Here is a 50429-nt window from a genome sequence, read left to right as displayed (position 1 = left end):
CCACCGCACGCGGCGCGCGGGGACGCGAGACGCGGGTCCGTGCGGGCTTGGCCGGGGCTTCCGCCTCGGGCGTGCGGACGGCGGCGCCGCCGTCGTCCTCAGTGGCAGGCATCACCTCGGGCAGGCTGGGCTGCTGCAGGAACTGCGGCGCGTTCTCCTCGGACAGGTCGGGACGCGGGTCCTGACGCGGCTCGACGCGCGCGTCCTGGCGCGGCTCGGACCGCGGGCGCTGCTCACGCGGCTGGTTGTCGCGCTGGCTGTCACGACCCTGATTGTCGCGGGCCTGATTGTCACGATTCTGATTGTCGCGGGGTTGGCTGTCGCGACCCTGGTTGTCACGGGGCTGACCATCGCGGGCTTGGTGATCGCGCTGACCGTCGCGGGGCTGGTGTCCGCCATCGCGCTGCTGGTCCCGCTGCTGTCCGCCGTCGCGCTGCTGATGGTCGCGGCGCTGGTTGCCCTCGCCCTGCTGGCCCTGGTTGCCGTTCTGGCCACCATTGTTCCGATCGCCGCTGTTCTGACCACCGTTGTTCTGACCGCCGCTCTGGCCGCCCTGGTGATAACCATGGCTGCCGATGTTGCTCTGATAGCCGTCATCGTCGGGGCGGCCCTGGCGTTCGGCCATCTCGCGGTTCGCCTCGCCCAGCATGCGGGTGTAATGCTCGGCGTGCTGCAGAAAGCTCTGCTCCGCGACGCGGTCATGGGACAGCTGCGCGTCGCGCGCCAGCGTCAGGTATTTCTCGATGATCTGCTGGGGGGTGCCACGCACCTTGCCCTCGGGCCCCGAGCTGTCAAAGACGCGATTGGTGATGTTCCCCAGCGTGCGCTGGCGGTTCGATTTGCTACGCGAGCGGGATTTTGATGATCTCATCAGTCTTGTCTGTAATGTTTCCGGGCGTCGGGATGCCAGCGTGAACTGGACGGCGGTGTCGGACGGATACGGGGGCTGTGACCACTCCGTTCAGCCCTGCCTTGCCCAACCGCGGCGCACCAGATGCACCCCTTCGGTATCGGCAGTTGTCAGGCTGACCCATGCGACGGCTAGGGCCTGTCGCACGCTGCCGACTAACCATGCAATGACGGGCCAGACAAGGGAAAACTGCGGAAATCACGATGAAATGGGCGTCAAACCGCCGCAGCGGGCGCGAAATCCGCCAGCACCACCCGGTCGCGCCCGTCCAGATCGGGCAGCACGCGCACCTGCGCGCCCTGCGCCCGGAACAGCGCCGCGACCGCCGCGCCCTGGGTCGGCCCTATCTCGACCAGGGCGGCGCCCTTTGGCGACAGCAGGCCGCGCACGCCCGCCGCGATGGTGCGATAGGCGCCCAGCCCGTCACCTTCGTCCGTCAGCGCATGGCGCGGTTCCCAGTCGCGCACGTCGGGGTCCAGCAGCGCCATCTCGATCGCCGCGATATAGGGCGGGTTCGACACGACCAGATCGAACGGCCCCTCGACCCCGTCCAGCCAGTCGGCCTGGCGGAACCGCGCGTCGACGCCGATCCGCCGGGCATTGTGCCGCGCCACCTGCAGCGCGGCCTCGGATATGTCGGTGCCCAGGCCCGTCGTCCCCGGACGTGCTGCAAGAAGAGAGATCAGGATTGCCCCCGTTCCCGTCCCTAGGTCCAGCACCCGCCGCCAGGGCCGCGCCAGCGCCGCCTCGACCAGCGCCTCAGTCTCGGGGCGTGGGTCGAGCGTGTCGCGCGTGACCTTGAAGCGATGCGCCCAGAAATCGCGGAAACCGGTGATCTGGGCCACTGGCTGGCGCAGGGCGCGGGCCGCGATGCCGCGGTTGAACTGCGTCGCCTGATCGTCGGTCAGCGCGCGATCGTCGGTGATGCGCAGCTGGCCCGGCTCGATCTCCAGCACCGCGGCCAGTATGCGGTCGGCGTCGCGCGACGCGCCCGCGATGCCCGCCGCGCGCAGCAGCGCCGTGCCCTGGGCCTGGGCATCCGACAGCCTCACTGCGCCTCAGCCAGGCGGGCGGCCTGGTCATGGGCGGTCAGGGCGTCGATGATCTCGGTCAGGTCGCCGGCCATGACCCGGTCCAGGGCATACAGCGTCAGGTTGATGCGATGATCGGTCATGCGGCCCTGCGGAAAGTTGTATGTGCGGATGCGCTCGCTGCGGTCGCCGCTGCCGACCTGCGCGCGCCGGTCGGCGGACCGTTCGGCATCGGCGGCGGCGCGCTGCATGTCATACAGGCGCGCGCGCAGCACGGCCATCGCGTTGGCGCGGTTCTGGTGCTGCGACTTCTCGCTGCTGGTGACGACGATGCCGGTGGGCAGGTGGGTGATGCGTACGGCCGAATCGGTCGTGTTGACATGCTGGCCGCCCGCGCCGGACGCGCGCATCGTGTCGATGCGGATGTCGGTCGCGGGAATGTCGATCTCGACGTCCTCGGCGGCCTCGGGCAGGACGGCCACGGTGGCCGCGCTGGTATGGATGCGCCCGCCCGATTCGGTCGAGGGGATCCGCTGCACCCGGTGCACGCCGGATTCGTATTTCAGGCGGGCAAAGACGCCCTCGCCCTCGATCCGGGCGATGGCCTCCTTGATGCCGCCCAGCTCGGTCCGGGTCAGTTCCAGCGTCTGGAACTGCCAGCCCTGGGCCTCGGCGTGGCGGCGGTACATCTCCAGCAGGTCGCCCGCGAACAGCGCGGCCTCGTCGCCCCCGGTTCCGGGGCGGATCTCCAGAATCGCGGGGCGCGCGTCCGCCGCATCGCGCGGCAGCAGCGCCAGCCGCAGGTCCTGCTCCAGCGTGGGCAGCAATGCGCCCAGACGGCGCAGCTCGTCCTCGGCCAGGTCGCGCATCTCGGGATCGGCCAGCAGGGCGCGGGCCTCGACCAGCCCGTCCTGGGCGGCGCGCCAGCGGTCGATCTGGGCAACGACCGGCTTCAGCTCGGCATATTCGCGGCTGATCCTGGCGATCTGGTCGGCGGCGGGGCCGGCATTCAGCTGCGCCTCGAGAAACTCGAAGCGGGCGGCGATCTGGTCAAGGCGGTCCTGGGGCAACATGGATGCGGCTTACCCCCCGGCCCCGGACCGTACAAGCGCCCTTGCATTCCGACACGACGCCGGGGGGGTCCGGGGGGCGCGCAGCCCCCCGGCGCGGCGCGGGACGCAACTCATCGCCGCGACCAGCCGAACAGCGCGATCAGCTCCAGCGCGACATGCGCGCCCGCGATCGCCGTGGCCCCGGTCGTGTCATAGGGCGGAGAGACCTCGACCACGTCGCCGCCGATCAGGTCGATCCCCGCAAGCCCGCGCAGCAGCGCCGCCGCCTGCCAGCTGGCCAGCCCGCCCCAGACCGGAGTGCCGGTGCCCGGCGCAAAGGCCGGGTCCAGCGCGTCGATGTCGAAGGTCACATAGCAGGTCCGGTCGCCGACCACCGCCCGCACCCGCGACAGCGTCGCCTCGATCCCGTCCCGATGCACCGACGGCGCATCCAGGATGGTCACGCCCAGCGTGTCGGGATTGTCGGTGCGGATGCCGATCGACACGCTGGCCGCCGGGTCCACGATCCCCGCCTTGATCGCCTTGTACAGGAACGTGCCGTGGTCGATCCGGTCCGGGTCGTCGTCGACCCATGTGTCGGAATGCGCGTCGAACTGGATCAGTGCCACGGGCCCCCGCCGCGCCGCGACTGCGCGCAGGATCGGCAGCGTGATGAAATGATCGCCCCCCAGGGTGATCGGCGCCGTACCCGCATCCAGGATCGCGCCGACATGCGCCTCGATCCGGGCGGGCACCTCGCGGACATTGGCGTAATCGAACGCCATGTCGCCGTAATCGACCACATCCAGCACCGCCATCGGGTCATAGCCCCAGCCATAGGGCGGATCGAAGGCCTGCAGGCTGGACGCCTCGCGGATCGCGCGGGGCCCGAACCGGGTGCCGGGCCGGTGGGTCACCGCCTGGTCGAAGGGGATGCCCGTCACCGCGACGTCGACGCCGCCCAGGTCCTTGGTATAGCGGCGGCGCAGAAAGCTGGTGGCCCCGCCAAAGGCGTTCTCGAAGGACAGCCCGCGCAGGCTGTCGCGCGTGAAGGCCTGATCCACCTGGGTCTTCGCATCTTCCAGCGCCATCGCCGCTCCCCCTGTCGTGCCGGCGGCCAGATTGGCCGCGCGCATGGACGGGCGCAAGGGGCGCCGGACGCGGCCGGGGGCGAAAACCCTTGCATCCGCGCGGTTCGCTGCTATGACACGCCATCCTTCCGCCTGAGCTTGACTGTAACGGCGCAGCCTCTCGTGACGGGTGCGGAAGGGACGGCCCGTCGATGAAATGCGCATTCAAACCGAAAGGATCGCCATGCCTCTGTACGAGCATGTGCTGATCGCCCGCCAGGACCTGTCGAACACGCAGGCCGAAGGGCTGATCGAACACTTCTCGACCGTTCTCGCCGACAATGGCGGCAAGGTCGTCGAGCACGAATACTGGGGTGTGCGCACCCTGGCCTACAAGATCAACAAGAACCGCAAGGGCCACTATGCCTTCCTGCGCACCGACGCCCCCTCGGGCGCCGTGCTGGAAATGGAACGCCTGGCCCGCCTGCATGATGACGTGATGCGCGTGATGACCATCCGCGTGGACGAGCATCAGGAAGGCCCCTCGGTCCAGATGCAGAAGCGCGAAGAGCGTGGCGAGCGCGGTGACCGTGGCGACCGTCCCCGGGGCGACCGTGGCGACCGCGATCGCGGCGACCGTGGTGATCGTGGCGGCGACCGCGGCGAACGCCGCGAGCGGAACTGAGAGGATCTGACGAATGGCCAACAAACCCTTCTTCCGTCGTCGCAAGGTCTGCCCGTTCTCGGGCGATAACGCACCTGCGATCGACTACAAGGACACCCGCCTGCTGCAGCGCTACATCAGCGAACGCGGCAAGATCGTGCCCTCGCGCATCACCGCCGTCTCGGCCAAGAAACAGCGCGAGCTGGCCCGTGCCATCAAGCGCGCGCGTTTCCTGGCCCTGCTGCCCTATGTCGTCAAGTAAGGAGACCTGAACGATGCAAGTCATCCTGCTGGAACGTGTGGCCAAGCTGGGCCAGATGGGCGAAGTCGTGAACGTCAAGCAAGGCTTCGCACGCAACTATCTCCTGCCCCAGGGCAAGGCGATGCGCGCGTCGGAAGCCAACATCAAGGCGTTCGAAGGTCAGAAGGCGCAGCTGGAGACCCGCAACGCGGAGTCGAAGGCCGAAGCCCAGAAGATCGCGGACAAGCTGGACGGCCAGACCTTCGTGGTCATCCGTTCCGCATCCGATTCGGGCGCGCTGTACGGCTCGGTCACCACGCGTGACGCGGCCGAGGCCGCGACCGAGGCCGGCTTCACCGTCGACCGCAAGTCGGTCGTCCTGCGCGAGCCGATCAAGGACCTGGGCCTGCATGACGTCACCGTCGTGCTGCACCCGGAAGTCGAGGCGACGATCACCATGAACGTCGCCCGCTCGGCCGAAGAGGCAGAGCTGCAGGCGCAGGGCAAGTCCATCCAGGACATGGCCGCCGAAGCCGACGCCGAGGCCGAGTTCGAGATCGCCGAACTGTTCGACGACATCGGCGGTGCCGATGACGGCGAAGGCGACGACCGCGACCGCAACTGATCCCACCGGATCAAGCGCAGAGTTTTTTGCCGCGCCGGGAAACCGGCGCGGTTTTTCATTCGTTCCTGTCAAAATTCTCCTTGCTGTGACACATCCCGACATGGACCTGATGACTGGACCCGACATCGCCCCGGCCCCCTTGGCCGTGGCCAAGGAAGTGGTGATGACCGACGCGCTGTCCCTGATGCTGCAGACCCGCCCGCACGTGCTGGCCGACGGCGCAACGGGGACCGCCCTGTTCAACATGGGCCTGGACGCCGACACCCCGGCCGAGATCTGGAACGCCACCCATCCCGACCGCATCGCCGCCCTGCACCGCAGCGCGATCGAGGCCGGGTCCGATCTGTTCCTGACCAACAGCTTTGGCGCGAATGCCAGCCGCCTGGCGCGCCACGGCGCAGCCGCCCGCGTCACCGAACTGAACCGCCGCGCCGCCGAGATCGCCCGCGATCAGGCCGATCGTGCGGGCCGCACCGTCATCGTCGCGGGCAGCATGGGCCCCAGCGGCGAATTCATGGCCCCGATGGGCAGCCTGACCCATGCGCGTGCCGTCCAGATGTTCCACGAACAGGCCGAGGCGCTGCGCGACGGCGGCGCCGACATCCTGTGGGTCGAGACCCTCTCCTCGCTGGAGGAGCTGCGCGCCGCGGCCGAGGCCGCGCGCCTCGCCGGCATGGCCTGGTGCGGCAGCCTCAGCTTTGACACCGCGGGCCGCACGATCATGGGCGTGACGCCGGGACAGCTGGCCGCCGCGGTGGAACGTTTGCCCAATCCGCCCGTGGCCTATGGCGCCAATTGCGGCGTCGGCGCGTCCGACCTGCTGCGGTCGGTCACCGGTCTTGCCGCATCGGGCAATGAACGCCCGACCATCGCCAAGGGCAATGCGGGCGTGCCGCATCTGCAGGACGGCCATATCCATTACGACGGCACGCCCGAACTGATGGCCGATTACGCCTGCCTTGCGCGCGACCTGGGCGTGCGGATCATCGGCGGCTGCTGCGGGACCATGCCCGCGCATCTGCGCGCGATGCACGAGGCGCTGGAGACCCGCCCCCGCGGCCCCCGCCCCGCGCTGGACCGGATCACCGCACAGCTGGGCGCCTTCAGCAGCTGCGGCGAGGACGACCGCCGCCACTAGAACAGCGACAGCTGGTCTCCGGCCTTGGGCGGCGGCCCGAACCGCGAACAGTCCAGCGCCGGCCCGCCCGTGCGGTACCCCAACCTGGTTCGCGCCAGCCGGAATCGCTGCTGGGCCAGTTGCGCGTGCAGGCCCTCTCCGCGAAACCGGTGGCCGAAACGCGGGTCGTTGTCGCGCCCGCCGCGCATGTCCTGCACGCGGTTCATCACATGCGCGGCCATCCCCGGCCGGTGCCGTTCCAGCCAATCGCGAAACAGCGGCGCTACCTCATGCGGCAGGCGCAGGGGGATCATCGTGGCGGTGGTTGCCCCGGCCTCGCGCGCGGCGGTCAGGATCGCCTCGATCTCGGGCTCGGTCAGGACGGGGATGACCGGGGCGACCATCACGCGGACGGGCACGCCCGCGCGCGACAGATCGCGGATCATCCGCAGACGGGTCGCGGGTGCCGGCGCGCGCGGTTCCAGCGTACGGGCCAGATCCGCGTCCAGCGTGGTGATGCTGACACCCACCGAGGCCTGATCGCGTGCCGCCAGTTCCGCCCACAGGTCCAGATCGCGCAGGACGGTCTGGCCCCGCGTCACCAATGTCACCGGGTGGTTCCAATCGCGCAGCACCCGCAGGATGCCAGGCATGATCGCAAGCCGCTTTTCCACCGGCTGATAGGGATCTGTGTTCGTGCCCAGGGCGATCGGCGCGGGGCGATAGCTGGGCCGCGCCAGTTCGCGCGCCAGCAGGTCGGCCGCATCGGGCTTTGCGGTGATCCGCGTCTCGAAATCCAAGCCAGGCGACAGGCCCAGCCAAGCATGCGTCGGCCGCGCATAGCAGTAGATGCAGCCATGTTCGCACCCCCGATAGGGATTGATCGACCGGTCGAAGCTGATGTCCGGAGAGGTATTGCGGGTGATGATGTTGCGCGGGCGCTCGACCGTTACCTCGGTCCGCAGCAGGGATTGATCCTCGGCGATGTCCCAGTCGTCGGCTTCGCGGGTTCTGACCTGCTGTTCGTACCGCCCCGCGGGGCGAGTGTCGGCCCCACGGGCCTTGATGCGCTGGTCGGGATCACGGGGCGGAAGCATCCTGCAATTATAGAACATAATAAGAACATCGCAAGCCACCGGTTGATGTTTCGCAAGCCCGCCCACATCTCTGATCCGACGCAATCACAGGACATCCCGATGAGCGACGACTATACCCCGCCCAAGGTCTGGACCCCGGGCAAGGAGAATGGCGGCCAGTTCGCCAGCATCAACAAGCCCACCGCCGGGGCCCAATATGACCGCGACCTGCCCGTGGGCCAGCATCCGCTGCAGCTTTATTCGCTGGCAACGCCCAACGGACAGAAGGTCACGATCCTGCTGGAGGAGCTGCTGGAGGCCGGCCATGACGCCGAATATGACGCGTGGCTGATCAAGATCGGTGACGGCGATCAGTTCGGAAGCGGCTTCGTCGCGGCGAACCCGAACAGCAAGATCCCCGCACTGATGGACCATTCGGTCAGCCCCCCGCAGAGGGTCTTCGAATCAGGATCCATCCTGCTGTACCTGGCCGAGAAATACGGGGCCTTCCTGCCCACGGATTCCGCCGCACGAACCGAGACATTGAACTGGCTGTTCTGGCAGATGGGCGCGGGCCCCTATCTGGGCGGCGGCTTCGGGCATTTCTACGCCTATGCACCCACCAAGATCGAATACGCGATCGACCGGTTCACGATGGAGGTCAAACGTCAGCTTGACCTGCTGGACAGGCGCCTGGCCGATAGCCGCTTCATCGCGGGCGACGACTACACCATCGCCGACATGGCGATCTGGCCGTGGTACGGGCGACTGATCACGGGGGGCGCCTACGGCGATGCGGCGACCTTCCTGGATGCCGAAAGCTATCGCAACCTGCATCGCTGGCAGGCCGAGATCGCGGCGCGCCCGGCGGTTCAGCGTGGCATCATGGTGAACAACGTGTCCGGCGATCCCGCGAAACAGCTGCATGAACGCCATGACGCGTCGGATTTCCAGACGAAGACGCAGGACAAGCTGCAGGCATGAGGAAGGGGGGCGTTGCCCCCCGTCCTTCGGACTCCCCCCAGGGTATTTGGACAAAGGAGAATGACATCTTCTTTGCCCAAATACCCCACGGGGGTCCGGGGGGGGGTGTGAAACCCCCGGCTTCGACAGATCAGTTGCGCGCGCGGTCGACCATCTTGCCCTTGGAGATCCAGGGCATCATCTCGCGCAGCTTGGCGCCGACCTGTTCGATCTGATGCTCGTCGTTGATGCGGCGCGTCGCCTTGAACGACGGCTGGCCGACGGCGTTCTCCTGCATGAAATCGCGCACGAACTTGCCGGTCTGGATGTCGCGCAGGACGGCCTTCATGCGGGCTTTCGTCTCGTCATAGGGCAGGATGCGCGGGCCGGACACGTATTCGCCGTATTCGGCCGTGTTCGAGATCGAGTAGTTCATGTTCGCGATGCCGCCCTCGTAGATCAGGTCGACGATCAGCTTGACCTCGTGCAGGCACTCGAAATACGCCATTTCGGGCTCGTAGCCGGCCTCGACCAGCGTCTCGAAGCCCATGCGGATCAGTTCGACCAGGCCGCCGCACAGGACCGCCTGTTCGCCGAACAGGTCCGTCTCGCATTCCTCGCGGAAGTTGGTCTCGATGATGCCCGACCGGCCGCCACCGATGGCCGAGCAGTAGGACAGGCCGATATCCATTGCCTTGCCCGAGGCGTTCTGATGCACCGCGACCAGGCAGGGCACGCCGCCGCCCTTCGTGTATTCGCCGCGCACCGTGTGGCCGGGGCCCTTGGGCGCCATCATGATGACATCGACGCCGGGCTTGGGCTCGATTAGGCCGAAATGCACGTTCAGGCCGTGGGCAAAGGCGATCGCCGCGCCTTCGCGCAGGTTGTCATGGACGTACTTCTTGTAGGTCTCGGCCTGCAGTTCGTCGGGCATGGTGAACATGATGACGTCGCACCAGGCGGCGGCTTCGGCGATGCCCATGACCTTCAGGCCCTCGCCCTCGGCCTTCTTGGCGGACGGGCTGCCCTCGCGCAGGGCCACGACGACGTTCTTGGCACCGCTGTCGCGCAGGTTCAGGGCGTGGGCATGGCCCTGGCTGCCATAGCCCAGGATCGCAACCTTGGCGTCCTTGATCAGGTTCACGTCGCAATCGCGGTCATAGTAAACGCGCATGGGGAAGTCCTTTCGATTTGCCGATACCGTTCTAACCTGTGGACCGGGTTCGAACCTCCGCATTCGATCAATAGTTCAGGCATCTTGCGAAAAGATCATGCCATGATAATGCCAATCTCATGACTTTCATGCCCGACCCAACCGATCGCCGCATCCTGCGCCAGCTTCTGGCCGATCCCGCCGCCGCCAATGCAACGCTGGCCGAACGCGCGGGCGTCACCGCGGCCAGCCTGTGGCGACGGATGGAGCGGATGCGCGAGGCGGGCGTCCTGCGCGGCGTGCAGGCCCGCATCGACTGGCGCGCGATGGGCTGGGCGGTCGAGGTCAGCCTGCGCTTCACGCTGGACAAGACCAACCCGCGCGCCTTCGACGAGTTCGTCGCAGCCCTGCGCCAGGTCCCCGAGGTGATCGAGATCCAGTCCTTCCTGGGCAGCGTCGACTGGCGCGCCTCGGTCATCGCCCGCGACATGGCGCATTGGCAGCAGGTCTATCGCGACCGCATCCTGACCCTGCCGCATATTGCCGAACTGGACGCGCTGATGCTGGTCGCGACCATCAAGGACAGCGAGGATCTGGCCCTGTGACCGACCTGGACGCGACCGATCTGGCCATCCTGCGGGCGCTGGCACGCGACGCGACTACCAGCGCCGCCGATATCGGGCGCGCGGTCGGCATCGGCCAGCCTGCCGCATGGCGGCGCATCCGGCGGCTGACGGATCAGGGCGTGATCGCCGGCCGGCGCGTGGTGCTGGACCCGGCCGCGCTCGGCTTTGGCGTGACCGTGTTCCTGGGGATCAAGCTGGCCGCCAAGGGCCGCACCGGGCTTGAGGATTTCGAACGCGCCGTCACCGCCATCCCCGAGGTGCAGCTGGTCCAGCACGTCCTGGGCCAGTTCGACTACCGGCTGCGAATCACCGCTCGCGACATCAGTGATTTCGAACGCATCCTGCGCCGCCGCATCATGACCCTGCCCGGCGTGGGCCAGGTTGAGGCGAACGTGATGCTGTCAGAGGAACGCCGCCCCGGTCCCTTGGGCTGAGGGAACATCGGCGTGGATCCCCTGTTGGGGGCAGGCACTTCTTATGAAAGGCCATGCCATGACCCATGCCCGCTTTCTGGCGACCATCGCCGTCTCGACCGTTGCGATGTTCGCGATGATGTATCTGAACACCTGGGATCTGTCGCATGTCCGGTTCAGTCAGACCCGCGCCTGGATGGCCCTGTATATGGGGGGCGGGATGGCGATCGTGATGCTGGTCGCGATGTGGGGGATGTTCGCGAACCGCCGCGCCAATGTCGCGGCCCTGGCGGGGGCGGCCGTCGTCCTTGGCCTGGGCGTCGCGATGGTGCGCAGTCAGGCGACGGTGGACCAGGTATCGTGGATGAAGGCGATGATCCCGCATCACTCCATCGCCATCCTGACCAGCACCCGGGCAAAGATCACCGACGCCCGCGTCCGCGCGCTGGCCGATGGCATCATCGAGACGCAGCGCCGCGAGATCGCCGAGATGGAGGCGCTGATCGGCGACTTGGAGGGCGCCAGGTGACCGGCGCCCCGCCACTTACTCCGGGATCACCCGGACGGCGCCCTTTGCCGCGCTTGTGGTCATCGCCGCATAGGCGCGCAGGGCGGTGGTGATCTTGCGCTTGCGCGGCTTGGCGGGCTTCCAGCCTTCCGCATCGCGGGTGGCGCGGCGGGCGGCCAGGGTCGCGTCGTCGACCACCAGCTCGATCTTGCGGTTCGGGATGTCGATGCGGATCAGGTCGCCCTGCTCGACCAGACCGATCGTGCCACCCTCGGCCGCCTCGGGAGAGACATGGCCGATCGACAGCCCCGAAGACCCGCCCGAGAACCGCCCGTCGGTCACCAGCGCGCATTCCTTGCCCAGGCCCTTGGATTTCAGATAGCTGGTCGGATACAGCATCTCCTGCATCCCCGGCCCGCCGCGCGGTCCTTCATAGCGGATCAGTACGACCTCTCCGGCCTTGACCTTGCCGGTCAGGATGGCACTGACGCTGTCGTCCTGGCTTTCAAAGATATGCGCGGGCCCCTCGAAGGTCAGGTTCGAATCGTCCACCCCCGCCGTCTTCACGATGCAGCCGTCCTCGGCCAGGTTGCCGTACAGCACCGCCAGCCCGCCATCGCGCGAGAACGCGTGCTCCGACGACCGGATCACGCCCGTCTCGCGGTCCAGGTCCACGTCGTCATAGCGGTTCGCCTGAGAGAACGCGGTCTGCGTCGGCACCCCGCCCGGCGCCGCGCGGAAGAAATCGTGCACCGACGCCGCGGTCGTGCGCGACACGTCCCACCGGTCCAGCGCCTGTGCCAGCGTGCCGGAATGGACGCTGCCCACCGAGGTGTCCAGCAGCCCGGCGCGGTCCAGCTGGCCCAGGATGGCCATGATGCCGCCGGCGCGGTGGACGTCCTCCATGTGCACGTCCGATTTCGCGGGCGCGACCTTGCACAGCACCGGCACCTTGCGCGACAGGCGGTCGATGTCGGACATGGTAAAGTCGATCTCGGCCTCATGCGCCGCGGCCAGCAGGTGCAGGACGGTGTTGGTCGATCCGCCCATCGCGATGTCCAAGGTCATCGCATTCTCGAAGGCGGCAAAGCTGGCCACGTTGCGGGGCAGGACGCTGAAGTCGTCACCCTCGTAATGGCGCTTGGCCAGGTCGACGATCAGGTGGCCCGCCTCGACGAACAGCCGCTTGCGGTCGGCGTGGGTCGCCAGGGTCGATCCGTTGCCCGGCAGGGACAGGCCCAGGGCCTCGGTCAGGCAGTTCATCGAATTGGCCGTGAACATCCCCGAACACGACCCGCAGGTCGGGCAGGCCGACCGTTCGATCACCTGCACATCCTCGTCGCTGACCGAATCATCGGCCGCCGCGACCATGGCATCGACCAGGTCCAGCGCCTTGACGCGACCGTCCTGCAGCACGACCTTGCCGGCCTCCATCGGCCCGCCCGACACGAAGACGGTGGGGATGTTCAGGCGCAGCGATGCCATCAGCATGCCCGGCGTGATCTTGTCGCAGTTGCTGATGCAGACCATTGCGTCGGCGCAATGCGCATTGACCATGTATTCCACCGAATCGGCAATGACCTCGCGCGAGGGCAGCGAATACAGCATGCCGTCATGGCCCATGGCGATGCCGTCATCGACCGCGATGGTATTGAATTCCTTGGCGATGCCCCCGGCTGCCTCGACCTCGCGGGCGACCAGCTGGCCCAGGTCCTTCAGGTGGACATGGCCGGGCACGAACTGGGTGAAGCTGTTGACGATGGCGATGATCGGCTTGCCGAAATCGCTGTCCTTCACGCCTGTCGCGCGCCACAGGCCCCGTGCGCCGGCCATGTTGCGGCCATGGGTGGTGGTGCGGGAACGATAGGCGGGCATGGCGGATCTCCTTTGGCTGGCATTGCGTCTATCACCCCTCGGCGCGGAAGGAAATTACCCCCGACGCGGGAATTTCGCGGTTTTCTGTCGGCAGGGCGCGACGCGGCGGGGGGTCCGGGGGGCGCAGCGCCCCCGGCCGTCGCGGGACGCAAGCGCGCCCCGCCATCGGGCCTGTCAGGAGGCCAGCTTCATCGTGACGATGCCCGCGACGATCATCCCCGCCGCCGCCATGCGCATCGCGGTGACGGGTTCTGCCAGAAACACCACGCCCACGACAAAGCTGCCCACCGCGCCGATGCCCGTCCAGACCATGTAGGCCGTCCCCAGGGGCAGCGACCGCATCGCCGTCGCCAGCAGCCAGAACGACGCGATCATGCCGACGACCATCACGATGGTAGGGATGGGGCGCGTGAAGCCGGCCGAATATTTCATCGCCGTCGCCCAGACGATTTCCAGAAGACCGGCCGTGAACAGAAGAAGCCATGGCATGGCTGAACCCTCCGAATGATCCGGGCCGTCCCGGAAGTGTCAGCCCGTCAGGGGGAGGTCGTCCTCTGCCGCCCCATCTAGGACGCCTGATTCCCCCGGTCAAGACGCCGGATCTCGGCGCGATCCCGCCCCGTCCCCGTCAAAACGTCGCGCATTCTCCGCATGGCCTTCCCAACCCGACCCATGCGGCCCATATTGGATGTCAGGAGAAGGAGTGTCCCATGCCGCTGACCCATTTCCTCGCGTTGATCGCCGTGACGATCCTGGCCGCCGCGGTGACGCTGTGGGCAGGGCTGTCGGCGGGCGTTCCCCCGATCGCCTTCCTGCTGCTTGCGCTCAGCGGTGCGGTGCTGGTGCATCTGAACAACCGCGACCGCCACGATCACGACGGCTGATCGCTCAGCTGTCCAGTTCGGCGTCCCAATACAGGAAGTCCATCCAGCTGTCGTGCAGATGGTTCGGCGGAAAGCGCCGCCCGATCGCATGCATCTCGTCCGCCGACGGTCGGCGCGCGGGCTTGCGCAGCTGCATGCCGGAATGGCGCAGGCTGCGGTTGGCCTTCTTCAGGTTGCAGGGCGAACAGGCCGCGACCACGTTCTCCCAGCTGGTGATCCCGCCGCGCGACCGCGGCACGACATGGTCGAAGGTCAGATCGCCCTTGGCCCCGCAATACTGGCAGCAGAATTCGTCCCGCAGAAAAAGATTGAAGCGCGTGAATGCCACGCGCTTCTGGGGTCGGACGAAATCCTTCAGCACCACCACCGAGGGGATGCGGAACGCCTGTCGCTGGCTTCGCACCTCGTGGTCGTATTCGGCGATGATGGTCACCCTGTCCAGGAACACCGCCTTGATCGCCTCCTGCCACGGCCACAGCGACAGCGGGTAATAGGACAGCGGCCGGTAGTCGGCATTCAGGACCAGCGCCGGGAAATGGCGCAGGTTGGCCGGCTCGCGCACGAACTGCGTTCGGAAATCGGAATGAAGATGGTCGTCCAGCATAGCGCCTTCCCGTCTGCCCCGTGGGGTTGACCGGGGCGCCCGTCAGATCCGTTGCGTCGACTATATCTGGCGGCGGTGATCTGGCAAGCCCCCGCATCTATTCCCGACGGACCATCCCATAGACGCCCAGGATGACAGCAGCGTGACGACCCCGCGATCAGTCGGGCAGATGCTCCTTCAGAAAGGCCAGCGCGACCGACAACCCGTCCGGAGAGATGCCGTGCCCGGTCCCCTGCATCACGTGGCCATAGACGGTGAATCCCGCCTCCTGCAGGGTCTGGCCGGCTAGGGACATGTCGTCGAAGGGCACCACCTCGTCCTGGTCGCCATGGATCAGCAGGACCGGCGGCTTGACCCGCGCCTCCTCCGCCAGGACCTCGGGGGTCAGCAGGCGGCCCGAAAATCCGACGACCCCCGCCACGGCCACGTCGCGGCGCGGGGCCACGTGCAGCGCCATCATCGTGCCTTGGGAAAAGCCCACCAGCACCATCCGGTCGGGGGTCAGCTCCTCGGCGGCCAGCACGGTGTCCAGGAATTCGTTCAGCGCAGTCACCGACTGGCCCATGCTGATGCGGGCATCGACCTCGGACGATCCGTCCAGCCAGGGAATCGGGAACCACTGGAACCCCATCGGATTGTTGCGCGACGGCTCGGGCGCGTCGGGCGCATAGAAGGCCGTCGTGGGCAGATGCGGCGCCAGCGGCTCGGACAGGCCCAGAAGGTCTGTCCCGTCGGCGCCATAGCCGTGCAGGAAGACGACGACCGATCCGGCCTTCTCGGGGCCCCGGCGGGCGGATTGCAGCGGTTCAGTCATGATATTCCCTCGCGTCCTTTGGCCCAGCGGTAATAGGCCCAGAGCCCCCGCGCCGCAACCGCGCGCCACGGTGCCCAAGGCTCGGCCAGCGCGCGCAGCGCCTTGGGCCCGGGCCGTTCGGACAAGCCGTACATGCCGCGCGCCGCCTTCTGCAGTGCCAGGTCGCCCGCCGCGAAAACATCCCGGCGGCCCAGTGCGAATTTCAGATAGATCTCGGCCGTCCAGACCCCGATGCCCGGCAGGGCCACCAGCCGCGCCATGGCCTCATCATCGGGCAGATCGCGCAGGCCCTGCCAGTCCAGCCCCGCCGCGGCGATCCCCCTCAGATAGCGCGCCTTGGGACGCGACAGCCCCGCGGCACGCAGGCTGTCGTCATGGGCCTCTCGCAGGGTCGCCTCCCGGTCCAGCCCCGCGGCCTGCAGCCGCCCCCAGATCGCCGCCGCCGCCGCGACCGAGACCTGCTGGCCCACGATGGCCTGCGCCATCGCCGCGAACCCGTCCGGCTGGCGGCGCAAGGGCAGCGGGCCAAGCTGGGGCAGCACCCGCGCCCAGACCGGGCAGACGGCCGCCAGATGCGCGGCCCCTTCGTCGATGTCGGCCTGCGTCAGGATCAGGCGCGGCTCAGCCACCCGCCTGCGCCTCCAGCTTCAGCCGCGTCTCCCACGCCATCGAGATATGCTGGCGCAGTGCGCGGTCCGCCGCCGCCCCGTCCCCTGCCGCGATCGCCTCGACGATGCGGGCATGTTCGGCCAGCGCGGTCTCGCCCCGCCCCTCGGCGGCCAGCGAGGTCCGCGCCATCAGCGCCATGGTCCGATGCACCAGGTCCAGCTGCTGCACCAGATAGCGGTTGTGCGATGCCAGATGGATCTGCCGGTGGAATCGTTTGTTGGCCCGCGCCAGCGCCTCGGGGTCGCCCTTGGTGCGGCGGTCCTCCTCGACCATCTGGGCCAGCACGCGCACCTCCTCGGGCGTCGCGTGGCGGGCAGCCAGGCGGGCGGCCAGCGCCTCCAGCTCCGCCCGCACGGTGTACAGCTCGGCCAACTGGTTGTGGTCCAGCGATGCGACGATCAGGCTGCGCCCGTCGCGCACCAGCATGGCCTGGGTCTCCAGCCGCTGCAGCGCCTCGCGCACGGGGGTGCGGCTGACGCCGAACCGCTCGGCCAGCTCGGATTCGACCAGCCGGTCGCCAGGGCGGTATGTGCCGCCCTCGATGGCGGTCAGGATCAGGGAATAGGCGTCTTTCATCCGCGAACGATTGGCCCGCGCGCGCCGAATTGCAAGCGGCCAGCGCGCAAGCTATGCCTCTGCCATGGATTTTTCGCATGTCACCGCCTGGATCTTCGATCTGGACAACACCCTCTACCCGCCCGAGGCGCAGCTTTTCGCGCAGATCGAGGTCCGGATGACCGCCTGGATGATGCGCGCGCTGGACGTGCCGCAGGATCATGCGAACCGCCTGCGCGCGGATTACTGGCGGCTGCACGGCACCACGCTGGCCGGGCTGATGGCCGAACATCAGGTCGATCCCGCGGCCTATCTGGCCGACGTGCACGACATCGACTTTTCGGTGCTGACCCCCGACCCGGACCTGGCCGCGGCCATCGCGGCCCTGCCGGGACGGCGGATCATCCACACCAATGGCGACGCGGGTTATGCCCGCCGCGTGCTGGCCGCCCGCGCCCTGCCCGAGGACCTGTTCGACGCCGTATACGGCATCGAGGAGGCGGGCTTTCACCCCAAGCCCGACCCGCGCGCCTATGCGCCGATCCTGGCCGCGTCCGGCATCGACCCCACGCGGGCCGCGTTCTTCGAGGATGACCCGCGCAACCTGATCGTGCCGCACGACCTGGGCATGCGCACCGTGCTGGTGGGCGACGGTCGCCACGGGCCCGACGCGCTGACCGGGGGGGTCGGCCCGCATGTCCAGCACCGCACCCATGACCTGACCGGCTTTCTGCGCGCGCTGGTCTGACTGCGACAGCGCCGCCCCTTTCCCCCGCCCGCGCGGCGGGGCAGTCTGACCCGGAACCGAAGGGGCCTGCCATGACCGACACGCGCATCGACGACATCGACATCCTGATCTCGGGCGGCGGGTTGGCCGGGCTGATCGCCGCCTGCGCCTTCGGGGCCCAAGGGTTCTCGGTCCTTTGCGTCGATCCCGCCCCCCCGGTGACGGAGGAGGACGCGGCGGGCGCCGACTTGCGCTCGACCGCCTTCCTGATGCCCTCGGTCGCGCTTTTCGAACGCATCGGGCTGTGGGAGCGCCTCGCCCGCCACGCCACCGCGTTGCAGGTGATGCGCATCGTCGATGCCGGGGGCGCCACCGCCACGCCGCGCCTGACCCGCGACTTCGACGCGGCCGAGATCGGCGACCAGCCCTTTGGCTGGAACCTGCCCAACTGGCTGATGCGGCGCGAGCTGATGGCCCGCACCCGCGCCCTGCCCTCGGTCCGGGTGATCCACGGCACTGGCACGGCGACGGTCCTGCCCCGATCCGAAGGTGCGGTCGTGACCCTGACCGACGGCCGCCGCCTGCGCGCCCGCCTGCTGATTGGCGCGGATGGCCGCGATTCGGCGGTCCGTCGCGCCCTGGGCATCGGGGTGCGCACTTGGCGCTATGGGCAAAAGGCGCTGGCCTTTGCCGTGACGCATGAACAGCCCCACCACAACGTCTCGACCGAGGTGCACCGCTCCGGCGGGCCCTTCACGCTGGTCCCCCTGCCCGACCGCGACGGACAGCCCGGTTCGGCCGTGGTCTGGATGGACGACGCCGCCGCCATCGACGCGCTGCTGGCCCTGCCCGCCCCAGGCTTCGAAGCCGCGCTGAACGACCGCTCCGCCGGGGTGCTGGGCCACCTGCGCCAGGCGACCCCCCTGACCGCCTGGCCGATCGTCAGCCAGATCGCCGACCGCTTCGCCGGCCCCCGCACCGCGCTGATCGCCGAGGCCGCGCATGTCCTGCCCCCCATCGGCGCGCAGGGCCTGAACATGAGCCTGGCCGACCTCTCGGCGCTGCTGGAGCTCAGCCGCGCCGATCCGGGCAGCGCCGACAGCCTTGCCCGCTACAACCGCACGCGCCGTCCGGACGCCTATGCACGCATCCTGGCCATCGACGCCCTGAATCGCGCCAGCCAGGCGCAGCTGCGCCCGCTGCGCGACCTGCGCGCCGCGGCTCTGGGCGGGTTGTACGGAATCGCGCCCGTGCGCCGGATGATGATGCGGGCCGGCCTGGGTCTCAGCTAAGACACCGGCACCGCGCGACACCGGGGGGTGCGGGGGGCTGGCCCCCCGCCGTCGCGGGACGCACTCAGATCAGGCCCGCATGCTCCAGCGCCGCGTCGATCAGATGGCGCGTCGGTTCGGTCAGCGGCGTCAGCGGCAGGCGCACCCGCTCATGGCACAGGCCCAGGCGCGACATCGCGTATTTCGCGCCCACCAGCCCCGGCTCGACGAAGATCGCCAGATGCAGCGGCATCAGCCGGTCCTGGATCTCCAGCGCCGCCGCGTAATCGCCGCGCAGCGTGGCCTCCTGGAACTGCGCGCACAGGCGCGGCGCGACGTTCGCGGTCACGCTGATGCAGCCCACGCCGCCATGCGCGTTGAAGCCCAGGGCCGTCGCATCCTCTCCGGACAGCTGGATGAAGTCCGCCCCGCAGGTCATGCGCTGGCAGCTCACGCGCTCCAGCTTGCCGGTCGCGTCCTTGACCCCGATGATCGAGGGGATCTTCGCTAGGACGCCCATCGTCTCGGGCATCATGTCGACAACCGACCGCCCGGGGATGTTGTAGATGATGATCGGCAGATCGCAGGCCTCGGTCAGCGCGGTGTAATGCGCGATCAGCCCCGCCTGCGTCGGCTTGTTGTAATAGGGCGTGACGACCAGTCCCGCATCCGCGCCCACGCTGGCCGCGTGCTGCAGCAGGCCGATGCCCTCGCGCGTGGAGTTCGACCCGGCACCCGCGATGACCGGGATGCGACCGTTCACCGCACGCACCACCTCCTCGATGACGGTGCGATGCTCGTCATGGGTCAGGGTGGGACTTTCGCCGGTGGTGCCCACGGGCACGATGGCGTGGCTGCCCTGTTCGACATGCCATTCGACCAGCTTCTTCAGCGTGTCCAGATCCAGCTCGCCGTCCGGGGTGAACGGCGTGACCAGGGCTGGCATCGACCCTTTGAACATGACACGCTCCATGATGATCCTTGGTGAAAGCAGGCAATTGCGCGGCCATCCCTAACCAAGGGCCGCGAACTTGCCAAGGTTGTGAATTGCACGCGGGGCGTTTGACGGTGACACAGGGTGGTGATGCGACTTCTGCGTGACATGACGATGGCGGGCCTTCTGGCCCTGTCCCTGGCCCTGCCCGCACGGGCCGAGGATCCGGGCGCGATGGCGCTGGCCCTGGCCGCGACCCAGGTCCAGGACTGGGTGACCGCACGCGACGCCGCCCGCGCCGCAGGCCCCCTGGGCGAGGCGCTGGTCGGCTGGCACGCCCTGCGCGCAGGCCACGGCGATTTCGCCGATTACGCGGGCTTTCTGCGCAACCATCCCGACTGGCCCGGCCTCGACCTGCTGATCCAGCGCGGAGAGACGCGGCTGCGCCCCGGCGCCGATCCCGACGACATCCGCCTGTGGTTCGACGGCCGCAGCCCCACCACGCGGGCCGGCCTGAACGCGCTGACCGCGATCCTGCCCGACGCCGATGCCGCCCGGACCCGCCAGGCCTTCTTCACCACGCAACCCCTGCCGGCCGAGGACGAGGCCGCCCTGCTGGCCGCCTTTCCCGAACTGCTGCCGCTGATCCCCGCGCGCATCACCGCGATGCTGGATGCGGGGGAATGGGCACAGGCCGAACGCCTGCTGCCCCGCCTGCCCGAGGCCGACCGCCCCCTGCCCCGCGCCCGGATCGCCGTGCAGGCGGGCCGTGCCGGCGTCGACGACCTGATCCTGGCGCTGCCTGCCGACCTGCGCTCCGATCCGGGCCTGGCGATGGACCGCTTCGACTGGCGCGTGGGCGCAAAGCAGCATGAGGGCGCCCAGGCCCTGCTGCTGGAATCCTCGACCAGCGCGGAGGCGCTGCGCGTTCCGGCGCGATGGGCGTCGATGCGGGTGGATTACACGCGGCTGGCCATGCGGAACGGCGACTGGGACCGCGCGCTGCGCCTGGCCACGCCGCATTTCCTGACGCCCGACAACCGCCATTACGCCGACCTGGAATGGCTGGCGGGCTTTGCCGCGTTGAAGACCGGCGATGCGGCCCGCGCGCTGACGCATTTCGACCATCTGGAAACCGTCGTCGGCGCCGCGATCAGCAAGTCGCGCGCCTTCTACTGGCAGGGTCGCGCGCATGAGGCCCTGGGCGACGATGCCGCCGCACGCACGGCCTTTGGTGCCGCAGCCGACCTGCCCGGCACCTATTACGGTCAGCTGGCGATGGAGAAGGTCGGCCGCAGCCTGCCCGCCGATTACGCCGTGGCCGACGCGGCCATCGACACCCTGCCCGACTGGCGCGGCAGTGCGCTGCGCGAGAATCCGATCTTTCGCGCAGGCCTGTGGCTGGTTGCCAGCGGACGGCGCGACGATGCGCAGCGCTTTCTGCTGCACTTGGCGGAAACCGCGGCCCCCGACGACATCGCCCGCATGTCGCGCCTGATGTACGAGGCCGGGACCCCCTGGCACGGGCTGCGCCTGGCCAAGCAGTCGGCGAACCAGGGCGTGATCTGGCCCGTCGCACATTTCCCCCTGACCGGGCTGGAGCGCGAGGATCTGGGTCCGCCGCCGGAACTGGTCATGGCCATCGCGCGGCAGGAATCCGAATTCAACCACACGGCCTCCAGCCCCGTCGGCGCGCAGGGGCTGATGCAGGTGATGCCCGGCACCGCCGAACAGGTCACGCGCCAGATCGGCATGCCCTATGACCTGGCGCGGCTGTCCAGCGATGCCAGCTACAACGCGCGGATCGGGTCGCAATACCTGATCGACCTGGCCGACCGGTTCGGCCCGTCCGTGGCGCTGATAGCGGCGGGCTACAATGCCGGGCCGGGGCGGTCCGCGCGTTGGCTGAACGATTTCGGCGACCTGCGCCGCGATGCCGATCCCGTGGACTGGGTCGAGATGATCCCCTTCGACGAGACGCGCAATTACGTCATGCGCGTTGCCGAGGCGCTGCCGATCTATCGTGCACGCATCCATGGCACGCCCGCGCCGGTCGTCACCCGGTGGGACCTGTCGGGCGGCGGTGCGGTGCCGCCCCCGCCGGCGCGGCTGACGCTGGCCCTGTCGGCCAAGCCGCGGCCCAAGCCCTTCATCGGACCGCGCCTGCCCGAAGGCTGGTTCAGCGCGACCGCATCCGCTGTCGCCACAGAGTGAACAGGCTGGCCGCGACGACGATCGCTGCCCCGATCACCACGTTGGCGCGCAGCGTCTCGTTGAACAGGACCACGCCCAGGATGCTGACCCAGACCAGCTGCGTATAGCCGAAGGGCTGCAGGGCCGACGCCTCGGCCAGCTCATAGCTGCGGATCATCAGGTAATGCGAGGTCATGCCGCAGACGCACAGGCAGCCCATCCAGACCCAGTCCATCGGTGCCAGCCACTGCCAGTCCCAGATGCCCACCAGCGTCATGGCCACCGCCCCCGACACGCCGGTCCAGAAAAAGCTGACCATCGCCGGATCGTCGCGCGACACATGTCGCGTCAGCAGGCCGTACAGCGCGAACATCAGCGCGGCCGCAAAGGGCAGCAGCGCCGCCATGCTGATGACCCCGCCGCCGGGGTTCAGGATCACGATGATCCCGGCAAAGCCCACCGCAATGGCGGTCCAGCGCCGCCATCCGACCGCCTCGCCCAGGACAGGCCCGGACAGGGCCGCGACCAGCAGCGGATAGACGGAAAAGACCGCATGCGTCTCGATCAGGCCCAGGCGGACGAAGGCCTCGACCATGATCAGCACCTCCAGCGCCAGGATCACGCCGCGGGCGATCTGGGTCAGGGGGCGTTTCGTGCGGATGGCGCGTTTCAACCCGCCCGGCTGGCGTGCGACCAGCGCGATCACGAACAGCGCAAAGACCCAGTACCGGATCATCACGATCAGCACCGGCGGATAGCCCCCGCCCAGGATGCGAGAGAACACGTCCTGGAAGGCGAAGATCAGGCTGACCGCGCACATCATGGCGATGGCAAGGCCGGTGCGGTCGCGGACGGGGGCCTGCCCCTGCGGCGGAACCGGGGGCGGCGCCGCGACGGCGGCGGATGCGGCATAGGGCTGGGTCGGTCGGTCGTCGGACATAAGCGGGCGCCTTCAGGGTTGCCCCCTGTTGCGCCCGCCATTCCGCAAGGTCAAGCGAGGGTCAGCGTTGCATGGTCTGCAACCCTGACCTGTTGCAGCCTAGTCGCGGGCGCGGATGATCTTGGCGAAGGGGTCCAGCAGGGTGGGGTTCGCCGCGATGAGGCGACCCGATTCCAGCGGATCGTCGCCCTCGCGGATGCCGTGGACGAAACCGCCGGCCTCGCGCACCATCAGGATGCCCGCGGCCACGTCCCAGGATTTCGTGCCGCGTTCCCAATAGCCGTCGAACCGGCCGCCGGCGACATAGGCCAGGTTCAGCGCCGCGGACCCGAAACCGCGCACGCCCGCACAGACGGGCATCAGCTGGGCCAGATCCTGGATCATCGCGGGCAGCGGGCCGGTCCCGGCATGCGGGATCCCGGTCGAGAACACCGATTCGGACAGCTTGGTGCGGCCCGACACGCGCAGGCGCTGATCGTTCATATAGGCGCCGGTGCCCTTTTCGGCCACGAACATCTCGTCCTTGGCGGCGTCGAAGATAACCGCGGCGACGATCTCCTTCTTGTGCTCCAGCGCGATGGAGACGGCCCAGTGCGGCAGGCCGTGCAGGAAGTTCGTCGTCCCGTCCAGCGGGTCCACGATCCAGCGACGGGTGGGGTCGTCGCCCTCGGTCTTGCCGGTCTCCTCGCCCAGCCAGCCATAGCTGGGGCGGGCGGTCATCAGCTCTTCCTTGATCAGGCGTTCGGCCTCGCGGTCGGCGCGGGTGACGAAATCGCCGGCGCCCTTGACGCTGACCTGAAGGTTCTCGACCTCGCGGAAGTCCTTGACGAGGGCGCGACCCGCCTTGCGGGCGGCCTTGATCATCACGTTCAGATTGGCGCTTGCCATCGGGTGCTCCGGGAATTGGGGTTGGCCGCGTCATAGGGCAGACGCGGCGGAAAGCCAAGCATCACGCGCCGGCCTAGCTGGACGGGCCGCGCAGCATCCGCAGGGGTTCGGTGCGCGACAGGCGCAGCACATGCGCCATGTAGGGCTGCGACAGGTCGTCCGACCGCACCGCCGCGTACAGACGGCGGCGGATCCCCTGCGGCCCCAGCGGCAGCAGCACCAGTTCCGGGTTCGCGGCCTCGCGCCGCAGGACCCAGTCCGGCATGACCGCGACGCCCCGCCCCGATGCCACCAGCATCAGCGCCACCGCGGTCAGCTCGACCGTGCGCTGGCGCGCGGGTTCGATGTTCGCGGGCGTCAGGAACTGGCTGAAGACGTCCAGCCGTGCGCGGTCCATCGGATAGGTGATCAGCGTCTCGGCGGCCAGATCGGCGGGATCGGCATGGCCCTTGGCCGCCAGCGGATGTCCCGCCGGCACGACCAGGGTCGGCGCATAGTCGAACAGCGGCTGAAAGGTGACGCCCGCCAGATCCTCGGGGTCCGAGGAGATCACCAGGTCCACCTCCTCGCGCACCAGCGCGGGCAGCGCGCCAAAGGCCAGGCGCTGGCGGATGTCCACGTCCACGTCGGGCCAGGCGCGGCGAAAGATATCCAAGACCGGCAGCAGCCAGTCAAAGCAGGCGTGGCATTCCATCGCGATGTGCAACCGGCCGATGCGCCCGGCCTCGACGCCCTTGAACTCTGCCTCGGTCGCCTCGACCAGGGGCAGGACCTGTTCGGCCAGGCGCAGCAGGCGCATGCCCGCGGCGGACAGGCGCATGGGCTTGGCGCGACGCACGAACAGCTGGGCACCCGACTGCTCCTCCAGCGCCTTGACCTGGTGGGACAGCGCGCTCTGCGTGATGTTCAGCACCTCGGCGGCGCGGGCCAGGCCGCCCTGTTCGTGGATCGCATGCACGGTGCGCAGATGGCGCAGTTCCAGATGCATGATGAAACGCCCTCACGTTGATGTTGAAGATTATGAATTTGTTTCACGCCGTGCCCCATGGCACAAGAGCCGCCAACACGAAGGGATTCGCCATGACCACGCCGAACGTCAGCTTTGAGTTCTTCCCGCCCAAGACGCTGGAAGCCTCGTTCAAGCTGTGGGAGACCGCCAAGGTGCTGGCCCCGCTGGCCCCCGATTTCGTGTCGGTCACCTATGGCGCCGGCGGCACGACCCGCAAGCTGACCCATGAGGCCGTGACCACGATCAACCGCCAGTTCGGGTTGCAGGTGGCGGCGCATCTGACCTGCGTCGAGGCCACCCGCGCCGAGACGATGGAGATCGTGCAGTCCTATGCCGATGCCGGGATCACCCAGATCGTGGCGCTGCGCGGCGATGCGCCCAAGGGGGCCGACCGCTTCACCCCGCATGACGACGGCTTCGCCAACTCGGTCGAACTGATCGAGGCGATCGCCGCGCGCGGCGACATGACGATCCGCTGCGGTGCCTATCCCGAACCGCACCCGGACAGCGCCGATGGCGATGCCGACGTGACCTGGCTGAAGCGCAAGATCGAGGCCGGGGCCACCAGCGCCATCACGCAGTTCTTCTTCGAACCCGAAACCTTTTTCCGCTTTCGCGACAAATGCGTCGCGGCCGGCATCGACGCGCCGATCATCCCCGGCCTGCTGCCGGTCCAAAGCTGGGCCGGGACCAAGCGGTTCGCCGCGACCTGCAACACCACCGTCCCGGACTGGGCCGAGGAGGCGTTCCAGCTTGCGGCCCTGGACGGCCCCGACGCACAGCGTGCGCTTGCGACCGACCTGTCGGTGGACCTGTGCGAAAAGCTGATCGCGGGCGGCGTGGACCAGCTGCATTTCTATACGCTGAACCGTCCCGAACTGACCCGCGACGTCTGCGCCGCCCTGGGTGTGCGCCCCAAGGCCGGGCTGGAGGCCGTGGCCTGACCACCCCTTAGGCCGGATCGACGGGCGGGCGGCGCCAGCGCGCGGCGATGGTGGCGGGCGATCTGCGACGCGGCGGGCGGTGCGCAGTCAGGTGTCCGGTCAGGCGGGCCGGGCCGGCAACGGGTCTTGGCACCGTCGGATGCAGCGCCTCGGTCATGTAGCGGCCGGCAAGGCGGGGCGTGCGCGCCAGGAACGCCTTGCCCCAATTGCGCCACGACCCGATTGACGGCGCCGCGGCATCTCCCGGAAACAGCCCCCGCCATCCGGGCGGCAACGGCAGGCCGACCTGTTCGGCCCGATCCAGCATCCAGACCAGCGGGATGTTCGCCAAGGGCCGCGACATCTCGAACCCGGACAGCTGTCCGCCGATGTCGGGATGCGCGCCGCGAAACCACATCTGCTCGATCCGGCCCGCCGCATGGGCATCGTCCCACAGCAGCGGCGCAAAGGCGGCGCGGGTCTCATCCAGGGCCAGGGCCTGGAACCCGTGCTCGATCCCCTGCCCCAGATGCGCGTCGTGAAAGCGGAACCGCGGTTCCGTCAGCATCCACAGCACCGGCAGGCGCAGGCCCAGGGCCATCACGGTATCGAAACAGCCGACCATGCGGATCGGCGCCTGCGCATGACAGCGCCTGCGCCGGAACGCGGCCATCGCCTGCGGCGTGCCCCCCTGGTGGTAATAGCGCCAGGCCAGCCGGATGTGGCGTTCGGTCGCCGCCTGCGCCTGCAGCAGGCCCACGCGGCTGATCATCCCCGCCAGGCTGCGGACCGCGAAGGCCCCGCGGGAATAGCCCAGCATGAATATCCGGTCGCCGGGGCGATAGCCGCTGGCCAGCCAGCCATAGGCATCGGTGATGCGGGTTTCCAGGATGCGGCCCATGACCAGGTCGGGCAGCGTGCGCCATCGGGTCCATTGCTGTCCCATGCCGTAATGGACGCGAATGCGTCCGGGCGGCAGGGCGCCCAGCTGGCCCGTCAGCAGGCGGTGGATGCGGCCGATGGAACTGCGCCTGCCATCGGCCAGCGACGCGAAGGTGCCGTCCATCAGCACGACATGGATGGTGGGTGGTCTGGTCACGCTCATGCCCCCAAGCCTAGCATGGGGGCATGAGCAAACCGTTACGACAGCCGCATCACGGTCGCGTTGGTCATCGCGCCGAAACCGTTGAATCGCGTGTTCGTGACCGTCGAATAGGCGCCCGCGCCGTGGAAGATCACGAAATCGCCTTCCTGGATCGTGTCGGGCAGCGCCAGTTCGCCCGGCAGGCGGTCGACCGAATCGCAGGTCGGGCCAAAGATGACGCGGCCGCCGGCCTCGCCCTCGCGCGGGGTGCCCTTGGGGGTCAGGACCTCGATGCGGTCGATGTTGCCGATGATCGGCAGCTCGGCCAGGCCGCCATAGACGCCGTCGTTCAGGAACACGTGACCGCCGTCGCGCACGCCCTTGACCCGGGTGATCAGCGCATAGGCGTCGGCCACGATGCCGCGGCCCGGTTCGCAGACCAGGTCGGGCGCGTCGGCGCCGAACATCTCGGTCACGGTGTCGGAGATCTCCTGGAAGATCGAGGTCAGGTCGGGCTCGACGCCCACGACGCGGTGCGAGGGGAAACCGCCGCCCACGTTCAGGCGCACCGCGCGCACGCCCGCCATGTCGCAGATGTCCTTGGATACGCGGATATAGCTTTCCCATGCGATCGGGTCGGTGCATTGCGTGCCCGGATGGAAGGTCAGCGACGGGACGTATCCACGGCGCGCGACCTCTGCCAGCAGCTCGGCCGCCAGTTCGGGCGATGCACCGAACTTGGAGCCGAAGTCATAGGCCGCGCCCAGCACCGGCAGCTTGAAGCGGGGCGATATCTCGACCCCCTTGCCGTCGACCTGGGTCGGCACCTGATCGAACAGCTTGTCCAGTTCGGACCGGCTGTCCACGGACCAGGCGCGGATGTTCTGGGACACGCCGTGCGCGATCTCGGACCTTGCGCGGACGGGATTGTGGTAATGGCGCGCAGCATGCGGCGCCATGCGGCCGATCAGGTCGATCTCGAAGGGCGAGGCCACGTCGAAACCGCGGATGCCGGCGGCGACAAGGTTCTGGATCACGGCCTCGTCGGGGTTGGACTTGACCGCATAGGTCACCAGCCCCGGAAAACCGTCGATGAATTGCCGCGCACGGTCCTGCAAGACTGTCGGCGCGAAGACCATGACCGGATGTTCCGGGGCCAGATGTCGGATGACCTCGGCCGGATTTTCCCAGACGGTCTTCTGTTGTCCCATTGCGGTTCCTTTCGCACGAGGCTGGATGATGGGTTGCGGTCCTGCAACCCGGAATGGCGCTTTTGAGTTCCGATTTCACCGATGAAAAGGCTAGAATCGCATGTCATCCCGGTTATTATGACGCAGTTCATGTCATTTTGACGAAACAGGCAGGCAGGCGCGGCTTTGGACGATCTGGATCGCAACATTCTGGCGCAGCTGTCGGGCGACGCGCGCATGTCGGTGGCGGTGCTGGCCCGCCGCCTGCGCGTCGCGCGCTCGACCGTGCAGGCCCGGCTGGAGCGGCTGGAGAGCACCGGTGCCATCGCCGGATACACGCTGCGCCTGGGAGAGGCCGCGCGCGGGGCCCGCATCCGCGCCACCGTCCTGCTGGGCATCGAGCCCCGTGCCCAGCCCGGCGTGCTGTCGCGGCTCAAGTCCCTGCCCCAGGTCGAGCGTGTGCACACCACCAGCGGCCGGGTCGACCTGCTGCTGCAGCTGGCCACATCCTCGACAACCGAACTGGACGAAACGCTGGACCGCATCGGCGGGATCGAGGGCGTGCGGTCGTCCGAAAGCCTGATCCACCTGGCGACAAAGCTGGATCGCGCCGTCTAGGCGCGACGCCTGTTGCCTCGAATCCCCTGCGGGCGGACACTGTGCGCACCGACGCAAGGGAGGATACGATGAGCTATTATTCCGGCTTCGTGCTGGCCGTGCCCGCGGACAAGCGCGACGAATATGCCGATCACGCGACCAGGGCCTGGCCGGCGTTCAAGCGTCACGGCGCGCTGCGCCTGGTCGAATGCTGGGGCGAGGACGTGCCCCACGGCAAGCGCACCGATTTCTATCGCGCGACCGAGGCCATCGGCGACGAGATCCCGGTGCTGTCCTGGATCGAATGGCCCGACCGCGCCACCGCGGATGCCGCATGGGCCGCGATGATGACAGAGGACCACCCCGACATGGCCGACATGCCCTTTGACGGCGCGCGCATGTTCTGGGGCGGCTTTGCCCCCATCGTGGACCTGCGCTGACGGGCCCGGCCGCGAACCGCCCCGGATGACATGCCCGGTGCCGACGGGCTTGGCCTTTGGCCCCGCATTCGCTAATCCCGCTGCAACAGATGGGGTGATGCGATGACGATGGACAAAAGCTTTGACGCGGCGGATGCCGAGGCCCGGATCGCGGCCGAATGGGAACGCCGGAACGCCTTTGCCGCCGGGGCCGCTGCCCGGCGGTCGGAAACCTTCACCGTGATGATCCCGCCCCCCAACGTCACCGGCAGCCTGCATATCGGCCATGCGCTGAACAACACGCTGCAGGACATCCTGGTCCGCTGGCACCGGATGCGGGGCTTTGACACGCTGTGGCAGCCGGGTCAGGACCATGCGGGCATCGCCACCCAGATGGTCGTCGAACGCCGCATGGCCGAACGGGGCGAACCCGGCCGGCGCGAGATCGGGCGCGAGGCCTTCACCGCCAAGATCTGGGACTGGAAGCGGGAATCCGGCGACACGATCATCAACCAGCTGAAGCGCCTTGGCGCCAGCGCGGACTGGAGCCGCAATGCCTTCACCATGTCCGGGGCCCCGGGCGCGCCCGCGGGCGAGGAGGGCAATTTCCATGACGCGGTGATCCGGGTCTTCGTGGATCTCTACACCAAGGGAATCATCTATCGCGGCAAGCGGCTGGTGAACTGGGACCCGCATTTCGAGACCGCGATCAGCGACCTGGAGGTCGAGAACCGCGAGGTTCCGGGCCACATGTGGCACTTCAAGTACCCGCTGGCCGGTGGCGAGACCTATGAATACGTGGAACGCGACGAAGACGGCCGCGTGACCCTGCGCGAGACGCGCGATTACATCAGCATCGCCACGACCCGCCCCGAGACCATGCTGGGCGACGGCGCGGTTGCCGTGCATCCGTCAGACGCGCGCTATGCCCCCATCGTCGGCAAGCTGGTCGAGATCCCGGTCGGCCCCAAGGAACACCGCCGCCTGATCCCGATCATCACCGACGAATACCCCGACCCCGATTTCGGGTCCGGCGCGGTCAAGATCACCGGCGCGCATGATTTCAACGACTATGGCGTGGCGATGCGCAACGGCATCCCGCTTTATGCGCTGATGGACGGCAAGGGCGCGATGCGCGCCGACGGGCTGTCCTATGCCGACAGCGCCGCCATCGCCTCCCGCGCCGCCGCGGGCGAGGATGTGGGCGACGTCACCGCCGTGAACCTGGTGCCCGACGACCTGCGCGGCCTGGACCGGTTCGACGCCCGCAAGCGCGTGATCGATGCGATCACCGCCGAGGGCCTGGCCGTCACCTATCTGCACCGTGAGATCGAGCCCGAAACCGGCGCCGAGCATCTGGAACGCCGTCCCGTGATCGACGCCAAGCCGATCATGCAGCCCTTTGGCGACCGGTCCGGCGTCGTGATCGAGCCGATGCTGACCGACCAGTGGTTCGTGGACACCGCGCGCATCGTCGAACCCGCGCTGGAGGCCGTGCGGTCGGGCCGAACGGAGATCCTGCCCGAGCAGCACAAGAAGGTCTATTTCAACTGGCTCGAGAACATCGAGCCCTGGACCATCAGCCGCCAGCTGTGGTGGGGCCACCAGATCCCGGTTTGGTACGGGCCATCTCTGAACGAGGATGGCGAAGTCGTCGATTTGTGGGGCGAACAATTTTGCGCGGCGAGTGAGGCCGAGGCGATTGATCTAGCCATATCGCGATACGCGGAGAAATATGGCCGGTCGATCACGGTTCAAGCTGAGCGGATGGAGTCGAAGTCTGAGAACGTCCAACGCTTGTCGCTGCCTTCCGCGGGCGGTGGTGGTCCGGCGGACGGTCCCATGACAATCAACAACGTTTGGATCGCACGCGACCCGGATGTGCTGGATACCTGGTTCAGTTCGGGCCTGTGGCCCATCGGGACGCTTGGCTGGCCCGAGCCGACCGAGGAGCTGAAGAAGTATTTCCCGACCGACGTGCTGGTCACGGGCTTCGACATCATCTTCTTCTGGGTCGCCCGGATGATGATGATGCAGCTGGAGGTCGTGGGCGATGTGCCGTTCAGGACCGTCTATGTCCACGGGCTGGTGCGCGACGAGAAGGGCGCCAAGATGTCCAAGTCCAAGGGCAATGTCATCGACCCGCTAACGCTGGTGGACGCCTATGGCGCGGATGCGCTGCGCTTCACGCTGACCAGCATGGCGGCGATGGGTCGCGACCCCAAGCTGGGGCCGAAGCATGTCGAGGTGAACCGCAACTTCGTCACCAAGATCTGGAACGCCACCCGTTTCGCGGAAATGAACGGCGTGCGCGGCGGCGGGGTGCGTCCGCAGCCCAGCCATACCGTGAACCGCTGGATCATCGGAGAGACGGCGCGCATCCTGATGGCTGTCGACGAGGCGCTGGCCGCCTATCGCTTCAACGATGCGGCGACGGGGCTTTACGCCTTTGTCTGGGGCAAGGTCTGCGACTGGTACGTGGAATTCGCCAAGCCGCTGTTCGACGGCGAGCATGCCGAGGAGACGCGGGCCACGATGGGCTGGGTGCTGGACCAGTGCTTTGCCATGCTGCACCCGATCATGCCCTTCGTCACCGAGGAGCTGTGGGCGCTGACCGGGGACCGCGACCGCATGCTGGTCCATGGCGACTGGCCGGAACTGGGCGCCGACCTGATCGACGCAGAGGCCGACCGGCAGATGAACTGGGTCATCGCGCTGATCGAAGGCGTGCGGTCCGCCCGCGCCCAGATGGGCGTGCCGGCGGGCGCCAAGCTGGACCTGGTCGTGACCGAGGCGGACGCCGCGGCCCGCGCGGCGCTGGCCGCCAACGGCCCTCTGATCGAGCGGCTGGCCCGCGTCAACGCGCCCGTCGATGGCGTGGCGGGCAAGGGGATGATCGCGGTGTCGGTGCAGGGGGCGAGCTTCGCGCTGCCCATCGGCGACGTGATCGACGTGGCGGCGGAGACCGCGCGGCTGCAGAAGGCGGAGGCCAAGCTGCGCAAGGATGCCGACGGCCTGTCCAAGCGCCTGTCGAACCCCAAGTTCGTCGAGAATGCCGATGCTGAGGTGATCGAGGAGACCACGGGCAAGCTGGCCGCGCTGGCGGACGACATCGCCCGCCTGCAGGCCGCGCTGACGCAGTTGGCGGCGATGTGAGCCTGCGGCCCGGCCTGCCCTCTCGGGTTGGCCGGGCCAAGGGTCTTTCGGCAAGGCGCAAAGGAGGCGCGGATGGGCTGGCTGGAGCGGATCGCCGAGCGGATGATGCTGAAGGCCCGCGCCGAGGGCAAGCTGACGGGGATTGAGGGCGAGGGCAGGCCCCTGCCTGACCGGCCCATCGAGACGGACTCCACGGCGGCGGGGTTCCGGATCATGGCGCAGGCCGGGGTGCTGCCGCCCGAGATCGTGCTGAAGAAGCAGGTGATCGCCGCGCGGGCCCGCCTGTCCGACATGCCCGAGGGCCCCGAACGCGCGGCCCTGCTGGCCGAGATCGCCCGGCTGCAGATGCGTCAGGCCATCGCCGAGGAGGCCCGACGCCGCTTCATGCGGGACTGAGGGCGGCCAGCGCGCGGGGCAGCGCGTCCTCGAACACGTCCAGTTCGTGGATCGGTGCGGCGCTGATGCGGATGCAGCGGTCCAGGGGGGCGACACCCGGCATGCGGGCGAAGACGCCCTCGCGCTCCAGCGCGGCGATCAGGGCGCGGGCAAAGGCGCCATCGCGATGGGTGTCCAACGCCACGAAATTCGTGGCCGAGGGCAGCGCGGTCAGGCCGCTGGCGGCGCCGATATCGGCGATGCGCAGCCGGGCGGCCTGAACCTCGGCCACGACATGGGCCAGCCAGCCCTGGTCGGCCAGCGCGGCCAGCGCCCCGGCCTGGGCGATGCGGTTCACCCCGAAATGGTTGCGCACCCGGTCAAAGCCCGCGATCAGGTCCGGCGCGCCGATCGCAAAGCCGATGCGCGCCCCGGCCAGGCCATAGGCCTTGGAGAAGGTCCGCATGCGGATCACCCGCGGATCGTCCGCCGCGATGTTGGGAATGGCCGAGGCCGGCGCGAATTCCGCATAGGCCTGGTCCAGCACCAGCAGGCAGTCGGCCGGCAGCCGGTCCAGCATCGCCGCGATCACCGTGCCGTCGTGCCAGGTGCCCATCGGATTGTCGGGATTGGCCAGATAAAGCAGCCGCGCGCCGGTGGCATGGGCGCGCGCGACCAGGGCGTCGGGATCTTCGGCGTCGTCGCGATAGGGGACTTTGTGCAGCACCCCGCCAAAGCCCGCGACGTGATAGTTGAAGGTCGGATAGGCCCCGTCCGAGGTGACCACCGCATCGCCCGGCGCGACCATCATCCGCACCAGGTTGCCCAGCAGGCCGTCGATGCCCTCTCCGACCATGATGCTGTCCGGGGTGGTGCGGTGATGGGCCGCCAGCGCTAGGGACAGATCAAAGCTGGACGCATCGCCGTATTTCCAGACCTGGCCCACGGCCTCGCGCATGGCGCGGGCGGCCAGCGGGCTGGGTCCGAACGCGCTCTCGTTCGCGCCAAGGCGGGCGGCGAAGGGCATGCCGCGGCGGCGTTCCAGGGTTTCGGGGCCGACAAAGGGCACGGTCGCGGGCAGGCCCGCCACCAGGGGTGCAAAGGGCGGCATCAGAACGCGCGAAAGGTCATGGTGGTCAGGGTGCGGCTGATATGGGGGATGTCGAACAGCCGGTCCGACAGGAAGCGGCCGACATCCTGGTCCTCGGGGATGTAGACCTTGGCGATCAGGTCGAAATCGCCGGAGGTGGAGTAAAGCTCGCTGACGACCTCGCGGTCGTAGATGGCCTCGGCGACCTGATAGGTCCTGCCGGGCTCGCAGCGGAACTGGACGAAGACGGCGCGCATGAAAAAGCTCCTGTTTGGGGGCAGGTTAGACCGTGGCCGCGGCGCGGGTCCAGTCCCCGCGCGCGTGGCCGCGCCAGAACCGCCGCATCAGCAGCACCGCGGCAAAGGTCAGCCCGACGCACAGGCCCAGCCACAGGCCCGCGGGGCCGAAGCCCAGGGGAAAGGCAAGCGCCCAGGCCACCGGCATGCCCACGACCCAATAGCTGAAGCCCGCGATCCACATCGGCACCTGCGTGTCCTGGACCCCGCGCAGGAAGCCCAGGGCGATCACCTGGAACGCATCGGTCAGCTGGAACAGCGCGGCATACATCAGCAGCATCGCGCCAAGTGCCACGATCTGCGGGGCCTGCGGATCGGTCGGGTCCAGATACAGCCGCACCAGCTGTTCGGCGAACAGCAGGTACAGCATGATGGCCACGGCGGCAAAGGCCAGCGACATCCACACGACCGTGACCGCCGCATCGCGCATCCAGGCGCGATCGCCGCGGCCCTTGGCCTGGCCCACCCGGACGGTCGCGGCGTTGGACAGCCCCAGATGCGCCATGAAGGTGATCGAGGTGATCTGCAGCGCGATGCCGTGGGCGGCCAGCTGGGGCGTCCCGATCCAGCCCATCATGATGTTCGAGGCGACGAACAGCCCGCCCTCGGCCACCATGGTCAGCCCGATGGGCCAGCCGATCCGCGCGATCTGGCGCATGGCCTGCCAGTCGGGGCGCCAGAAGCGCTGGAACAGGTTGTACTTGCGCGCGACTGGCACCCAGCCCGCATAGGCGATCAGGGCCAGCAGCTGGGCCACCTGGACGGTGACGCTGGCGATGGCGGCGCCGCGCACGCCCAGTTCGGGCGCGCCCAGGTTGCCGAAGATCAGCACCCAGTTCAGCGCCAGGTTCAACGGCAGCCCGGCCAGGGTGACCCACATGACGACCTGCGTCCGCTCCAGCGCGGCCAGATAGGACGACAGGGTCAGCTGGCCCAGGACCACCGCCAGGCCCCAGCCCGCGATGCGCAGGTAATCCTGCGCCAGCGCGCTGACCGTGTCGGTCTGGCCCAGGGCCTGCAGGATCGGTTCGGACCACCACATCAGCGGCATCACGGCCAGGGCATAGCCGGCCGACAGCCACAGCGCCATCCGGGCCCCGCGGCGGACCTCGGTCTCTCGGCCGGCGGCGACATGGGCGGCGATCAGGCCCAGCACGCCGATGCCGAAGCCCATGCCCAGAAAGAACAGGATGTGGAAGAAGCTGGTCGCGATGACCAGGGCGGCCAGCGGCTCGACCCCGTACCAGCCGACCATGACCGTGTCGCCCACGCCGATGGCCATGCGCGCCAGGTGGCTGCCGATCAGCGGCAGGCCCAACGACAGGGTCGCAAGAACATGGGGGCGGTATCGGCTGTGCATCGTCCTGCCATATCCGCAGCCGCAAAATGCGGCAAGGGGCGGCATTGCACGCCCTGCAACATTTCGCGCCGCATCGGCGGAAAGGCGGTGGCGGGGCGGGTCCGCGCGGCTTGCCGCCCCTGCCCCCATCTGCGATAGATCGCGCGAACACCGACCCCAGGAGGCCCCCGATGAGCTTTCGCGCCCGCCATCTTCTGGGCATCGACCATCTCAAGCCCGACGAGATCGTGTCGCTGTTGGACCTGTCCGAGGATTACGTCAGCCTGAACCGTCGCACGGTCAAGCATTCCGATGCGCTGGCCGGCATGACCCAGATCAACATGTTCTTCGAGAACTCGACCCGCACCCAGGCCAGCTTCGAACTGGCAGGCAAGCGGTTGGGCGCGGACGTGATGAACATGGCCGTCGCGCAGTCGTCGGTGAAGAAGGGCGAGACGCTGATCGACACGGCGCTGACGCTGAACGCGATGCAGCCCGACCTTCTGGTGGTGCGCCACCCGCATTCCGGCGCGGTGAACCTGCTGGCGGAGAAGGTCAACTGCGCGGTCATCAACGCGGGCGACGGGCGGCACGAACATCCGACCCAGGCCCTGCTGGACGCGCTGACCATCCGCCGCGCCAAGGGGCGGCTGCAGCGCCTGACCATCGCCATCTGCGGCGACATCGCCCACAGCCGCGTGGCCCGGTCGAACCTGATCCTGCTGGGCAAGATGGAGAACCGCATCCGCCTGATCGGCCCCGCGACGCTGATGCCCGCCGGCGTGGCGGACATGGGGGTCGAACTGTACGAGGACATGCGCGAGGGGCTGCGCGGCGCCGACGTCGTCATGATGCTGCGCCTGCAGAAGGAGCGGATGGATGGCGGCTTCATCCCGTCCGAACGCGAATATTTCCACCGCTTCGGGCTGGATGCGGAAAAGCTGGCCCTGGCCGCGCCCGATGCGATCGTCATGCATCCTGGTCCCATGAACCGCGGGGTCGAGATCGACGGCACCATCGCGGACGACATCAACCGCAGCGTCATCCAGGACCAGGTCGAGATGGGCGTCGCCGTCCGCATGGCCGCCCTGGACCTGCTGGCCCGCAACCTGCGCGCCAGCCGTGGCCGCGCCGCCGCCGGAGAATCGTGATGGACCTGATCTTCCGCAACGCCCGCCTGATCGACCCCGAGGCCCAGACCGACGACATCGGCAGCCTGCGCGTCACCGACGGCCGCATCGCCGGACGCGGCGCGCCCGAGGAAGCCGCCCCCGAAGGCGCCACCGTCATCGACTGTCGCGGCCGCGCGCTGGCGCCCGGCCTGATCGACTGGGGTGTCAAGATCGGCGAACCGGGCGAACGCCACAAGGAAAGTTTTCGCAGCGCCGGCCGTGCCGCTGCGGCGGGCGGCGTCACCACGATCATCGCGCGCCCCGACACCACGCCCCCCATCGACACCCCCGAGGCGCTGGAATTCGTCGCCCGCCGCGCCAGCGACGCGCCCGTCCACATCCGCCACATGGCCGCCCTGACCAAGGCCCGCGAGGGCCGCGAGATGGTCGAGATCGGCTTCCTGACCGATCTGGGCGCGGTGGCCTTCACCGACGGCGTGCGGGTGGTGCGCGACACCAAGCTCTTGGGCCGCTGCATGACCTATGCGCGCGGCCTAGACGCGCTGATCGTGGGCCATCCGCAGGACCCGTCCCTGTCGGCGGGGGCTGCGGCCACCAGCGGCAAGTTCGCATCCCTTTATGGCATCCCCGCCGTGTCCCCCATGGCCGAGGTGATGGGCCTGGACCGCGACCTGGCGCTGGTCGCGATGACGCGCGGGCGCTATCACGCCGACCAGATCACCGTGGCCGCCAGCCTTCCGGCCCTGGCGCGGGCACGCGATGCGGGGCTGGACGTGACGGCGGGGATCTCGATCCACCACCTGACGCTGAACGAGTTCGACGTGGGCGATTACCGGACCTTCTTCCGCTTCACGCCGCCGCTGCGGTCGGAGGATGACCGTCTGTCCATGGTCGATGCCGTGGCCCAAGGCCTGATCGACACCATCGCCAGCTTTCACACGCCCCAGGACGAGGAATCCAAACGCTTGCCTTTCGAGGCCGCGGCCCCCGGCGCCGTGGGCCTGCAGACCCTGCTGCCCGCGGCCCTGCGCCTGTATCACCAGGGCGGCCTGACCCTGCCGCAGCTGTTCCGCGCCATGGCGCTGAACCCGGCGCGCAGGCTGGGCCTCTCGGCGGGTCGCCTGTCCGACGGCGCCCCCGCCGATCTGGTGCTGTTCGACCCCGACGCACCCTTCGTGCTGGACCGTTTCGCGCTTTTGTCCAAATCCAAGAACACCCCCTTCGACGGCGCGCGCATGCAGGGCCGCGTCCTGGGCACCTGGGTCGCGGGCACCCCCGTCTTCGGAGAACATGCATGATCCTCTGGGCCGTCTTCGGCTATCTTCTGGGCTCTGTCCCCTTCGGCCTGGTCATCACGCGCGCCCTGGGCCTGGGCGATCTGCGCCAGATCGGCTCCGGCAACATCGGCGCGACCAACGTGCTGCGGACGGGCAACAAGGGTGCCGCGCTGGCCACGCTGCTGCTGGATTCGGGCAAGGGCGCCATCGCGGTCCTGCTGGCCCGCCATTTCGGCGGAGAGACCGCCGCGATCCTAGCCGGCGGCGCGGCTTTCCTGGGTCACTGCTTCCCGGTCTGGCTGGGCTTCAAGGGCGGCAAGGGCGTTGCCACGTTCCTCGGGACGGTGATCGCGCTGAACTGGCCGTTGGGCCTGATCGCCTGCACGACCTGGGCGCTGACCGCCGCGATCACCCGGATCAGCAGCCTCAGCGCGCTTCTGGCGGCCGCGCTGGCGCCGGTCTTTGCCTGGGGCCTGGGGCGGACCGACATCGCGGCGGTCGCGGCCTTCATGGCGGTGCTGATCTTCATCCGGCACCATGCCAATATCAGCCGCCTTCTGGCCGGTACCGAACCCCGGATCGGCCGCAAGTAATCCTCAGCGCTTGGCGACCAACCCGCGTCCCGGACGCACGGCGCGCACGGGCGCGGCGGCCAGACCGGTGGGCGTGAACGGCCCCTGCATCGGCGGGGCGGCCTCGGGTTCGACGGCGGCAACAGGCAGCGTGCCGCCCAACCGTTGCAGCGCATCGACACCCCGCCGCGCCGACACCGCGATCGAGATCAGCGCAAGGCAGGCCCCCGCCAGCAGGATCAGCGCGACCAAACCCACCAGCCCCAGAAGGATCGGCCAGGGCGGCATCCCCTCAGCCTGCCGGATCAGCAGCACGACCGCCGCCAGCAGCGCCAGCACCCCCAGCCCAAAGACCGCGGCCACCAACCGGCCGACCCATTGCATCACATCACCGCGCATCGCATGCCCCCGCATCTTTTGCGCCGGGGTGCCACCACCGGCGGCCCAGATCAAGACATCGCGGACGGGCGCGGCTCACACTCGCGTGCGTCGGCATCCGTTATGCGGGACGCCCAAGGGGGGTTCGGGGGGACGGGACGTCCCCCCGGCACGTCGCGGGACGCAATCGGCGATCAGTAGGAGTATTCGTCGTAGATCCGCGTCAGATCGCCGTTCCAGGCGCCGCGATACTTCTCCAGCAACTCGTCGGCGGGGACCTTGCCGCTGTCGACGCTTTCCTTCAGCGCGTTCAGGAAATGCGTCTCGTCGGGGACCAGGCCGTCGTTTCCCGACCGGGCGCGGGCCTTCAGCCCGCCCTCGGCAATGGCCAGGACCTCGCGGGCCAGGTCGTGCATCCTCACGCCCCCCGCCTGCGCCTGCAGGCCGTCGCGGCCCGCCGACCGGCGCAGCGCCTCGCGGGTCTCGGCGTCCCATCCCTTGACCAGGTCCCAAGCCGCATCCAGCGCCCCCTGATCATAGGTCAGCCCGACCCACAGCGCAGGCAGCGCGCACAGCCTGCGCCACGGGCCGCCATCGGCCCCGCGCATCTCGATGTACTTCTTGACGCGCGCCTCGGGGAACACGGTGGTCATGTGATCGGCCCAGTCCGACAGCGTCGGCACCTCGCCCGGCAGGGCCGGCAGGCGGCCCTCCAGGAAATCGCGGAAGCTCTGGCCCAGGGCGTCGATGTACTTTCCGTCGCGATAGACGAAATACATAGGCACGTCCAAGACGTAGTCCACCCAGGCCTCATAGCCGAACCCCTCCTCGAAGACGAAGGGCAGCATGCCGGTCCGCGCCGCATCCAGGTTCTGCCAGATATGCGCGCGCCAGGATTTCATCCCGTTGGGCTTGCCGTCCAGAAAGGGCGAATTGGCGAACAGCGCCGTGGCCACCGGCTGCAGCGCCAAAGCCACGCGCATCTTCTGGACCATGTCGGCTTCGGACGCGAAATCCAGGTTCACCTGCACCGTGCAGGTCCGGTACATCATCTGCGTGCCAAGCGTGCCCACCCGACCCATATAGTCGGTCATCAGCCGATACCGCCCCTTGGGCATCATCGGCATGTCATCCTGGCCCCAGATCGGCGCCGCACCCAAGCCGATGAAGCCCGCGCCGATATCGGCGGCGACAGCCTCGACCTCGGCCAGGTGGCCGTTCACCTCGTCGCAGGTCTGGTGGATCGTCTCAAGGGGCGCACCGGACAGTTCCAGCTGGCCGCCGGGCTCCAGGCTGACATTGGCGCCGTCGCGCTCCAGCCCGATCAGCTTGCCGGCCTCCAGGACCGGGGTCCAGTTGAAACGGTCGCGCAGCCCCTCCAGCATGGCCGTGATCGACACGGGACCCTCATAGGGCAGCGGCATCTTGCGCGCGTTGTCATAGCCGAATTTCTCGTGCTCGACGCCGATGCGCCAGGCGTCCTTCGGCTTCTCGCCGCTGGCGATATAGGCGGCCAGCTGGTCACGATGTTCGATGGGGCCTCCGCCCTGCTGGGGAATGGACATGGACGATGAGGCCTTTCAAGGGTTTCCGGTCGGTCACAGGTGGCAACGCGGACGGGCCAAGTCAAGCCGCCTCAGCCCGGCCTCCGCCAAACGGTGCGCATCGCGTCCTGCTGTCGGGCCACCTGCGCCAGTGCTGCCGACACCGCGCCCATGTCCAGACCGGGCAGCGCGGTGAAGGCATCGGCCAGCGCCCCGGCCCCCGCCGCGTCGGCGGGGATCAGCAACGCCTCGCCCGACTGGCTGCGCAGGCGCCAATGCGCATGACCGTCCAGCCGCAACAGGCGGATCTCGACCAGGTCGCGCAGGGGGATCTCTCCGCCCATGTCAGTCGCGCCGTAATAGCGGATCGCCCCCTCGACGATCTCGACCACGCCGGGGGCGGCGACGGGGCGACGAAACGGCGTGCGGCGCAGCGCCCCCAGGGCCAGGCTGCCCGCAACCAATGCCCCTGCCCCGCCCAGGACCGCAAAGAACCAGCCACCCCAAAACGCCACCCACAGCGCGGCCAGCGCCAGCGCCGCAAAGATCAGCAGTTCGGAGTGGGTGCGCAGCAGGCCGCGCAGGTCAGGCCGGATCACGGGCGGCGGCCGGGCATGGGTATTCGGACGACGAAGACGTTCACCACCGGGTCAGCGCGTCCTCGTCCTCGGGGCGGGCGGCGACCCAGCCCGTGGTGCCGTCGCGTGCGATCTCGCGCTTCCAGAAGGGGGCGCGGGATTTCAGCCAATCCATCAGGAAATCGGCCGCGTCGAATGCCGCACGGCGATGGCGGGCGGCGGTGGCGACCATCATGATCTGTCCCCCCACCGGGATGCGGCCATAGCGATGGACGATGCGCCAGTCGGCCAGCCCAAAGCGCGATGCGGCGGTCATGCCGTGATCGGTCAGCGCGCGTTCGGTCATGCCGGGGTAATGCTCGATCTCGAGCGCGTCCAGCATGCCGCCGTCGTCGCGCACGATGCCGGTGAAAGTGACGACCGCCCCGGCCCCCGCGCCAAAGCCCGCAAGTTCGGACGCCAGATCGAAGGGGTCGGATTGGACGCGGGCGCTCATCAGCCGCCCGTCATCGGCGGGAAGAACGCGACCTCTCGGGCGCCGGCCAGGGGCGCGTCCAGATCGGTCAGCTGCTGGTCCACGGCGCAGCGCAGGGCCGCGATGTCGCCAAAGGCCGCGGCGTGCCCGTCAGACTGTGCGGCCAGTTCGGCGATCAGCGCGCGCGGGGTCGCGGCCTCCGTCTGCACGGTTTCGCGGGGGTGGCCGATGCGTTCGCGCAGCCAAGCGAAATACAAGACCTCAACCGTCACGACGGGAATCCTTCAGATAGGGCAGCGCCTTGATGAAATAGTCCCAGCCCGTCCAGGCCGTCAGCGCCGCGGCGATCCAGATCAGCGTCAGGCCGGCATAGGTGGCAAGCGCCGCCCAGCTGCCCGACCAGATCAGCCCGACCTCGCCCACGCGGGGGGCCAGGCCGTGTTCGACATAGGCCAGGCCCGTGGCCAGGAACAGGATCGAGATGGCGACCATCTGCAGGGTCGTCTTCCATTTCGCCAGCTTGGTCACCGCCAGCAGGCGCGACTTGTCGCCCAGGTATTCGCGCAGGCCGGACACGAAGACCTCGCGGAACAGGATGATCGTCACCGGCAGGATCAGCCAGGGGTTCATCCCGGAATACCCGGTGATGACCACCAGCGCGATGACCACCATGGCCTTGTCCGCGATCGGGTCCATCGCGGCGCCAAAGCGGCTTTCCTGTTTCCAGGCGCGGGCCAGATAGCCGTCGATCCAGTCGGTGATCGCCGCGCCCATGAACAGCGCCAGCGCCGCCCAGTCGGCCCAGGGCCTGTGGAAGTACAGAAACATCAGCGGGACCCCGGGGGCCGCCAGCAGACGCAGAAGGGTCAGGATATTCGGAAGGTTCCAACGCATGGCCGCACGCTAGTCCCTGCCGCGGGCGTTGGAAAGGGCCAACGCGCCGCTGGCGAAGCTGTGATCCGGACCTGTCATCCCTTGGCGTTGAAGTGGTCATAGACCTTTTGCGCCATCGCCGCGGAAATGCCCGGCGCCGCCTGCAGATCGGTCAGCCCGGCGCGGCCCACGGCCTTGGCGCTGCCGAAATGCTGCAGCAGGGCGCGCTTGCGCGACGCGCCGATGCCCGCGATCTCGTCCAGGGGGTTTGCCATCTGCGATTTCGCGCGTTTGGCACGGTGGGTGCCGATGGCCCAGCGGTGCGCCTCGTCGCGCAGGCGCTGGACGAAGTACAGGACCGGGTCGTTCATGCGCAGCGCGAAGGGGCGCTGGCCGTGGCGGTGGAACTCCTCCTTGCCATGGTCGCGGTCCTGGCCCTTGGCGACGCCGATCATCGGGATGTCCTCGACGCCCAGTTCGGCCATGATCTCGTGGACGGCCGACACCTGCCCCGCGCCGCCGTCGATCAGCAGCAGGTCCGGCCAGGCCTCGGTCTGGCGGTCGGGATCGTCCTTCAGCAGACGGGTGAAGCGGCGCGTCAGCACCTCCTTCATCATGCCGAAGTCGTCGCCGGGAGTGATCTCGGTGCCCTTGATGTTGAACTTGCGGTACTGGTTCTTGATCCAGCCGTCCGGCCCGGCGACGATCATGCCACCGACCGCGTTGGTGCCCATGATGTGGCTGTTGTCATAGACCTCGATCCGGCGCGGCGGGCTGGGCAGCTCGAACGCGTCGGCCAGCCCCTCCAGCAGGCGCAGCTGGGTGGCGCTTTCGGACATGCGCCGCGCCAGGCTTTCGCGCGCGTTGCGCAGCGCGTTGGTCACCAGGTCGGACTTCTCGCCGCGCAGGGGAACGGCCACGTCGACCTTGCGGCGGGCGCGCTCGGAAAGGACATCCGCGGTCAGGTCCGGATCCTCGGGCGGGTGGGACAGCAGGATCTGGCGCGGTGGCGGGGTGTTGTCATAGAACTGCATCAGGAAGGCCTGCATCACCTCGTCCGGGCTCTCGGCCCCGCCAAGGCGCGGATAGAAATCGCGGTTCCCCCAGCTTTGATTGCCGCGGATGAAGAAGACCTGCACGCAGGCCTGCCCCCCCTCCATGTGCAGGGCCACGATGTCGGCCTCGGCCACGCCCTTGGGGTTGATCGCCTGCACCGACTGCACCGCGGTCAGCGCCTTGATGCGATCACGCAGGGCGGCCGCGCGCTCATACTCCGTGTTCTCGGCCGCGCGGGCCATCTCGGTCGCAAGATCGGACTGGATGGTCGTGGTCTTGCCCTGCAGGAACCGTTCCGCGTCATTGACCAGCGCGTTGTAGTCGGGCGCGCTGATGCGGCCCACGCAGGGCGCGCTGCACCGCTTGATCTGGAACAGCAGGCAGGGGCGTGTGCGGCTCTCGAACACGCTGTCGGTGCAGTTCCTCAGCAGGAACACGCGCTGCAGCTGGGTCAGCGTGCGGTTGACCGCCCCCGCGCTGGCAAAGGGGCCGTAGTAGTCGCCCTTTTCCGACTTCGCGCCGCGATGCTTCTTGATCTGGGGATAGTCGTGGGACTTGGCCACCAGGATGTTCGGGAACGACTTGTCGTCGCGCAGAAGCACGTTGTAACGCGGCTTGAGCTGCTTGATCAGGTTCTGCTCCAAGAGCAGCGCCTCGGTCTCGGTGTTCGTGGTCAGGAACATCATCGAGGCCGTCTCGCGGATCATCCGCGCGATGCGCCCCGAATGGCCCGACGGCCGGGCATAGTTCGACACCCGCGCCCGCAGGTCGCGCGCCTTGCCCACGTAAAGAACCGCCTGCTGGGCATCCAGCATGCGATAGACGCCGGGACTGCTGTCCAGCGTGCGAAGGTAATCCTGGATGAGGGCGTGGCCGGTTTTCTGGGTCATGACGTGAACTTGGTGATTCTCGGCCCCGCTGCAAGTTCCGGGGACCGAAGGCAAGAAGGAAGCTTTCCACGGAATCTGTGGATAATTCTGTGGGTGGGCTGTGAGGATGACCCCGCAGGGCCAGCAATCGTTACAGTTCCGTGAAGTTGCCCTTATTTTAGGCAGATCGCAATGGCGTTGTTATTGCTTGATAATTTTTATTCAGGCCCGTTGTGGACAGAAAAATCTTGCAGAATCCGCATCTTGCAGGGGTCTGCCGGGGTGCCGTGGACAAAATGATCCGATCGTTCCGGATCGGGCCTATTCCGGCCCCAGGACGTCGGGCGTGCGCCACCCCAGATGTTGTCCGCCATCGACGCAGATCAGCTGTCCGGTGACCGCACGCGCGTCCAGGAAGTACCCCAGGGCGTCGGTGATCCCCTGCGCATCCGCCCCCCTGCCCAGCACCGTCGCAGCCCTCTGGGCGGCGAAATGGCGGTCGCTCTGGCGGGCGCCCTGCAGGGTCGGACCGGGACCGATGGCGTTCACGCGGATGTCGGGCGCAAGGGCCTGTGCCGCGGTGCGCGTCAGCGACCACAGCGCGGCCTTGGCGATGGAATAGGTCATGAACTCTGGCGTGGGCTTCAGCACCCGTTGATCGACCATGTTCACCACCAGGCCCGCGGCCTGAGGCTCGCCGTTCTCGTCCGGGCGCGCCTTGGGGCATTGCGCGGCAAAGGCCTGCACCAGCTGGAAGGGCGCGCGAAGGTTCGACCCCAGGTGCCGGTCCCAGCCCTGCATCGTCGCGCTGCGCATCGTGTCGTATTCGAAGATCGAGGCGTTGTTGACCAGCACGGTCAGCGACCCCATCGCTGATGCGACGTCCGGGACCAGCGCGGCGGTCGCATCGGCGTCCAGCAGGTCGACCTGGAAGGTCTGCGCCCGGACGCCCAGGGCGCGTGCATCAGCAGCCGTGCGCTCGGCATCGTCGGCCGAGCCGGCATAGTGGATCGCCACGTCATGGCCGCGCCGCGCCAGTTCCAGCGTCATCGCGCGGCCAAGGCGGCGGGCCGCCCCCGTGACCAGCGCGACGCCCGTCACAGCAGCACCCAGGCATAGGCGGCATAGCCCGCCACGAACAACGCTCCCACCGGCCGCGTCAGGCTGATGCCGCGGAACAGGAACGGGAACAGCAGCAGGGCCGCGCCCAGCATCACCCACAGGTCCAGCCGCAGCATTTCGGGCGGGATGGGCAGCGGAGAGATGACCGCGGTGATCCCCAGGATGGCCAGGATGTTGAAGATGTTCGAGCCGACCACATTGCCAAGCGCCATGTCCGCCCGACCCTTCAGCGCGGATGCGACCGAGGCCGCCAGTTCCGGCAGCGACGTGCCGATCGCGACCAGCGTCAGGCCGATCACGGTCTCGCTGATGCCGAAGGCGCGGGCGATGTCGGTCGCGCCATTGACCAGCAGGTTCGCCCCGACCGGCAGCAGCACCAGGCCCAGCCCCAGCCAGACCGCGATGCGCCCCCAGCCCGCGCCCAGGGTCGCGCCGTCCACGCCGTCGGCCTGCGTCTCCTCGGCGCGGCCAGTGGACAGCTGCCGCCACAGGACCGCGGCCAGCGCCAGCAGCAGGATCACGCCCTCAAGGCGCCCGATCTCTCCGGTCAGGGCGATGCCGATCAACAGCAGCGAGGCCGCGATCATCATCCCCCAGCTTTCGCGCAGGTCGTGCCCCTTGGTGACGATCACAGACACCAGCGCGGTCACGCCCAGGATCACCAGCACGTTGGCGATGTTAGAACCCACGACATTGCCCATGGCGATGCCGCTGGACCCCTTCAGCGCCGCCGACAGCGACACCAGCAGCTCGGGCGCCGATGTGCCGAAGGCCACGACGGTCAGGCCCACGACCAGGGGCGTCATGCCCAGTTTCAGCGACAGTCCGACGGCGCCCTTGACCAGCAGGTCGCCCCCCAGAACCAACAGGGCCAGTCCGCCCAGCACCAGCAGCAGCTCAACGATCACGATGGTCGATCCCCAGAAATTTCTTCAGAAAACGGCGCAGGGCCGGGCCGCGCAGCAGCGCGACGACGACCATGACCAGCAGGAACAGGAGGACGATGCGCAGCATCATCCGCGGGTGCCGAAACGCTGGAATGCGGCGCGATCCTCGGCCGCGTCCATCAGAAGGTCGGCGGACAGGCCAAGGCGGCGCAGCAGCGGCCGGCGCATGCCGTGCACCTCGAAGCGGATCTTGTCGCCGTACAGCGCCTTGAGCCGCGGGACCGGATGGGCGATGCCGTCGGCCAGCCCCAGGCGCACGGATTCCAGCCCTGCCCAGAACTCTCCGGTAAACAGGTCGCGTTCGGCGTTCAGGCGGGTGCCGCGACGGGCGCGGACATGGTCCTTGAACGCCTGGTGGATCGGTTCGAGGATCGCGTGCAGGCGGGCCACGTCGTCGGGATCCTGCGGGCGGAACGGGTCCAGCGTCGATTTCGACGTGCCGGCCGTGTGGACGCGGCGTTCGATGCCCCATCGCTGGATCAGCTGGTCGAACCCGAACCCGGCCGAGATCACCCCGATCGACCCAAGGATCGAGCTTTCGTCCGCCCAGATGTCGTCGGCCGCGCAGGCCAGCCAATAGCCGCCCGATGCGGCCACGTCCTCGACGAAGGCATGGACGGGGATGTCGGTCTCATCCGCCAGCCTGCGGATGCGCGCCGCGATCAGCGACGACTGCACGGGCGACCCGCCCGGCGAATTGATGATCAGCGCCACGGCCAGGGGCTTGCCGCGCCGGAACGCGCGTTCGATCACGGGGGCAAGGGCCGCATCGTTCAGGCCGCCGCCGCGCCCCGCACCACCGATGGTGCCGGACAGGCGGATGACCGCGACGCGGGGCTTGCGGGACAGCAGGCGGGAGACGACGGGAATACGCATCGCCCACAGATAGGCCGCGCGGGGGCGGCCCACAAGGCGGGACGTCAGGCGGGGATGTCGCGGATCGTGTCGCCGGGCAGAAAGGTCGGGGTCAGCGCGATGATGCGGTTGTCGGGCGCCGCGTCCTTGCCCGACACCAGCCGCGCCGCGCGCCGCCCGACATCGACGCGCCGCGCATCCGTGGTGGCCAGGCGCATCGGCAGCCCGTCCAGCAGGTCGACCCCGTTGAACCCCGCCAGCCCCAGCCTGCCGGGCACGTCATAGCCGCGGTCGATGCAGTGCAGCAGCCCCCCTGCCCCGATCATGTCGTTCGAGAAATACAGGAAATCCAGGTCCGGCGCGCGCGTCAGGATGCGCTCGGTCAGCTCGCGCCCCTTCAGCAGGGACGATCCGCCCTGATAGTACTCGCGCGCCTCCAGCTGGACGCCGGCGGCGGCGAGCCCTTCCTCGAAGCCCAGCAGGCGTTTGCGGGCGCGGTGATCCTCGGGCATGTGGGTGCCCACGAAACCGATGCGGCGATAGCCCGCCGCCAGGATACGGTCGGCCATTTCGCGCCCGGCGCGGATATGAGAGATGCCGACCAGCGTGTCGATCCCCTCGCCGTCGACATCCATGATCTCGACCACCGGAAGGCCGGAATTCTGCAGCATCGCGCGCGCCGCCTTGCTGTGCTCCAGCCCCGCCAGGATCACGCCCGAAGGCCGCCAGGACAGCATGTCGTACAGCACCATCTCCTCGCGCGCGGGAGAATAGTTGGTGACACCGATCACCGGCTGCAGGCCGGTATCGTCCAGCTCCGCCGAAATGCCGCCCAACACGTCGGGAAAGACCAGGTTCGACAGCGACGGGATGACCACGGCGACCAGGTTGACCCGCTGGCTGGCCAGTCCGCCCGCGATCTTGTTGGGAACATAGCCAAGCGTCTTGGCCGCGGTCAGCACCTTTTCACGCGTGGCCGCCGACACGTCGCCCCGGTTGCGCAAGACCCGGCTGACGGTCATCTCCGAGACGCCCGACGCCTCGGAGACGTCTCTGAGGGTCAGGGGGCGGCGCGGTCGAATGGGCAGCATGGGGCGTTCCGATCTGTGGATAGCCGATGTTAGCGAAGGACAGACCCGCCCACAACCGCCCCTGCCGCCGCTTGCCAAGCGCCCCCCGATTTGAGTATGCATGCCCGGCAGGCCCCGTGGCTCAACTGGATAGAGCAGCCCCCTCCTAAGGGGCAGGTTACAGGTTCGAGTCCTGTCGGGGTCACCAAAATTACCTGTAAAATATAGGGTTTTTTCATGGTGCTATACAGCACCGTGCAAAACCGCACGTTCGATTGCGCAAAAAATCAGGCCTGATGCGACGGGGTTCTGTACAAACCCCGTACAGTCTAGACGAAGGGAAGATAACCCGAGCGAGGCTCAGTCATGAGTTGGCGCGTAGAGAACGCATGCGCCGACCGGCGATTTGGCAGCGCAGCGCGCAAGCAGATCATCATGTTCCTAGCCAACAAGGCTAGCGATGATGGTTCGGGGATCTGGTGCTCAAAAGGAACAATTCAGCGTCACACCGAGCTTGGCGAAAGCACAGTTAAGCGAACCATTAGCGATTTCATAAATGAGGGCATCCTTGTCGAAACCGGCCGGCGTCCCTGTAAGAACGGATTTACCGTAGTTTACTCGATAGTGCTGGCACGGGTGCATGCGCTAGAGTCGTCCGCTGAACTTTCTTCGAAGGCGGGGGTCACAGTGAACCCCGTTCGCTGTGGCCGCGCTACGGGGTCCACCGTGGCCGGGGTACCGGGGCCACCGTGGACCCCAAATCACCCTACAACCATCCAAGAACCTCCTACGCGCATAGGTGTGAAGGAGGCTGAAGATGATTTTGAAAAGGTCTGGGTCGCGTTCCCGGAGGATCGCCGCCGGGGAAAGCCTGCCTGCATCGAATACTTCCGTGCAGCTTTAGCGACCGGCTTTCAACCTGCCGAGATTAGGTACGCCGCGCAGTCCTATGCCCAGGAAACATCTGGGTTCACCCGCTCGAAGGTCAGCTTCGCGGATAACTGGTTTCGACAGGAGCGCTGGCGAGCAAGCATCGAGACCCGGCGTATCCAGGACACCGTGTCCAAAGCCGATGCAGAAGCCAGCCTGGATGAGCAACGTGCTCGCATGGCGGGGTGGGTGAAAAGCCGCAGCGCCCTGTGTCGTCATATCACCAAGGCACAGCGCCAGATGCTAATCGCCCGTGGCGTTGTGACTATCGAGGAACTGGTTGCTGCGGGTTTGCGGCCATGACACGAAAAGCGTCCAAATCCGTGCAAACTGCCACGTCGTTTAAGCTAAGAGCAAGGCGACCCCTGTCATACGCTGGCGCTTCTGACCGGGAGCCTTGCGAGGGGCGGCGAGCCTCCCCTTCGAACCCCACCGGCACGGGCCATGCCCGCGCTGGCCGGGGTGCCTGCCGCGACCCTGTTGCGCGAGGCGCTGGGCCTCACCGACGCCCGACGCCGCAAGCCGGTGCCGAAGGCCGATCCTGTCCTGATCCGCGAGCTGGGCCGGATCGGCGGCAACCTCAACCAGATCGCCCGCGTCTTGAACCGCAACGCCCTCTCGGGCGCCATTGCGGGCTTTGACGTGGTTCTGGTCGCCCGGCACCTCGTCGGCATCGAGCGCGAGCTGGGCCGTCTGCTGCGGGAGGCGCGGCCATGCTGATTCAGTTCTTCGCTAACGGCAAAGGCGGGGGGGCGGCGCCGGTCGGATATCTGACCGCGACCGAGGTGCTGGCCTATGACGACAACCGCGATCTGCGCCGCGATGGGCGAGACGCGCTTGCTCAGCTCGATGAAGCCGTCAAAGGCCACCGGCAACGGCATCAAGGCAGCCCGTTCTTCGGCCCAGATATCAGCGATCGTGCCAGGCCGCGTCCCATGCGCCGTGCTTTTCCACAGCTCCAGACAATGCTGTTCCAGCCAGACATTCAACGCGGCGAGGTCTGCGAAGTCAGGCATTCCATGAAGCAACTGGTGACGGGAGTCCCGCACGTTCTTCTCGACCTGCCCTTTCTCCCAACCCGCTGCCGGATTGCAGAACTCGGGCTCGAAGACGTAGTGGTTCGTCATGGCGAGGAAGCGCATGTTGACCTCTCGTTCCTTGCCGCGGCCGACACGATCCACTGCCGTCTTCATGTTGTCGTAGATGCCCCGGGCAGGCACGCCACCAAAAACCCGGAACCCGTGCCAGTGGGCGTCAAACAGCATCTCGTGGGTCTGCAGCAGATAGGCGCGCAGCAAAAAGGCCCGGCTGTGCGACAGCTTGATGTGGGCCATCTGAAGCATGGGTCACGCTCTCCACCCAAAATGGCGAAGTCGTCGCTCCAGTCGAACTGGAAGGCCTCGCCCGGACTGAAGGACAAGGGGACAAAGGTCCCCCGTCCTGCCGTCTGCTGCTCACGCTGACGGTCC

54 protein-coding genes, 1 tRNA gene and 1 pseudogene are annotated in these 50429 nt (G+C 68.2%); 23 read left to right on the top strand and 33 right to left on the bottom strand.

Features of this window, described 5'->3' with window-relative positions:
- From FHD68_RS19780 to speB, 4 genes are all read right to left on the bottom strand, one after another.
- Positions 1-871: DUF4167 domain-containing protein (locus tag FHD68_RS19780; protein ID WP_139085121.1), on the bottom strand; the 871-nt coding region annotated here is incomplete at its 3' end.
- Between the two features lie 254 nt (positions 872-1125).
- Complete coding sequence (gene prmC, locus FHD68_RS02750; RefSeq protein ID WP_046000019.1) at positions 1126-1962, bottom strand: peptide chain release factor N(5)-glutamine methyltransferase; 837 nt, start codon at positions 1960-1962, stop codon at positions 1126-1128.
- Positions 1959-3014: a peptide chain release factor 1 gene (prfA, locus tag FHD68_RS02745; RefSeq protein WP_127897871.1), complete on the bottom strand. Its 1056-nt coding sequence runs from the start codon at positions 3012-3014 to the stop codon at positions 1959-1961. Before prfA ends, prmC begins: the two co-directional genes overlap by 4 nt.
- A 110-nt stretch (positions 3015-3124) precedes the next feature.
- Complete coding sequence (speB, locus tag FHD68_RS02740; RefSeq protein WP_127897870.1) at positions 3125-4084, bottom strand: agmatinase; 960 nt, start codon at positions 4082-4084, stop codon at positions 3125-3127.
- 223 nt (positions 4085-4307) lie between these two features.
- On the opposite strand from speB, the gene rpsF reads away from it, so the two are divergent.
- The 4 genes from rpsF to bmt all read left to right on the top strand — a co-directional run bounded on the left by rpsF (position 4308) and on the right by bmt (position 6731).
- Positions 4308-4748: a 30S ribosomal protein S6 gene (gene rpsF / locus FHD68_RS02735; protein WP_045981105.1), complete on the top strand. Its 441-nt coding sequence runs from the start codon at positions 4308-4310 to the stop codon at positions 4746-4748.
- Between the two features lie 13 nt (positions 4749-4761).
- Positions 4762-4989, top strand: coding sequence for a 30S ribosomal protein S18 (gene rpsR, locus FHD68_RS02730; protein ID WP_042247758.1), 228 nt, complete (start codon positions 4762-4764; stop codon positions 4987-4989).
- Between the two features lie 13 nt (positions 4990-5002).
- Positions 5003-5593: a 50S ribosomal protein L9 gene (gene rplI / locus FHD68_RS02725; protein ID WP_127897869.1), complete on the top strand. Its 591-nt coding sequence runs from the start codon at positions 5003-5005 to the stop codon at positions 5591-5593.
- Between the two features lie 163 nt (positions 5594-5756).
- Positions 5757-6731, top strand: a complete 975-nt coding sequence (gene bmt / locus FHD68_RS02720) for a betaine--homocysteine S-methyltransferase (RefSeq protein WP_045981118.1) — start codon at positions 5757-5759, stop codon at positions 6729-6731.
- On the opposite strand, the gene FHD68_RS02715 is transcribed toward bmt, so the two are convergent.
- A complete protein-coding gene (locus tag FHD68_RS02715; RefSeq protein ID WP_244297739.1) occupies positions 6728-7807 on the bottom strand; it encodes a PA0069 family radical SAM protein in 1080 nt (359 codons plus the stop codon). The two genes, bmt and FHD68_RS02715, sit on opposite strands and share 4 nt — an antisense overlap.
- A 99-nt stretch (positions 7808-7906) precedes the next feature.
- Here FHD68_RS02715 and yghU point away from each other — a divergent pair, with 99 nt between their 5' ends.
- Positions 7907-8770 (top strand): glutathione-dependent disulfide-bond oxidoreductase, encoded by an 864-nt coding sequence (yghU, locus tag FHD68_RS02710; protein WP_167550351.1) that lies wholly within the window; start codon positions 7907-7909, stop codon positions 8768-8770.
- 130 nt (positions 8771-8900) lie between these two features.
- Here yghU and ilvC read toward each other — a convergent pair whose 3' ends face one another.
- Entirely contained in the window at positions 8901-9923 is a 1023-nt protein-coding gene (gene ilvC / locus FHD68_RS02705; protein ID WP_045981101.1) for a ketol-acid reductoisomerase, read from the bottom strand.
- A 128-nt stretch (positions 9924-10051) separates the two neighbouring features.
- Between ilvC and FHD68_RS02700 the strand changes: the two genes are divergently transcribed.
- The 3 genes from FHD68_RS02700 to FHD68_RS02690 are packed head-to-tail and all read left to right on the top strand — an operon-like array spanning position 10052 to position 11470.
- Complete coding sequence (locus FHD68_RS02700) at positions 10052-10507, top strand: Lrp/AsnC family transcriptional regulator (protein WP_045981117.1); 456 nt, start codon at positions 10052-10054, stop codon at positions 10505-10507.
- Positions 10504-10962, top strand: coding sequence for an Lrp/AsnC family transcriptional regulator (locus FHD68_RS02695; protein ID WP_045981100.1), 459 nt, complete (start codon positions 10504-10506; stop codon positions 10960-10962). Before FHD68_RS02700 ends, FHD68_RS02695 begins: the two co-directional genes overlap by 4 nt.
- Before the next feature lie 58 nt (positions 10963-11020).
- A complete protein-coding gene (locus FHD68_RS02690; protein WP_127897866.1) occupies positions 11021-11470 on the top strand; it encodes a DUF305 domain-containing protein in 450 nt (149 codons plus the stop codon).
- Positions 11471-11485: 15 nt separating this feature from the next.
- On the opposite strand, the gene ilvD is transcribed toward FHD68_RS02690, so the two are convergent.
- On the bottom strand, positions 11486-13324 hold the full coding sequence (gene ilvD, locus FHD68_RS02685) for a dihydroxy-acid dehydratase (RefSeq protein WP_127897865.1): 1839 nt from the start codon (positions 13322-13324) through the stop codon (positions 11486-11488).
- Positions 13325-13498: 174 nt separating this feature from the next.
- Entirely contained in the window at positions 13499-13813 is a 315-nt protein-coding gene (locus tag FHD68_RS02680; RefSeq protein ID WP_045981098.1) for a DMT family transporter, read from the bottom strand.
- A gap of 221 nt (positions 13814-14034) precedes the next feature.
- Between FHD68_RS02680 and FHD68_RS18865 the strand changes: the two genes are divergently transcribed.
- Positions 14035-14208: a TMEM199/VMA12 family protein gene (locus FHD68_RS18865; protein ID WP_164871395.1), complete on the top strand. Its 174-nt coding sequence runs from the start codon at positions 14035-14037 to the stop codon at positions 14206-14208.
- A 4-nt stretch (positions 14209-14212) separates the two neighbouring features.
- Here FHD68_RS18865 and FHD68_RS02675 read toward each other — a convergent pair whose 3' ends face one another.
- From FHD68_RS02675 to FHD68_RS02660, 4 genes are all read right to left on the bottom strand, one after another.
- Positions 14213-14812, bottom strand: a complete 600-nt coding sequence (locus FHD68_RS02675; RefSeq protein WP_045981097.1) for an HNH endonuclease — start codon at positions 14810-14812, stop codon at positions 14213-14215.
- Positions 14813-14969: 157 nt separating this feature from the next.
- Positions 14970-15626, bottom strand: coding sequence for an alpha/beta hydrolase (locus tag FHD68_RS02670; RefSeq protein WP_045981096.1), 657 nt, complete (start codon positions 15624-15626; stop codon positions 14970-14972).
- Positions 15623-16255 (bottom strand): DNA-3-methyladenine glycosylase family protein, encoded by a 633-nt coding sequence (locus FHD68_RS02665; protein ID WP_127897864.1) that lies wholly within the window; start codon positions 16253-16255, stop codon positions 15623-15625. The genes FHD68_RS02670 and FHD68_RS02665 overlap by 4 nt, the downstream gene beginning before the upstream one ends.
- The gene (locus tag FHD68_RS02660) at positions 16248-16871 is read right to left on the bottom strand and encodes a GntR family transcriptional regulator (protein WP_045981094.1); all 624 of its coding nucleotides are present in this window, start codon (positions 16869-16871) and stop codon (positions 16248-16250) included. The genes FHD68_RS02665 and FHD68_RS02660 overlap by 8 nt, the downstream gene beginning before the upstream one ends.
- 64 nt (positions 16872-16935) lie before the next feature.
- Between FHD68_RS02660 and FHD68_RS02655 the strand changes: the two genes are divergently transcribed.
- Together FHD68_RS02655 and FHD68_RS02650 are read left to right on the top strand one after the other, a co-directional pair.
- A complete protein-coding gene (locus FHD68_RS02655; RefSeq protein ID WP_045981093.1) occupies positions 16936-17598 on the top strand; it encodes a pyrimidine 5'-nucleotidase in 663 nt (220 codons plus the stop codon).
- Positions 17599-17669: 71 nt separating this feature from the next.
- Complete coding sequence (locus tag FHD68_RS02650) at positions 17670-18869, top strand: UbiH/UbiF family hydroxylase (protein WP_127897863.1); 1200 nt, start codon at positions 17670-17672, stop codon at positions 18867-18869.
- A 64-nt stretch (positions 18870-18933) separates the two neighbouring features.
- On the opposite strand, the gene dapA is transcribed toward FHD68_RS02650, so the two are convergent.
- The gene (gene dapA / locus FHD68_RS02645; RefSeq protein ID WP_046000330.1) at positions 18934-19809 is read right to left on the bottom strand and encodes a 4-hydroxy-tetrahydrodipicolinate synthase; all 876 of its coding nucleotides are present in this window, start codon (positions 19807-19809) and stop codon (positions 18934-18936) included.
- A gap of 123 nt (positions 19810-19932) precedes the next feature.
- Between dapA and FHD68_RS02640 the strand changes: the two genes are divergently transcribed.
- Positions 19933-21996 carry a lytic transglycosylase domain-containing protein gene (locus FHD68_RS02640; RefSeq protein WP_127897862.1) on the top strand — a complete coding sequence of 688 codons (2064 nt, stop codon included), beginning with the start codon at positions 19933-19935 and terminating at the stop codon, positions 21994-21996.
- On the opposite strand, the gene FHD68_RS02635 is transcribed toward FHD68_RS02640, so the two are convergent.
- The 3 genes from FHD68_RS02635 to FHD68_RS02625 form a co-directional block, all read right to left on the bottom strand.
- Positions 21962-22915: a DMT family transporter gene (locus FHD68_RS02635; protein ID WP_127897861.1), complete on the bottom strand. Its 954-nt coding sequence runs from the start codon at positions 22913-22915 to the stop codon at positions 21962-21964. The two genes, FHD68_RS02640 and FHD68_RS02635, sit on opposite strands and share 35 nt — an antisense overlap.
- 99 nt (positions 22916-23014) lie before the next feature.
- Complete coding sequence (locus tag FHD68_RS02630; protein WP_045981091.1) at positions 23015-23803, bottom strand: inositol monophosphatase family protein; 789 nt, start codon at positions 23801-23803, stop codon at positions 23015-23017.
- Between the two features lie 73 nt (positions 23804-23876).
- Positions 23877-24791: a LysR family transcriptional regulator gene (locus FHD68_RS02625; protein ID WP_045981090.1), complete on the bottom strand. Its 915-nt coding sequence runs from the start codon at positions 24789-24791 to the stop codon at positions 23877-23879.
- A gap of 92 nt (positions 24792-24883) precedes the next feature.
- Between FHD68_RS02625 and metF the strand changes: the two genes are divergently transcribed.
- The gene (gene metF / locus FHD68_RS02620) at positions 24884-25756 is read left to right on the top strand and encodes a methylenetetrahydrofolate reductase [NAD(P)H] (protein WP_045981089.1); all 873 of its coding nucleotides are present in this window, start codon (positions 24884-24886) and stop codon (positions 25754-25756) included.
- A 7-nt stretch (positions 25757-25763) separates the two neighbouring features.
- Here metF and FHD68_RS02615 read toward each other — a convergent pair whose 3' ends face one another.
- Together FHD68_RS02615 and FHD68_RS02610 are read right to left on the bottom strand one after the other, a co-directional pair.
- The gene (locus FHD68_RS02615; protein ID WP_127897859.1) at positions 25764-26840 is read right to left on the bottom strand and encodes a DUF2235 domain-containing protein; all 1077 of its coding nucleotides are present in this window, start codon (positions 26838-26840) and stop codon (positions 25764-25766) included.
- A gap of 35 nt (positions 26841-26875) precedes the next feature.
- Positions 26876-28030, bottom strand: coding sequence for a type III PLP-dependent enzyme (locus tag FHD68_RS02610; RefSeq protein ID WP_127897858.1), 1155 nt, complete (start codon positions 28028-28030; stop codon positions 26876-26878).
- A gap of 165 nt (positions 28031-28195) precedes the next feature.
- Between FHD68_RS02610 and FHD68_RS02605 the strand changes: the two genes are divergently transcribed.
- The 4 genes from FHD68_RS02605 to FHD68_RS02590 all read left to right on the top strand — a co-directional run bounded on the left by FHD68_RS02605 (position 28196) and on the right by FHD68_RS02590 (position 32577).
- On the top strand, positions 28196-28627 hold the full coding sequence (locus tag FHD68_RS02605; RefSeq protein ID WP_045981087.1) for an Lrp/AsnC family transcriptional regulator: 432 nt from the start codon (positions 28196-28198) through the stop codon (positions 28625-28627).
- Positions 28628-28695: 68 nt separating this feature from the next.
- Positions 28696-29046, top strand: a complete 351-nt coding sequence (locus tag FHD68_RS02600; RefSeq protein ID WP_127897857.1) for a DUF1428 domain-containing protein — start codon at positions 28696-28698, stop codon at positions 29044-29046.
- 102 nt (positions 29047-29148) lie between these two features.
- Positions 29149-32181 (top strand): valine--tRNA ligase, encoded by a 3033-nt coding sequence (locus tag FHD68_RS02595; protein WP_127897856.1) that lies wholly within the window; start codon positions 29149-29151, stop codon positions 32179-32181.
- Positions 32182-32253: 72 nt separating this feature from the next.
- Positions 32254-32577 carry a DnaJ family domain-containing protein gene (locus FHD68_RS02590; RefSeq protein ID WP_045981084.1) on the top strand — a complete coding sequence of 108 codons (324 nt, stop codon included), beginning with the start codon at positions 32254-32256 and terminating at the stop codon, positions 32575-32577.
- Here the strand turns inward: FHD68_RS02590 and FHD68_RS02585 are convergent.
- From FHD68_RS02585 to FHD68_RS02575, 3 genes are read right to left on the bottom strand one after another with little or no spacing between them, the layout of a single operon-like run.
- Entirely contained in the window at positions 32564-33667 is a 1104-nt protein-coding gene (locus FHD68_RS02585; RefSeq protein ID WP_127897855.1) for a pyridoxal phosphate-dependent aminotransferase, read from the bottom strand. The two genes, FHD68_RS02590 and FHD68_RS02585, sit on opposite strands and share 14 nt — an antisense overlap.
- Positions 33667-33903, bottom strand: a complete 237-nt coding sequence (locus FHD68_RS02580) for an Lrp/AsnC ligand binding domain-containing protein (protein WP_045981082.1) — start codon at positions 33901-33903, stop codon at positions 33667-33669. Before FHD68_RS02580 ends, FHD68_RS02585 begins: the two co-directional genes overlap by 1 nt.
- 25 nt (positions 33904-33928) lie before the next feature.
- The gene (locus FHD68_RS02575; protein ID WP_127897854.1) at positions 33929-35302 is read right to left on the bottom strand and encodes an MATE family efflux transporter; all 1374 of its coding nucleotides are present in this window, start codon (positions 35300-35302) and stop codon (positions 33929-33931) included.
- A gap of 170 nt (positions 35303-35472) precedes the next feature.
- On the opposite strand from FHD68_RS02575, the gene FHD68_RS02570 reads away from it, so the two are divergent.
- The 3 genes from FHD68_RS02570 to plsY are packed head-to-tail and all read left to right on the top strand — an operon-like array spanning position 35473 to position 38284.
- Positions 35473-36432 carry an aspartate carbamoyltransferase catalytic subunit gene (locus tag FHD68_RS02570; protein ID WP_045981080.1) on the top strand — a complete coding sequence of 320 codons (960 nt, stop codon included), beginning with the start codon at positions 35473-35475 and terminating at the stop codon, positions 36430-36432.
- Positions 36432-37712, top strand: a complete 1281-nt coding sequence (gene pyrC / locus FHD68_RS02565) for a dihydroorotase (RefSeq protein ID WP_127897853.1) — start codon at positions 36432-36434, stop codon at positions 37710-37712. The genes FHD68_RS02570 and pyrC overlap by 1 nt, the downstream gene beginning before the upstream one ends.
- Positions 37709-38284 (top strand): glycerol-3-phosphate 1-O-acyltransferase PlsY, encoded by a 576-nt coding sequence (plsY, locus tag FHD68_RS02560; protein ID WP_127897852.1) that lies wholly within the window; start codon positions 37709-37711, stop codon positions 38282-38284. The genes pyrC and plsY overlap by 4 nt, the downstream gene beginning before the upstream one ends.
- A 3-nt stretch (positions 38285-38287) precedes the next feature.
- Here plsY and FHD68_RS02555 read toward each other — a convergent pair whose 3' ends face one another.
- The 11 genes from FHD68_RS02555 to FHD68_RS02505 form a co-directional block, all read right to left on the bottom strand.
- Positions 38288-38662, bottom strand: coding sequence for a hypothetical protein (locus FHD68_RS02555; protein WP_127897851.1), 375 nt, complete (start codon positions 38660-38662; stop codon positions 38288-38290).
- A gap of 173 nt (positions 38663-38835) precedes the next feature.
- Entirely contained in the window at positions 38836-40206 is a 1371-nt protein-coding gene (locus FHD68_RS02550; RefSeq protein WP_127897850.1) for a glutamate--cysteine ligase, read from the bottom strand.
- 71 nt (positions 40207-40277) lie between these two features.
- Positions 40278-40784 (bottom strand): hypothetical protein, encoded by a 507-nt coding sequence (locus FHD68_RS02545; protein ID WP_045981075.1) that lies wholly within the window; start codon positions 40782-40784, stop codon positions 40278-40280.
- Positions 40785-40824: 40 nt separating this feature from the next.
- Positions 40825-41259, bottom strand: a complete 435-nt coding sequence (locus FHD68_RS02540) for a molybdenum cofactor biosynthesis protein MoaE (protein ID WP_127897849.1) — start codon at positions 41257-41259, stop codon at positions 40825-40827.
- A complete protein-coding gene (gene moaD / locus FHD68_RS02535) occupies positions 41259-41510 on the bottom strand; it encodes a molybdopterin converting factor subunit 1 (protein ID WP_139085116.1) in 252 nt (83 codons plus the stop codon). Before moaD ends, FHD68_RS02540 begins: the two co-directional genes overlap by 1 nt.
- Positions 41500-42132: a CDP-diacylglycerol--glycerol-3-phosphate 3-phosphatidyltransferase gene (gene pgsA, locus FHD68_RS02530; RefSeq protein WP_045981072.1), complete on the bottom strand. Its 633-nt coding sequence runs from the start codon at positions 42130-42132 to the stop codon at positions 41500-41502. The genes moaD and pgsA overlap by 11 nt, the downstream gene beginning before the upstream one ends.
- A gap of 74 nt (positions 42133-42206) precedes the next feature.
- Entirely contained in the window at positions 42207-44057 is a 1851-nt protein-coding gene (gene uvrC, locus FHD68_RS02525; RefSeq protein ID WP_127897847.1) for an excinuclease ABC subunit UvrC, read from the bottom strand.
- Positions 44058-44357: 300 nt separating this feature from the next.
- Positions 44358-45137: an SDR family oxidoreductase gene (locus tag FHD68_RS02520; RefSeq protein ID WP_280115159.1), complete on the bottom strand. Its 780-nt coding sequence runs from the start codon at positions 45135-45137 to the stop codon at positions 44358-44360.
- Positions 45134-46066 carry a calcium/sodium antiporter gene (locus FHD68_RS02515; RefSeq protein ID WP_045981070.1) on the bottom strand — a complete coding sequence of 311 codons (933 nt, stop codon included), beginning with the start codon at positions 46064-46066 and terminating at the stop codon, positions 45134-45136. Before FHD68_RS02515 ends, FHD68_RS02520 begins: the two co-directional genes overlap by 4 nt.
- A 105-nt stretch (positions 46067-46171) precedes the next feature.
- Positions 46172-46981, bottom strand: a complete 810-nt coding sequence (locus tag FHD68_RS02510) for a S49 family peptidase (RefSeq protein ID WP_045981110.1) — start codon at positions 46979-46981, stop codon at positions 46172-46174.
- 44 nt (positions 46982-47025) lie between these two features.
- Complete coding sequence (locus tag FHD68_RS02505) at positions 47026-48051, bottom strand: LacI family DNA-binding transcriptional regulator (protein WP_045981069.1); 1026 nt, start codon at positions 48049-48051, stop codon at positions 47026-47028.
- A 110-nt stretch (positions 48052-48161) separates the two neighbouring features.
- Here FHD68_RS02505 and FHD68_RS02500 point away from each other — a divergent pair.
- The 3 genes from FHD68_RS02500 to mobC all read left to right on the top strand — a co-directional run bounded on the left by FHD68_RS02500 (position 48162) and on the right by mobC (position 49680).
- Positions 48162-48238, top strand: a tRNA-Arg gene (locus FHD68_RS02500).
- A 158-nt stretch (positions 48239-48396) separates the two neighbouring features.
- Entirely contained in the window at positions 48397-49263 is an 867-nt protein-coding gene (locus FHD68_RS02495; protein ID WP_127897845.1) for a hypothetical protein, read from the top strand.
- A 141-nt stretch (positions 49264-49404) separates the two neighbouring features.
- Positions 49405-49680, top strand: a complete 276-nt coding sequence (mobC, locus tag FHD68_RS02490; protein WP_127897844.1) for a plasmid mobilization relaxosome protein MobC — start codon at positions 49405-49407, stop codon at positions 49678-49680.
- 104 nt (positions 49681-49784) lie between these two features.
- Here mobC and istA read toward each other — a convergent pair.
- A pseudogene (gene istA / locus FHD68_RS02485) lies at positions 49785-50429 on the bottom strand (IS21 family transposase); the annotation flags it as partial.

Origin of the sequence: Paracoccus marcusii (assembly GCF_006151785.1) — a bacterium.
Classification (GTDB): domain Bacteria; phylum Pseudomonadota; class Alphaproteobacteria; order Rhodobacterales; family Rhodobacteraceae; genus Paracoccus; species Paracoccus marcusii.
This window is presented reverse-complemented; position numbering and strand designations above follow the sequence as displayed.

What these genes read in the sequence shown, in the direction of transcription:
- prfA (WP_127897871.1), bottom strand. Translation starts at nt 3,014, where the DNA reads ATGTTGCCCCAGGACCGCCTTGACCAGATCGCCGCCCGCTTCGAGTTT.
- speB (WP_127897870.1), bottom strand. Translation starts at nt 4,084, where the DNA reads ATGGCGCTGGAAGATGCGAAGACCCAGGTGGATCAGGCCTTCACGCGC.
- rpsF (WP_045981105.1), top strand. Translation starts at nt 4,308, where the DNA reads ATGCCTCTGTACGAGCATGTGCTGATCGCCCGCCAGGACCTGTCGAAC.
- rpsR (WP_042247758.1), top strand. Translation starts at nt 4,762, where the DNA reads ATGGCCAACAAACCCTTCTTCCGTCGTCGCAAGGTCTGCCCGTTCTCG.
- rplI (WP_127897869.1), top strand. Translation starts at nt 5,003, where the DNA reads ATGCAAGTCATCCTGCTGGAACGTGTGGCCAAGCTGGGCCAGATGGGC.
- bmt (WP_045981118.1), top strand. Translation starts at nt 5,757, where the DNA reads ATGACCGACGCGCTGTCCCTGATGCTGCAGACCCGCCCGCACGTGCTG.
- FHD68_RS02715 (WP_244297739.1), bottom strand. Translation starts at nt 7,807, where the DNA reads ATGCTTCCGCCCCGTGATCCCGACCAGCGCATCAAGGCCCGTGGGGCC.
- yghU (WP_167550351.1), top strand. Translation starts at nt 7,907, where the DNA reads ATGAGCGACGACTATACCCCGCCCAAGGTCTGGACCCCGGGCAAGGAG.
- ilvC (WP_045981101.1), bottom strand. Translation starts at nt 9,923, where the DNA reads ATGCGCGTTTACTATGACCGCGATTGCGACGTGAACCTGATCAAGGAC.
- FHD68_RS02700 (WP_045981117.1), top strand. Translation starts at nt 10,052, where the DNA reads ATGCCCGACCCAACCGATCGCCGCATCCTGCGCCAGCTTCTGGCCGAT.
- FHD68_RS02690 (WP_127897866.1), top strand. Translation starts at nt 11,021, where the DNA reads ATGACCCATGCCCGCTTTCTGGCGACCATCGCCGTCTCGACCGTTGCG.
- ilvD (WP_127897865.1), bottom strand. Translation starts at nt 13,324, where the DNA reads ATGCCCGCCTATCGTTCCCGCACCACCACCCATGGCCGCAACATGGCC.
- FHD68_RS02680 (WP_045981098.1), bottom strand. Translation starts at nt 13,813, where the DNA reads ATGCCATGGCTTCTTCTGTTCACGGCCGGTCTTCTGGAAATCGTCTGG.
- FHD68_RS18865 (WP_164871395.1), top strand. Translation starts at nt 14,035, where the DNA reads ATGCCGCTGACCCATTTCCTCGCGTTGATCGCCGTGACGATCCTGGCC.
- FHD68_RS02675 (WP_045981097.1), bottom strand. Translation starts at nt 14,812, where the DNA reads ATGCTGGACGACCATCTTCATTCCGATTTCCGAACGCAGTTCGTGCGC.
- FHD68_RS02670 (WP_045981096.1), bottom strand. Translation starts at nt 15,626, where the DNA reads ATGACTGAACCGCTGCAATCCGCCCGCCGGGGCCCCGAGAAGGCCGGA.
- FHD68_RS02660 (WP_045981094.1), bottom strand. Translation starts at nt 16,871, where the DNA reads ATGAAAGACGCCTATTCCCTGATCCTGACCGCCATCGAGGGCGGCACA.
- FHD68_RS02655 (WP_045981093.1), top strand. Translation starts at nt 16,936, where the DNA reads ATGGATTTTTCGCATGTCACCGCCTGGATCTTCGATCTGGACAACACC.
- FHD68_RS02650 (WP_127897863.1), top strand. Translation starts at nt 17,670, where the DNA reads ATGACCGACACGCGCATCGACGACATCGACATCCTGATCTCGGGCGGC.
- dapA (WP_046000330.1), bottom strand. Translation starts at nt 19,809, where the DNA reads ATGTTCAAAGGGTCGATGCCAGCCCTGGTCACGCCGTTCACCCCGGAC.
- FHD68_RS02640 (WP_127897862.1), top strand. Translation starts at nt 19,933, where the DNA reads ATGCGACTTCTGCGTGACATGACGATGGCGGGCCTTCTGGCCCTGTCC.
- FHD68_RS02635 (WP_127897861.1), bottom strand. Translation starts at nt 22,915, where the DNA reads ATGTCCGACGACCGACCGACCCAGCCCTATGCCGCATCCGCCGCCGTC.
- FHD68_RS02630 (WP_045981091.1), bottom strand. Translation starts at nt 23,803, where the DNA reads ATGGCAAGCGCCAATCTGAACGTGATGATCAAGGCCGCCCGCAAGGCG.
- FHD68_RS02625 (WP_045981090.1), bottom strand. Translation starts at nt 24,791, where the DNA reads ATGCATCTGGAACTGCGCCATCTGCGCACCGTGCATGCGATCCACGAA.
- metF (WP_045981089.1), top strand. Translation starts at nt 24,884, where the DNA reads ATGACCACGCCGAACGTCAGCTTTGAGTTCTTCCCGCCCAAGACGCTG.
- FHD68_RS02615 (WP_127897859.1), bottom strand. Translation starts at nt 26,840, where the DNA reads ATGAGCGTGACCAGACCACCCACCATCCATGTCGTGCTGATGGACGGC.
- FHD68_RS02610 (WP_127897858.1), bottom strand. Translation starts at nt 28,030, where the DNA reads ATGGGACAACAGAAGACCGTCTGGGAAAATCCGGCCGAGGTCATCCGA.
- FHD68_RS02600 (WP_127897857.1), top strand. Translation starts at nt 28,696, where the DNA reads ATGAGCTATTATTCCGGCTTCGTGCTGGCCGTGCCCGCGGACAAGCGC.
- FHD68_RS02595 (WP_127897856.1), top strand. Translation starts at nt 29,149, where the DNA reads ATGACGATGGACAAAAGCTTTGACGCGGCGGATGCCGAGGCCCGGATC.
- FHD68_RS02590 (WP_045981084.1), top strand. Translation starts at nt 32,254, where the DNA reads ATGGGCTGGCTGGAGCGGATCGCCGAGCGGATGATGCTGAAGGCCCGC.
- FHD68_RS02585 (WP_127897855.1), bottom strand. Translation starts at nt 33,667, where the DNA reads ATGCCGCCCTTTGCACCCCTGGTGGCGGGCCTGCCCGCGACCGTGCCC.
- FHD68_RS02580 (WP_045981082.1), bottom strand. Translation starts at nt 33,903, where the DNA reads ATGCGCGCCGTCTTCGTCCAGTTCCGCTGCGAGCCCGGCAGGACCTAT.
- FHD68_RS02575 (WP_127897854.1), bottom strand. Translation starts at nt 35,302, where the DNA reads ATGCACAGCCGATACCGCCCCCATGTTCTTGCGACCCTGTCGTTGGGC.
- FHD68_RS02570 (WP_045981080.1), top strand. Translation starts at nt 35,473, where the DNA reads ATGAGCTTTCGCGCCCGCCATCTTCTGGGCATCGACCATCTCAAGCCC.
- pyrC (WP_127897853.1), top strand. Translation starts at nt 36,432, where the DNA reads ATGGACCTGATCTTCCGCAACGCCCGCCTGATCGACCCCGAGGCCCAG.
- plsY (WP_127897852.1), top strand. Translation starts at nt 37,709, where the DNA reads ATGATCCTCTGGGCCGTCTTCGGCTATCTTCTGGGCTCTGTCCCCTTC.
- FHD68_RS02555 (WP_127897851.1), bottom strand. Translation starts at nt 38,662, where the DNA reads ATGCGCGGTGATGTGATGCAATGGGTCGGCCGGTTGGTGGCCGCGGTC.
- FHD68_RS02550 (WP_127897850.1), bottom strand. Translation starts at nt 40,206, where the DNA reads ATGTCCATTCCCCAGCAGGGCGGAGGCCCCATCGAACATCGTGACCAG.
- FHD68_RS02540 (WP_127897849.1), bottom strand. Translation starts at nt 41,259, where the DNA reads ATGAGCGCCCGCGTCCAATCCGACCCCTTCGATCTGGCGTCCGAACTT.
- pgsA (WP_045981072.1), bottom strand. Translation starts at nt 42,132, where the DNA reads ATGCGTTGGAACCTTCCGAATATCCTGACCCTTCTGCGTCTGCTGGCG.
- uvrC (WP_127897847.1), bottom strand. Translation starts at nt 44,057, where the DNA reads ATGACCCAGAAAACCGGCCACGCCCTCATCCAGGATTACCTTCGCACG.
- FHD68_RS02510 (WP_045981110.1), bottom strand. Translation starts at nt 46,981, where the DNA reads ATGCGTATTCCCGTCGTCTCCCGCCTGCTGTCCCGCAAGCCCCGCGTC.
- FHD68_RS02505 (WP_045981069.1), bottom strand. Translation starts at nt 48,051, where the DNA reads ATGCTGCCCATTCGACCGCGCCGCCCCCTGACCCTCAGAGACGTCTCC.
- FHD68_RS02495 (WP_127897845.1), top strand. Translation starts at nt 48,397, where the DNA reads ATGAGTTGGCGCGTAGAGAACGCATGCGCCGACCGGCGATTTGGCAGC.
- mobC (WP_127897844.1), top strand. Translation starts at nt 49,405, where the DNA reads ATGCCCGCGCTGGCCGGGGTGCCTGCCGCGACCCTGTTGCGCGAGGCG.